Below are 57671 nucleotides of genomic sequence, written 5' to 3' on the forward strand. Positions count from 1 at the left end.
AAATCCGCCGATCCGCGCGACTTCCGTGCGTGCATCGCACTGGTGCCGCAGGAATCGAACGTGTTCGCCGCCAGCGCCCGCGAGAACATCCGCTTCGGCCGGCCCGATGCGACCGATGCCGAGGTCGAGCGCGCCGCCGAGCTCGCGCACGCCGCCGAATTCATCCGCCGCCTGCCCGAAGGTTTCGACACCCCGCTCGGCGAGCGCGGTGTGACGCTGTCCGGCGGCCAGCGCCAGCGCATCGCGATCGCACGCGCCATCCTGCGCGATGCGCCGCTGCTGCTGCTCGATGAAGCCACCTCCGCGCTGGATGCCGAAAGCGAAACGCTGGTGCAGACCGCGCTGGAAGAGCTGATGCGCCACCGCACCACGCTGGTGATCGCGCATCGCCTCGCCACCGTGCTGTCCTGCGACCGCATCCTGGTGATGGACCAGGGCAAGATCGTCGAGCAGGGCACGCATGCCGAACTGGTGGCCGCCAACGGGCTCTATGCGCGGCTGGCGCGGTTGCAGTTCGAGGGGGCGTGAGGCGCTGCGAGCGTCACCACAACGACGGTGTCATCGCCCGCGGAAGCGGCGATCCAGTACTCCGAGACAGTCGTGATCAATCGAGAAGCCCCGGCGTACTGGATTCCCCGCCTTCGCCGGGAATGACAGTTGAGATTGCGGCGGAAGCTTCGCGTACGTAAGTTATTTGCACTTCGGCGAGAGCGCAGGCACGTTTGGCCACGGCCAGTTCTTCCAGCTGCCGTCCTCTCCGACGCAGGCTGAGGCTGATGCCGTCTCTGTTGATTTGGAGACCTCGGGCGCAGCAAAACGCTGGTCGACATAGGTCGTCGATAAATATCCGGCGACGATGACGCCCAGAAACACCGAGGAACCCTTGGCAAGATCGCGCAGCTGCATCGATCGCCTCCATTCGCTTGTCATCGCTGACACAACGAATAACCGACCTCGCAGGATCCCTGCGTGACAGGCCTCACGCCCGCCAGAATTACGCCCGCCAGGCCATCTTCAGCACCGGCCGGCCCGAGGTCGGGTTCACATCGTCGCCGGCATGGGCAAAGCCGTTGCGCTCGTAGAAGCGGATGGCGCGGGAATTGTCCTTGTTGACGAGCAGCGTGATGCCTGATGGCGACAGGCGTTTCGCTTCGTCGACCAGCAGCCGGGCGGCGTCCGAGCCCCAGTGATCAGGGTCGACCACGAGCTGGTCGAGATAGCCGTCGCCGTCGATGGTGACGAAGCCGGTGAGGGCACCATTCTGCTCGGCGACGACAATGGACGCCTTCGGTACCAGATCCCTCAGCCAGCGCTCGCGCCACCATTCCAGCCGTGCCGCGAAGTCGATCTGCGGATAGGCCTGCTGCCAGGTGCGATGCCAGAGGTCGATCGCGGCGGCTTCGTCCTCGGGTCGGTAGGGACGGAGGTGGATCGCGCTCACTACCGCTCCGTCAGCTTCAGCTCGATGCGGCGATTGCGCTTGTAGGCCTCCTCCGTGTTGCCGGGATCGAGCGGCTGGAATTCGCCGAAGCCGGCGGCGACGAGGCGCTGGGCGGGCACGCCGAGCGAGACCAGATATTGCACCACCGAGATCGAGCGGGCCGCGGACAGATCCCAATTCGACTTGAAGTTCGGACCGTTGACCGGACGCACATCGGTGTGGCCATCGACGCGCAGCACCCAGGGGATGTCGCTCGGGATCTTCTTGTCGAGCTCGATCAGCGCGGCTGCCAAGGTGTCGAGCTCGGCGCGGCCCTCGGGCAGAAGCACCGCCTGGCCAGTGTCGAAGAACACCTCGGACTGGAACACGAAGCGGTCGCCGACGATGCGGATGTCCGGGCGGTTGCCGAGGATGGCGCGCAGCCGGCCGAAGAATTCCGAGCGGTAGCGCGACAATTCCTGCACGCGCTGCGCCAGCGCCACGTTGAGGCGCGAGCCGAGATCGGCAATTCGATTTTGCGATTCCTTGTCGCGCTTCTCGCTCGCATCGAGCGCCTCTTCCAGCGCCGCCAGTTGCCGCCGGAGCGCGCTGATCTGCTGGTTCAGCACCTCGATCTGGGCCAGCGCCCGCGCCGAGACCGCCTTCTCCGAATCCAGCGCCTTGCCGAGCTCGGAGGACTTGCCTTGCGCGTCGCTGCCGGCGGCAGCGAGGCCATCGTAGAGGCCCTTGATGCGGTCGCGCTCGGTCTCGGCCGAGGCGAGGCCGGCCTTCAATTGCGAGACCTGGTCGTCGAGCGTGAGCTTGCCGAGCTTCTCCAGCGACAGAAGCTCGTTGAGCTGGGCGATCTTGGCATTGAGCTGCTCCAGCGCCTTGTCCTTGCCAGTGACCTCCTGCGACAGGAAGAACTGCACCACCAGGAACACCGACAGCAGGAACACGATCGACAGCACCAGCGTCGACAGCGCGTCGACGAAGCCGGGCCAGTAGTTGAAGGCGCCTTCGCTGCGGCGGCCGCGCGCTAGAGCCATGTTGTCCGTCTCCACCTTCGTCCCGGACGCGATGCAGCGTGTAACGCTGCTTCGCAGAGCCGGGACCATATTGTCCCTGACGCTGGGCCCCGGCTCAGCGACGCATCATTTCATGCTGCGTCGCGTCCGGGGCACGAGATCGTCTCAGCTCTTTTCCGGCTGGCGGGCGATGCGCTCCAGCAGACGCCGGATCTCGCGGTTCTGCTCGCCCTGGCCGTCGGCCCATTCGCGGATCATCTGCTGCTCGGTGCGCATGTGCGAGACCAGGGCCTGGATGGCTTCGGCAAGGCTCGCCATCGCCGCCGTGGTGCCGCGGCTGGCGCTGCCTTCCTCGAGCACGGAGCGTAAGCGTTCGACCGCGGCCTGGAGCTCGCCGCTGGCGACCCCGCCGCCGCCGGAAGCGACCGCGACCTCGCCGCTGCCATATTCGCGCACGGTGGTGGCGAGCCAGTCTTCGAGGTCGGTATAGAAGCGGTTCTGGGCCTGGCTCGATTGCAAATCGAGGAAGCCGAGGATCAGCGATCCCGCGAGGCCGAACAGCGAGCTGGAAAACGAGATGCCCATGCCGCCGAGCGGGGCGGCGAGGCCCTCCTTCAGCGTGTCAAACAGTGCGCCGGAATCGCCGCCGACCTTGAGCCCGTCGATCACCTTGCCGACCGAGCCGACCGTCTCGATCAGGCCCCAGAAGGTGCCGAGCAGGCCGAGGAAGACCAGGAGGCCGGTCATGTAGCGCGAGATGTCGCGGGCTTCATCCAGGCGCGTCGCGATCGAATCGAGCAAATGCCGCATGGTGGTCTGGGTGATCGACATCCGCCCGGAGCGCTCGCCGCCGAGGATCGCCGCCATCGGCGCCAGCAGTTTCGGGTGCCGGGCCGGCGCCAGGCCAGGATCGGCGATGCGGAAATTGTTGACCCAGGAGACCTCAGGGTAGAGCCGGATGACCTGGCGGAAGGCCAGGATGATGCCGATGAACAGCACGCCGCCGATCAGAGCATTGAGGCCGGGATTGGCGAAGAAGGCCTGGATGATCTGCTTGTAGAGCACCACGCTGACCAGCGCGCACAGCACCAGGAAGACCAGCATCCGCACCAGAAAAACGCTGGGTGAGGATAGCTTTGTGTACTCGATATCCATGGGGGAGCGGGGCGAGGTGCCTGACGGCATGGCCGGTATCATCCATTCCAAAAGCTTGCGTGCGGTGCGCACTATGGCACAGCGCCGGCTCAAAAAAAGCGCCGGATGCGCCGATTTCGGGGACAGCTCGGGAACCCGGACCGGAAGCGGGGCTTTGATAAGAAGGTATCTGCAGAGATTCGCCATTCGGGGGGCGCATGAGCGTCGTTTCCGCGATCATCGGGACTGCCGAACGCGTGCCGCTGCCGGACGTCTTGATTCGCGCCGCGATCCAGCGCCTGTGCTCCCGCAGCGCAACCCGCCTCGCCGCGCATGATGCGGCCGCCGATGCCGCTTTCGCCGGGCGGATGATGCTGCGGCCGGTCGCCGAGAACGCGGAGGCCGGGCGTGAGGAGGTGCCCGCGGCGTTCTTCGCCGAAATGCTGGGCCCGAGCCGCAAAAATTCCTGCTGCTTCTACAAGACCGATGCGACCACCTTGCAGGAGGCGGAGGAGGAGGCGCTGCGCCAGACGGTCGAGCATGCCGGCCTCGCCGACGGCCAGACCATCCTCGAGCTCGGCTGCGGCTGGGGCTCGCTGTCGCTGTGGATGGCGCGGCAGTTTCCGCACGCCAAGGTGACGGCGGTGTCGACCTCGCAGGCGCAGCGCGCTTATGTCGAGGAGGAGGCGCGGCGGCGCGGTTTGCTGAACCTGCGCGTGGTCACGGCGGACATGAACGTGTTCGCGCCCGACGGCGAGTTCGACCGCATCGTCTCGGTCGAGATGTTCGAGCAGATGATGAACTGGCGCAAGCTGATGTCGCGGCTGCGGTCATGGCTCGCGCCGGATGGGCGCTTCTTCATGCAGATCGTCACCCATCGCTCCGGCTCGCAGCTGTTCGACCGGCTCGATCGCGAGGACTGGATCGCGCAGCACGTCTTCACGGGCGGGCTGATGCCGAGCCATCACCTCGTCAGGCAATTCCACGACATCTTCACGGTCGAGAAGGAATGGTGCTGGAGCGGCACGCATTATCAGCGCACCGCCAACGACTGGCTTGCCAATTTCGACGGGCATCGGGATGCGATCGAGCCGTCCCTGCGCCAGGTCTATGGCGAACAGACCTGCCTGTGGATGCGGCGCTGGCGCTGGTACTTGCTCGCGACATCGGGCCTGTTCGGCTATGCCGATGGAACCGAATGGGGCGTCAGCCACTACCGGATGAAAGCTGCGGGGTAATTGCGATGTTCCGCCGCAGCACGCGGCGATGGAACCTGACTCACAATCAGGTGAGTCCATAAAAGGTACATAAGTTCAACAGGATACATTGTGTGACAATGAGCCGCCTGCAGCACGCGTTGCATCGCAGCAGGTGCATTCTATTTTGACGGCATCAGCCGCACGGAATCGCCCAGAACGGGCCGCGCGCGGAGCGTAATCAGTTTCAACAATATCGGGGCACTAAACTTCATGTCAGGACTTCGCGCGCGATCGGCATGCGTTGCAATACTGCTCGCGGCCCTGGCGCCGCTGCTTGGTGCTTGCGATGAATCCAGCTCCGCCGTGTCTGCCGCCCCGCCCACCTATCCGGACGTCAGCATCGTCATCGTCAAGCCGCAGCCGCGCGCCGTGGTCCGGGAATTGCCCGGCCGCATCGCGCCGACGCGCGTCTCTGACGTGCGGCCGCGCGTCTCCGGCATCGTGGTGGAACGCCTGTTCCGCCAGGGCAGCGAGGTGAAGGCAGGCGATCCGCTCTACCGCATCGATCCACGTCCGTTCGAGGTCGAGGTGCTGGCCAACGAGGCGGCGCTCGCCAAGGCCGAGGCCGCCCTGATGCAGGCCAGGCAGCAGGCGCACCGCATCGCCACCCTGACCAAGGATCGCGCCGCCCCGGAAGCCGAGAACGAAAAGGCGATCGCGGCCGAGCGCCAGGCCTATGCCGAGGTCGAGGGCCGTAAGGCCGAGCTCGCGCGCGCCAAGCTCAATCTCGACTACGCCACCGTGCGCGCGCCGATCGACGGCGTCGTCGGTGCGGCCCTCGTCAGCGAGGGCGCGCTCGCCGTGCAGAACGAGACCAATCTCGCCACCATCCAGCAGCTCGATCCGATCTACGCCGACTTCACCCAGTCGGTGACCGAGCTCAACCAGCTCCGCCGCGCCTTCGAGACCGGCGACCTTGAGCGCATCGCCTCCGATGCCGCCAAGGTGCATCTGGTGCTCGACGACAACACGCTCTATTCGCTCGACGGCAAGCTGCTGTTCTCCGACGCCAAGGTCGATGCCCACACCGGGCAGGTGACGTTGCGCGGCGAGTTCCCCAATCCGAAGCGCGAACTGCTGCCGGGCATGTATGTCCGTGTCCGCATCGACCAGGGTCTCGATAGCGACGCGATCGCGGTGCCGCAGCAGGCGATCCAGCGCAATGGCGGCGGCGGCAGCGAAGTGTTCGTCGTCAAGGACGACAACCACATCGCGGTGCAGCCGGTGCGCACGGGGTCGGTGCAGGACGGAATCTGGTTCATCACCGAAGGCCTGAAGGCCGGCGACAAGGTCGTGGTCGAGGGCTTCCAGAAGTTCGCCGCCGGCGACAAGGTCAAGCCGCAATCCTGGTCGGAGGCGGACGCGACCGCGGACAACCGGCACGCCCAGAAGCTCACGCGGTAACGCGCCATGGCGAGTTTCTTCATCGACAGGCCAATCTTTGCCTGGGTGGTCGCGCTGTTCATCTGCTTGATCGGCGCGATTGCCGTGCCGCTGCTGCCGATCGCGCAATATCCGATCATCGCGCCGCCCTCGATCTCGATCTCGACCAGCTATCCCGGCGCCTCGCCCGAGAACCTCTACAACAGCGTCACGCGCCTGATCGAGGAGGAGCTCAACGGCGCCTCCGGCATCCTCAATTTCGAATCGACCAGCGACTCGCTCGGCCAAGTCGAGATCATCGCCAATTTCCAGCCCGGCACAAATACCAACGACGCCTCGGTCGAGGTGCAGAACCGCATCAAGCGGGTCGAGGCGCGCCTGCCGCGCGCGGTGATTCAGCAGGGTATCCTGATCGAGGAAGCCTCGAGCGCGGTGCTCCAGATCATCACGCTGAATTCGACCGACGGCAGCCTCGACGAGGTCGGGCTCGGCGACTTCATGATCCGCAACGTGCTCGGCGAAGTCCGCCGCATCCCCGGCGTCGGCCGCGCCACGCTCTATTCGACCGAGCGCTCGCTTCGCGTCTGGGTCGATCCGGCCAAGCTCGTCGGCTACGGGCTCACCGCCGACGACGTCAACAAGGCCATTGCCGCGCAGAACGCGCAGGTCGCGTCGGGCAGCATCGGCGCCGAGCCCTCTACGTCGAGCCAGCGCACCTCCTCGCTGGTGCTGGTCAAGGGCCAGCTCTCTTCCCCGGATGAATTCGGCGCCATCATCCTGCGCGCCAATGCCGACGGCTCGACCGTGCGCCTGCGCGACGTTGCACGCATCGAGGTCGGCGGCCTCAGCTACCAGTTCAACACGCGCCTGAACGGCAAGCCAACCGCGGGTCTGTCGGTGCTGATGTCGCCGACCGGCAATGCGCTGGCGACCGCGAGCGCGGTCGAAGAGAAGATGAAGGAGCTGTCGCGGTTCTTCCCGGCCAACATCACTTACGAGATTCCCTACAACATCACGCCGGTGGTCGAGGCTTCGATCAAGAAGGTGCTGATGACGCTGGTCGAAGCCGTGGTGCTGGTGTTCGTGGTGATGTTCCTGTTCCTCCAGAACATCCGCTACACCATCATCCCGACCATCGTTGTGCCGGTGGCGCTTCTGGGCGCCTGCACCACGCTGCTGCTCGCCGGCTATTCCATCAACATGCTCTCGATGTTCGGCATGGTGCTCGCGGTCGGCATCCTCGTCGACGACGCCATCGTCGTGGTCGAGAACGTCGAGCGCATCATGAGCGAGGAGGGGCTGCCGCCGAAGGAGGCGACGCGCAAGGCGATGTCGCAGATATCGGGCGCCATCATCGGCATCACGCTGGTGCTGATGGCGGTGTTCGTGCCGATGGCATTCTTCCCGGGATCGGTCGGCATCATCTACCGCCAGTTCTCCGTGACGATGGTCGCTGCGATCGGCTTCTCCGCGTTCCTGGCGCTGTCGCTGACGCCGGCTCTGTGCGCGACCTTGCTCAAGCCCGTCGCGGCCGGCCACGGTCATGCGAAGCGGGGCGTGTTCGGCTGGTTCAACCGCGTGCTCGAAGGCAGCAAGGAAGGCTATTCCCGCACCGTCGGCTTCTCGCTGAAGCGCACCGGCCGGCTGATGCTGGTCTATGTCGCGCTGCTCGTCGGCCTGTCCTGGGCCTTCGTCAGCCTGCCGGGCGGCTTCCTGCCGATCGACGACCAGGGCTTCGTCACCACCGACGTGCAGACGCCGTCGGATTCGTCCTATCCCCGCACCGAGGCCGTGATCGAGAAGGTCGAGAAATATCTCGCCGAACGGCCGGGCGTGAAGGATGTCACCTTCCTCACCGGCTTCAGCTTCTCCGGCCAGGGCATGAACACCGCGCAGGCCTTCATCACGCTGAAGGACTGGTCGGAGCGTGGACCGAAGGATTCGGCCGCGGCGATCGTCAACGACATCAACCGCGATCTGGGGGCGTCGATCCGCGATGCCAAAATCTCCGCGCTGCAGCCGCCGCCGATCGACAATCTCGGAAACTCGTCGGGCTTCTCGTTCCGCCTCCAGGATCGCGGACAGAAGGGCTATCCGGCCTTGATGCGCGCCGCCGATCAGTTGATCGCGGAAGCCAACGCCAGTGCCGTGCTTCAGAAGGTCTATGTCGAGGGCCTGCCGGAGGCCGGGGTGGTCAATCTCATGATCGACCGCGAGAAGGCCGGCGCCTTCGGCGTCACCTTCGAGGACATCAACAACACGATCTCGACCAATCTCGGCTCGAACTACATCAACGACTTCCCGAACCGCGGCCGCATGCAGCGCGTCGTGGTGCAGGCCGACGCCCGCGACCGCATGCGGACCGAGGACATCCTCAACTACAACGTCAAGAACAGCCGCGGTCAGCTGGTGCCGTTCTCGTCCTTCGCCACGGTGGAATGGGCGCGAGGCCCGACCCAGATCGCAGGCTTCAACTATTATCCGGCGGTGCGCATCTCGGGCGAGGCCAAGCCCGGCTTCACCTCGGGTGATGCGATCGCCGAGATGGAGCGCCTTGCCGGCCGGCTGCCGCGCGGCTTCGGTTACGAATGGACCGGACAGTCGCTCCAGGAGAAGCTGTCGGGCTCGCAGGCGCCATTCCTGCTCGGCCTGTCGGTGTTCGTGGTGTTCCTGTGCCTCGCCGCGCTTTACGAGAGCTGGACCATTCCGCTCGCGGTGCTGCTCACGGTGCCGCTCGGCATCGTCGGCGCGGTGATCGCGGCCATGCTGCGCGGCCTGCCCAACGACGTCTATTTCACCGTCGGCCTGATCACCATCATCGGCCTTGCGGCAAAGGACGCGATCCTGATCATCGAATTCGCCAAGGATCTGCGGAAAGAAGGCAAGCCGCTGGTGGAAGCCACCATCGAGGCCTGCCGCCTGCGCTTCCGCCCGATCCTGATGACGGGCCTCGCCTTCATCTGCGGCGTGCTGCCGATGGCCATCGCCCACGGCGCCGGCGGCGCCAGCCAGCAGGCGCTCGGCAGCATCGTGATGGGCGGCATGATCGCGGTGGTGATCCTGGCGCTCTTGATGGTGCCGGTGTTCTTCGTCTCGGTGCAGCGCGTGCTGGCTGGGGATCGGGAGCCGAAGGCTGCGAGGGAAGGCGAGGCGTACGGCCCGCCGGCACAGGTCAAGTCATAAGGCAAACTGTCATGACCCGCCTGGTGCGCAATTGCGCACGGGGGCGGGGCATCCAGTACGCTGCGGCTTCTCCGTATCCCACGAGCGTCTCTGGAATACTGGATCATCCGCCTTTGCGGATGATGACAGCGGGTGCGATGCGCGAGGCTTCGCCTTACGCTGGCTTCCGCAAAATCTTCACCAATTCCCCGTGCACGTACTCATTCCCGCACACCACGTGCCCGGTAACCAGCGCATCGCCCGGCGTCGCGATGTCGCTCACGGTGCCGCCGGCTTCGCGCACCATCAGCATGCCGGCGGCGATGTCCCAGGATTGCAGATTGCGCTCCCAATAGCCGTCGAGGCGGCCGGCGGCGACGAAGGCGAGATCGAGCGAGGCGGCGCCGAAACGGCGCAGGCCTGCGACGCGGTCCTGGATCGCGGTCATCTCGCGGCGGAATTCCTCGTGGTCGCCCCGGCCGATATGGGGCAGGCCGCAGGCCACCACGCATTCGTTGAGCTGGCGGCGGCCGGCGACGCGCAGGCGCTGGTCGTTGAGGAAGGCGCCTTTGCCGCGCTCGGCGATGTAGAGCTCGTCATTGGCGGGGTTGTAGATCACGCCCGCAATGATCGTGCCCTCGCGCACGAGGCCGATCGAGATCGCGAATTGCGGGATGCCGTGCAGGAAGTTGGTGGTGCCGTCGAGCGGGTCGACGATCCAGGTGTGGCTCTTGTCGGAGCCCTCGCGCGTGCCGCCCTCCTCGCCGATGAAGCCGTAGCCGGGCCGCGCCTTGGCGAGGTCCTGGTAGAGGATCTCCTCGGCGCGCTTGTCGGCGAGCGAGACGAAATTGGCCGGCCCCTTCAGCGAGACCTGGAGATGCTCGATCTCGCCGAGATCGCGCTTGAGGCTGCGGCCGGCGCGGCGCGCGGCTTTGACCATGACGTTGATAGTGGCGGAATACAGCATGAGCTCTGGTCTTGATCGGGGGAAATGGCGGGAAATCGCGCCTGTTCGGGATTGGGTGCCCTGCAAGGGCCCTCAGGTCAAGTCATTTGGTCCCGAGCCATTTTTTGGCGGCAGCCTCCGCCTTGGCCCGGTCTTCGGCCGGCAGGTCGGACAATTGCTTGTCGAGCTCCGGGTCGCCCTTGCCGGCGGTTTTGGCCACCAGGTGCCATTTGAAGCCCTCGACCTTGTCCACGGACGTGCCCACGCCGTTGATCAGCACCCACGCCAGCCGGTTCTGCGCGATCGCGCTGCCCTGGCGGGATGCCTTGCGGAGCATGGCGACGGCAGCCGGCTGGTTCTTCGGGGTGCCGGTGCCGTTGAACATGGCGATGGCATATTCGACCTCGGCGTCGACATTGTCGGCGAGCGAAGCGGCCTGGAGCAGCCGCACCGAGCGTTCCGGGTCCTTCGGCACGCCGGTGCCCTCCTTGTAGAAGGTCGCCAGCGCGTATTGCGCCTCGGGCAGGCCCGCATCGGCGGCCTGGCGTAGCAGCTCGGCTGAGCGCTTCACGTCCTGCGGCAGGGTCTGGCCGTCGAGATAGAGCAGAGCGAGGTTATAGGCCGCCCTGGGCTCGCCGAGCTTGGCGGCCGACGCCATCAGCTTGACCGCATCGCTCTTGTCGACCGGGCCGCCGCGGCCCGAAATGCGCAGCATGGAGAGCGCGAACATCGCCTCGCGGTCGCCGGCATCGGCCGCGCGCTTGTACCATTCGGCCGCCTTGGCGTAGTCGCGCCGCATGCCCATGGCATTGGAATAGAGCTCGCCGAGCATGGTCATCGCCTTGGGGTCGCCGGCTTGCGCGCGGGCGGTGGCGAGGTCGAACGCGGTCTTGTATTGACCGCGCTGATAGGCGCCGAACACCAGATCGACATTGGAATTGTCGGTGGAAGGGGTGGGGATCACGGTCGCCGGCTTGGGCGAGGAGGTCGGCTTGGGCGAGGCTGACGGCTTCGGCGCCGGCGCGGCCTCTTTCTTCTTGGTGAGCGCGTGCGGCTTGGACTTTTGCTTCTCAGGCGCCGCGCTCGGCGTTGCGGCCGGCGGGGTGATCTGGAGCTGCGCGGCCGCGGGCACTGTGAGCAGCAGCGTAGCCAGCATGGTAATGCAGGGGAGCTTCATGTCGGGCGCTAGCCGTGCTCCTGGCCCGCAGGATCCTGGCCCGCAAGCGCCGTCGCATGGGCTTTCTTGATCACAGCGTCGACCTCGATCAGCGCGGCCTTGGGCCCGCGCGGATCGGCCCAGATGAACTCGCCGACCAGGACGAAATCGGCGCCGCTGGCAGCAAAATCGTGAGCTTCTTGCAGCGACATCGCAAAGCCGACGCAGGGCGGCTCGAACAGCTCGGCCCACCAGTCGAGCCGTTCCGCGATCGCTTGCGCCTGGGGACGCTGGCCTTTCGCATCGGGCTCGCCGAACAGCACGTAATCCGCGCCCATCTCGCCCGCATCCATGGAATGGTGCCGCGTCGTCAGCCCGCCAACCCCGGCGATGCGATCGGGCTTGAGCGATGGCAGCGCCTCTTTCAGCGCAGCGATGCCGGGGAGGTGCGCGCCGTCGGCGCCGCCGCGCGCGACCAGCTCGGCATGGTCCTCGACGAGCAGCGCTGCGCCCGCTTTCTGCGCCGGCGGCGCGAGCGCCTTGATGCGCGAGATCATGGTGCGCTGGTCGGTCTCCTTCAGCCGCAGCAGCACGGCCGCGACGTCGGCGGCGGCGAGCAGGCCCGGCAGCTCGGCGACGAGCGCAGCGGGATCATCGACGACGGGCGTCGCGAGATAGAGGCGCGGCGCCGGGCGCGGCGGAGGCGGTTTGTTCGACAAGATCTAGGCTGCCTTCTTTTCCAGGCTACTTTGCCATTCGCCCTTTGAGGCGAGGCCGTTCATTCGCGCGCGATGGCTGAAGGCGGTTTGGCCAGCCGCGACGTTCTCGGCCTTGCCGGACCAGGCTTTCTGCGGCGCGGCCTGCAGGGCGCGGCCGTAGGAGAAGGTCAGGCCCCAGGGCAGCGGGCCGAGCTTGTGCATGGCGTTGAGATGCGCGGTCGCCTCCTCATCCGACTGGCCGCCGGAGAGGAAGGCGATGCCGGGCACGGCCGCGGGCACGCAGGCCCTGAGCAGCCGTATCGTCTTCTCGGCGACCTCCTCGACGGAGGCCTGCTTTGCGCATTTCTTGCCGGATATCGCCATGTTGGGCTTGAGCACCATGCCTTCGAGCGCGACGCGCTGCACGCGCAATTCCTGAAACGTCTTGTTGAGCACGCGGGTCGTCACCTCATAGCAGCGGTCGATGTCGTGATCACCGTCCATCAGCACCTCGGGCTCGACGATCGGCACGATCTGTGCGGCCTGGCACAGCGCGGCATAGCGGGCCAGCGCATGGGCGTTGACGCTGATCGCGGTCATCGAGGGGATGCCGCTGCCGATATCGATCACCGCGCGCCATTTGGCGAAGCGCGCGCCGCGCTCATAGTACTTCTTCAACCGCTCCGCGAGCCTGTCGAGCCCGACCGTCACGAGCTCGCCGGGGCACATCGGCAAGGCTTGCGTGCCCTCGTCGACCTTGATGCCGGGAATGGCGCCGCTCTGTTCGATCAGCCTGACCAGCGGCGTGCCGTCCTTGGCATCCTGCCAGATCGTCTCGTCATAGAGGATCACGCCGGAAATATACTGGCTCATGGCCTCCGTGGAGCGGAACAGCATCTCGCGATAGTCGCGGCGGTTGTCTTCGGTCGAGTCCACGCCGATCGCGTCAAAACGCTTCTTGATGGTGCCGGAGGATTCGTCGGCGGCGAGGATACCCTTGCCTGATACGACCATGGCGGTCGCGATCCTGTTGAGCTCAGTCAGATTCATCGAGAGGTCCTCCCAAAACGATTCTGCCCTTGCCCGTGAAAATAGACCGTTCTCGGGCAATTGCCGAGTTAACGTTCGTCGCAGGGTAAAGAGGGATTTCTGTCATTCGGGATGCGCCGAAAGGCGCAGGCCCGGAATCCATAACCCCAGGCTGTGGTTATGGATTCCGGGCCCACACGGAGCCTGTCATCGGGCCACGCATTCGCGCGGACCCGTTGGCGTGTCCCGGAATGACCCGGGAATGGGCTTGAGCGGCTTACGCCACCGCGCGATCGCTACGCGACGCGGGGGTCGAGCTCGCCCTTGGCGTAGCGCTTGGCCATCTCGGCGGTGGTCAGGACCTTCTTGATCTTGGAGGCCTGGCCGGCGGTGTTGAACTCCTGGAGCCGCTGCTTGCACAGCTTGGTCATGGCTTCCATGGCGGGCTTCAGGTACTTGCGCGGATCGAACTCTTCCGGATTGTCCTTGAGCACTTTCCGGATCTGGCCGGTCATGGCCATACGGTTGTCGGTGTCGATGTTGATCTTGCGCACGCCGTTCTTGATGCCGCGCTGGATCTCGGACACAGGCACGCCCCAGGTCGGCTTCATCTTGCCGCCATTGGCATTGATGATCTCCTGCAGGTCCTGCGGCACCGACGAAGAGCCGTGCATCACCAGATGCGTGTTCGGCAGCTTGCGGTGGATCTCCTCGATCACGTTCATGGCGAGAATGTCGCCGTCCGGCTTGCGGGTGAACTTGTAGGCGCCGTGCGAGGTCCCCATCGCGATCGCGAGCGCGTCGACCCTGGTCTCCTGGACGAACTTCACGGCCTCGTCCGGATTGGTCAGGAGCTGGTCGTGGCTGAGCTTGCCTTCGGCGCCGTGGCCGTCTTCCTTGTCGCCCATGCCGGTTTCGAGCGAGCCGAGCACGCCGAGCTCGCCTTCCACCGAGATGCCGCCGAGATGGGCCATGTCGGTCACGGTCTTGGTGACGCCGACATTGTAGCCCCAATCGCCGGGGGTCTTGCCGTCGGCCTTGAGCGAGCCGTCCATCATCACCGAGGTGAAGCCGGCCTGGATCGCGGTCATGCAGGTCGCCGGCTCGTTGCCGTGGTCGAGATGCACGCAGACCGGAATGTGCGGATAGATCTCGGTCACCGCGTCCATCATGTGCTTGAGCATGACGTCGTTGGCGTAGGAGCGCGCACCGCGCGAGGCCTGGATGATGACGGGCGCGTCGACCTGGTTGGCCGCGTCCATGATCGCCAGCGCCTGCTCCATATTGTTGATGTTGAAGGCCGGTACGCCGTAATCGTTCTCCGCCGCGTGGTCGAGCAATTGACGTAACGTGATCCGAGCCATCTGTCTTTTTCTCCCGTTGGGGCCTTGCGGGGCCGCTGATTACTCGCCGATCTGGCTTACTTGACGCGCAAAACCTCGACGCCGGGCAGGGGCTTGCCTTCCATCCATTCGAGGAACGCGCCACCGGCGGTCGAGACATAGGTGAAGTCACCGGCCACATGGGCCTGGTTGAGCGCCGCGACGGTGTCGCCGCCGCCTGCGATCGAGATCAGCTTCTTGGCCTTGGTGCGCTCGGCGGCGTGCCGGGCGGCCGCGACGGTACCGCGATCGAACGGCTGCATCTCGAAGGCGCCGAGCGGTCCGTTCCAGACCAGGGTCGCCGCATCGTCGATCGCGGCGTGGACGCGGGCGATCGATTGCGGGCCGACATCGAGGATCATGCCGTCGGCCGGGATCGCATCGAGCCCGTAGGCGTGCGACGGCGCGTTGGCAGCGAAATGATAGGCAACGGTGGCGTCCACGGGCAGGATGATGGCGCAATTGGCGGCTTCCGCCTTCTCCATGATGCGCAGCGCGGTCGGCGCGAGATCCTTCTCGGCCAGCGACTTGCCGACGCCGACGCCCTGGGCGTGCAGGAAGGTGTTGGCCATGCCGCCGCCGATCACGAGCGCATCGACCTTGCTGACGAGGTTTTCGAGCAGGTCGATCTTGGTCGAGACTTTTGCGCCGCCGATGATCGCGATGACAGGCTTGGTCGGCGAGCCCAGGGCCTTCTCCAGCGCATCTAGCTCGGCCTGCATGGTGCGGCCGGCATAGGCCGGCAGCTTGTGGCCGAGGCCTTCGGTCGTGGCGTGGGCGCGGTGCGCCGCCGAGAACGCGTCATTGACCCAGATGTCGCCGAGCTTTGCCAATTCCGCGACGAAGGCCGGATCGTTCTTTTCCTCTTCCTTGTGGAAGCGGGTGTTTTCCAGACACAGGATGTCGCCGTCGTTCAGGCTGGCAACGGCCTTGGCCGCGGGCTCCCCGATGCAGTCGTCGGCGAAGGCGACCGGCTTCTTCACCACCTTCGACAATGCTTCAGCGACGGGCTTGAGCGAGTCCTTGGCATCGCGCCCCTTCGGCCGGCCGAAATGGGCGAGCAGGATGACCTTGCCGCCCTTGTCCGAGATTTCGGTGATGGTCGGCGCGACGCGCTCGAGCCGGGTCGTGTCGCTGACGCGGCCATTGTCCATGGGCACGTTGAGATCGACGCGCAGCAACACGCGCTTGCCCTTCACGTCGACGTCGTCGAGGGTGCGGAATTTGTTGGTCATCGGAGGCCCTTGTCCCGGGCGCACTGCGGCGCGCAGTGCCGCTGTGCAGAACCGGGACCCACGTTGCGGCGAGTCCCGCGGTTAAGATGGGTCCCGGCTCTGCGGAGCAGCGCAAGCGCGCTGCACCGCGTCCGGGACACGAGACCTTGTTAGATCACCTTCGCGATCGCGACGGCGGTGTCCGCCATGCGGTTCGAGAAGCCCCACTCGTTGTCGTACCAGGACATCACGCGCACCAGCGTGCCGTTCTGCACCTTGGTCTGGTCCTCGTGGAAGGTCGAGGAGTGCGGGTCGTGGTTGAAGTCGATCGAGACGTTCGGCGCGGTGGTGTAGCCGAGGATGCCCTTGAGCTGCTGCTCGCTGGCGCGCTTCATCGCCGCGTTGATCTCCTTGGCGTCGGTGGCGCGCTTGGCGATGATCTTGAGGTCGACGACCGAGACGTTCGGGGTCGGCACGCGGATCGCGACGCCGTCGAGCTTGCCCTTGAGCTCCGGCAGCACGAGGCCGATCGCCTTCGCAGCACCGGTCGAGGTCGGGATCATCGACATCGCAGCCGCACGGCCGCGATAGAGATCCTTGTGCATCGTATCGAGCGTCGGCTGGTCGCCGGTATAGGCGTGGATGGTCGTCATGAAGCCGGTCTCGATGCCGACGAGATCGTTCAGCACCTTGGCAACCGGCGCCAGGCAGTTGGTGGTGCAGGAGCCGTTGGAGATGACCAGGTGCTCCTTGGTCAGCGTCTCATGGTTGACGCCGTAGACGATGGTGGCGTCGGCGCCGTCGGCGGGCGCGGAGACCAGCACGCGCTTGGCGCCGGCGGTCAGATGCGCGGACGCCTTGTCCTTCGAGGTGAAGATGCCGGTGCATTCCATCGCGATGTCGACGCCGAGATCCTTCCACGGCAGCTTCGAGGGATCGCGCTCGGCGGTCACCTTGATCTTGCCGCCACCGAGATTGATCGTATCGCCGTCGACGGTCACGGTGCCGGGGAAACGGCCATGGACGCTGTCGAAACGGAGCAGATGGGCGTTGGTCTCGACCGGACCGAGGTCATTGATGCCGACGACCTCGATGTCCTTGCGGCCGGACTCGGCGATAGCCCGCAGGATGTTGCGGCCGATGCGGCCAAAACCGTTAATTCCGACGCGGACTGCCATGTTTCGTCTCCTTCAATGACCGTTGTCATCCCGCACAACGCGCTATGCGCGCCTGCGAGGGTTTTTTAGGGGCGGGCGCCCGGTTCGGCCGGGCGGTGCTTGATCATATGAGAGATTACGTAGTCCTTTTTTGCGGCAAGCTCAACTCTCAGGTAACGCGCTTCAGCACAGCGTTAACTGCAGCCTCGGCGGTAATGCCGAAATGCTTGTAAAGCTCCTTTGCAGGGCCGCTTTCGCCGAACGAATGCATGCCGATAAATTCGCCATCCTGGCCGATCACGGCATCCCAACCCCAGCGCACGGCGGCCTCGATCGCGACCTTGACCGGTGCGTTGCCGATGATCGCGGCGCGCTTGGCCTCTGGTTGCGCTAACAACAGCTCGAGCGAGGGAACGGAGACAACGCGCGACGCGATGCCGCGTTCCGCGAGCTGCTTCTGGGCGGCGACCGCAATCTCGACCTCGGAGCCGGAGGCGAACAGCGTCGCCTTGGCTTCGCCTTGGGCTGCGACCAGCTCGTAGGCGCCCTGTGCGCAAGGGTTGTCGTTCGGTGCGGTGGTGCGCAGCTGCGGCAGGTTCTGGCGCGTCAGCGCCAGCACGGTCGGGCCGTCGATACGGTTGAGCGCGAGCTCCCAGCACTCGGCGACCTCCATGGAATCGCACGGGCGGAACACGCGCATGTTCGGAATGGCGCGAAGCGCGGCGAGATGCTCGACCGGCTGATGGGTCGGGCCGTCTTCGCCGAGGCCGATGGAATCGTGCGTCATCACGTAGACGACGCCGGAGCCCATCAGCGCGGCAAGGCGCATCGCGGGACGTGCATAGTCGGTGAACACCAGGAAGGTCGCGCCGTTCGGCGCGAAGCCGCCATGCAGGAAAATGCCGTTCATCGCCGCGGCCATGCCGTGCTCGCGGATGCCGTAATGGATGAAGCGGCCCTTCGGCGTCTTGGCCGAGAACGCGGTCGCCGATTTCGCCTTGTTGTTGTTGGAGCCGGTGAGGTCGGCCGAGCCTGCGAGGAATTCCATCGGCATCGCGCCGGCGATGACTTCGATCACGGCTTCCGAGGATTTGCGGGTGGCCGCGATCATCGGCTTTTCCAGCAATTCCTTCTTGTACGCGCGCACGGCCTTTGCGAGCGAGGCCGGACGCTCGTGGCGCAGGCGGCGCTCGAATTCCGCGCGCTTGCGGCTGCCGAGCTCACCGAGCCGGCCCTCCCATTCCTGGCGCGCAGCAGCGCCGCGGCTGCCGGCTGCACGCCACGCCTTCAGCGCGTCGTCTGCGACCGCGAACGGCTCGAGCGAGATGCCGAGATTTTCCTTGGCGGCCTTCAGCTCCTCGGCCCCTAGCGCCTCGCCATGCACCTTCGAGGTGCCCTGCTTGTGTGGCGCGCCGAAACCGATGGTGGTGCGGCAGGCGATCAGCGTCGGCTTGCCGGATTTCTTCGCGCGCGTGATGGCGTCGGCAATCGCCGCCTGATCGTGGCCGTCGATCCTCTCGGCGGCCCAGCCCGCCGACTTGAAGCGCTTCACCTGGTCGACGGAATCGGAGATCGAGGTCGGGCCGTCGATCGAGATGCCGTTGTCGTCGTAGAGCACGATCATCTTGTTGAGCTTCCAGTGCCCGGCCATCGCGATCGCTTCCTGCGACACGCCTTCCATCAGGTCGCCGTCGGAGGCGAGCACATAGGTATGGTGATCGACGATCTTCTTGCCGAATTCAGCCGCGAGCATCTTCTCGGCGAGCGCCATGCCGACCGCGGTCGAGATGCCCTGGCCGAGCGGGCCGGTCGTGGTCTCGATGCCGTTGGTACGGAAATTCTCGGGGTGCCCCGGGGTGAGCGAGTCGACCTGGCGGAACTGCTTGATCTGGTCCAGCGTCATCTCGGAATTGCCGGTCAAATACAGCAGCGAGTAGAGCAGCATCGAGCCGTGGCCGGCCGAGAGCACGAAGCGGTCGCGGTCGGGCCAGGCGGGTGCGGCGGCGTCGAATTTCAGGAATTGCGTGAACAGCACCGTGGCGATGTCGGCGGCACCCATCGGCAGGCCGGGATGACCCGATTTCGCCTTCTCGACGGCGTCCATCGAAAGGCCGCGGATCGCGTTGGCCATACGGGTGTGATCGACCTGCGTCATGTCTGAAATCCGTCTGAAATGAGGCGCTTGGAGGCGGTGTACGCCCGCGCGGGAGGAGCCTGGCGGCCACTGAAGGTCGGGGCTGGGATAGCACCTCGGTTCCGGGAGTCCAAGGCAATCAAACGCCGATTCGGCCGTAAAAGTTGCCTGCGGCACGCTTCGAAAGTGGAGGCTCCGTTCGGAGGTGATCGCGCAGGCAGGAACCCATCGGGACGATCCACTCCTGATCTAGCAGTGCATAGTTTCGCGGCGGCGTTGCGCTTGGCTAGCTTGCCACGTAAATTTCTGCTTCTAACCGCTTGCCGAACCGAGTCTTTTGCCGGACGGCACGCCCCAGGAAAAGGCCACTGGGCAAAGGCCACAGGTTCCGCCGCTGACTACATGAACGATCGCGTGTCCAACAGTGCCGCCATGACGGAGTCCTCCGCGGTCGAGATCGAGATCGCGACCCGCAGGCTGATGTCGGCGCTCGACGCGCTCGAAAGCGCGGTTGAGCGGCGGCGCGACGCCGATCGCGACGAGAACGAGCTTGCGGCACGAATCCAGGCACTGGGCGCGGATCGCTCGCGGCTCGCCGACGAGCTCGACGGCGCGCTGGTGAAGGCGCGCAAGCTCGAGCGCACCAATCGCGAGATTTCCGACCGGCTGGATTCCGCGATCGTCACGATACGCTCGGTGCTCGATACCGGAGAGGACGGATGAGCCACATCAACGTCACCATCAATGGCCGGCAATACCGCATGGCCTGCGAGGAGGGCCAGGAGGTGCGGCTACTCAAGCTCGCGGAAAGCCTGGAGACGCGGATCCAGTCGCTACGCGGAAAATTCGGCGAGATCGGCGATGCGCGCCTCACCGTGATGGCGGCGCTGACCGTTTGCGATGAGCTGGTCGATGCCGGCAATCGTGTCCGCACCATGGAGCAGGAGCTGACCGAGCTCAGGGACTTCCGCAACGCCGCCGTCGAGCGCGCCCGGATGACGCAGACCGCGGTGGTGAATGCCCTGAACGCGGCAGCCGAACGCATCGAGAAGTCGACCCAGGTCCTGAACCGGACCGTCGGCAACGGGATTGCGATCGGGTAGGCGTCTACCCCTCCAGGGGAGGGTGGCACCGAGAAAGCCACGAAAGCGAAGCCCCGCGCCGGGCTGGCGATTCGTCAATATCGTTGTTACATTGCCCGAGCGAGGCTGCGACGCGCGTCAGGAGCCATATATCCCCGGGGCCTTATCGATCCTTTAGGGAACTGTCCCTGGCCGGGCCCGTGGGCCCGGACATATGGTGCCCACCTACTTTCGTAGGGAACTCCGGGATCGAGTGCTTCAACGGCGTACGCGGCTTCGCACTTTTGTTTGCAATGCGTTCTTGTCGAATGGCCGTCTACGACAAACCGGCAGTGTCATGCCCCGCCTAGTGCGCAATTGCGCACGGGGAGCGGGTCATCCAGTACGCCGCGGCGTCGATGTCTGATCACTGGCGTCTCTGGGATACTGGATCACCCGCCTTCGCGGGTGATGACAGCGGAGCAAGGCTCCGCATTCGGAGCAAGCGCGTATGCCCAATTCGAAAGCCGAACTCCGTGCCAAGGCCCTGGCGGCACGCGACGCTCTCAGCGAGAAGAAGCGAAGCACCGCCGCCGCAAAGCTCGCCAAGCGCGGACTGCCGTTCCAGCTTCTGCCCGGCAGCATCGTCTCCGGCTATTCGCCGATCCGCAGCGAGATCGATCCGATGCCGCTGCTGAACAAGCTCGCCGAACAGGGCGCAAAGCTGGCGCTGCCTTGCGTCACCGCGCGCGGTCAGTCGCTGATCTTCCGCATCTTCCACCCGAACGATCGCCTGATGCTCGGCCCGCTCGGCATTCCCGAGCCGTCGCCGGCCGCAAGCGAAGTCATCCCGGATATCATGCTGACGCCGCTGGCGGCGTTCGATCGTCTCGGCCATCGCATCGGCTATGGCGCCGGGCATTACGACTTCACCTTCGCGCATTTGCGCAAGGCCAAGAACATCGTCGGTATCGGGCTCGCTTTTGCAGCGCAGGAGATCAAGGCGGTTCCGGCACTATCTCACGACGTCGCGCTGGATTATGTGCTAACGGAATCGGACGTGTTCGATTTCCGGAGTTCTGAAGTTGCGCATTCTCTTCGTGGGTGACGTCGTCGGCCGTGCAGGACGCACGGCAATCGCCGACTATCTGCCCGGCATGGTCAAGGACTGGTCGCTCGATTTCGTCGTCGTCAACGGCGAGAATTCCGCCGGCGGCTTCGGCATCACGGAAGCGATCTACCAGGAGTTTCTCGACGCCGGCGCCGACGCGGTGACGCTCGGCAACCATTCCTGGGACCAGCGTGAAGCCCTTGTGTTCATCGAGCGCGCCGAGCGACTGGTGCGTCCGGCGAACTATCCGCGCGGCACGCCCGGCCGCGGCGCCGCCCTGGTCGAGACCAAGAATGGCAAGCACGCGCTGGTCGTCAACGCTTTGGGCCGGGTCTTCATGACCCCGTTCGACGATCCCTTTGCCGCGCTGGAGCGCGAGTTAGGGGCCTGTCCGCTCGGCGTTGCCGCCGATGCCGTCGTCGTCGACTTCCATTGCGAGGCGAGCAGCGAGAAGCAGGGCATCGGCTTCTTCTGCGACGGCCGCGCCAGCCTCGTCGTCGGCACGCACACCCATGTGCCGACCGCCGACCACCAGATCCTCACGGGCGGCACCGCCTACATGACCGATGCCGGCATGACCGGCGACTACGATTCCATCATCGGCATGCAGAAGGAAGAGCCGCTGCGACGGTTCACGTCGGGGATTCCGTCGGGGAGATTCGAGCCGGCCGCGGGCGCTGCGACGCTCAGCGGCGTCGCCGTGGAGACGGATGATGCAACGGGCCTCGCGCTCAAGATCGCGCCGGTGCGCGTTGGTGGAAGGCTGGAGCCGGCGACGCCGAAGTTCTGGTTGAGTTAGCAGAGCCGCGTCAACCTCGGTGTCGTCCCCGCGAACGCGGGGACCCATAACCCCAGGGAGTAGTATGGGCAAAGCTCCCACTCCGAGTCCTCGTCAAACTACTCCCTGTGGGTATGGATCCCGGATCTGCGCTTCGCTTGTCCGGGACGACAGCGGAGATTGACGCGCGCGATGGCGCATCAATCTCGCCGGTACCATTACTCCGCCGTCTGCTCCCGCATCTCCGCCACATCCTTCGCCGTCAGCTTCGAGCCTTTCGTCCCGAACCGCGCCGTGACGTAGTTTGCCACCGCCGCGATCTCGTCGTCGGTGTAGGCGCTGCCGAACGCCGGCATCGACAGCGCGCCATCGGGCGTATGCCGCTTGGTCCCCGAGATCACGATCTGCGCGACGTTGGTGGCGGCGGGGTCGTTGACGGCCCAGGTGCCGGTCAGCGTCGCCATCGGCGACACCGGGCTCTCGCCGCTCCAGCCGTGACAGCTGGCGCAGGCGCTGGCGAACACCTTCTTGCCGCGTGCGTCCGCCGTGACGCCGTCCTTGTGCGAGGCGGGGGCGACGGGTGCCGTGGTGGCGGGCAGGTCGGGCGAGGGCACCGGCGGCACGCTGCGCAAGTACGCAACGATGCTGCTGATGTCTTCGGGGGCGAACTGGCTAAAGCTGTGGTCGACCGCTTCACCCATCGGCCCCGAGGCCGAGCCGTGGCCCGGCGCATGGCCCAGCGACAGATAGGAGATCAGATCCTGGTCGCGCCAATTGCCGAGACCCGTCGCCTTGTCGGAGGAGATGTTGAAGGCGCGCCAGCCGGCCGTGATCGCGCCGGCGAACTTCTTGCGGTTATCCAGCGCAAAGCCGAGATTGCGCGGGGTGTGGCATTCGCCGCAATGCGCCAGCGCTTCGACAAGATACGCGCCGCGATTCCATTCGGGGCTCTTCGAAGTATCAGGCGCAAAGCGCGTGTCCGGATTGAACACGGCCGACCAGACAATCATCGCCCAGCGCTGGTTGAACGGGAACGACAGCGTATTGTCCGGCGCCTTCGCGCGCACCGGCGGCAGGCTGAACAGATAGGCCTTCACCGCCAGCACGTCCTCGTCGGTCATGTAGGTGTAGGACGTGTACGGCATCGCCGGATAGAGCCGGGCGCCGTCGCGACGCTGGCCGTGCTGGACCGCGTTCAGAAAATCCTGGTCGCTGTAATTGCCGATGCCGGTGTCCTTGTCCGGCGTGATGTTGGTCGAATACAGGGTGCCGAACGGCAGCTTGAAGCCGAGCCCGCCGGAATAGTCCTTCTCGCCGGGCTTGGTGTGGCAGACCATGCAGTCGGCCGCCTTGGCGAGATATTCGCCGCGATCGACCAGGCTCGCATTCTCCAGCCTGGCCGGCACGCCGGTCGGCTTGCCGGCGCGGTAATCCGCCAGCGCCACCTTCGTGCCGCCGGCGAAGTCGAGCGGGCCGGGCCCGCGGATGATCCAGACGCCGAGCCCTGCTGCGACGATCGCGATCGCAGCGACGCTTGTGAGAATACGCATCTTGCCGCTCATGCCTTCTTCCCCGCAGCCAGCAGTTTTCGGTCAATAGGCAGGCGCCGCAGCGCCACGCCGGTTGCGGCAAGAATCGCGTTGCGCAGCGCCGGCGGTCCGGCGTTGACGCCGGCCTCGCCGATGCCGCCGGGCGCTTCGCCGCTCTTGACGACGATCACTTCGATCTTCGGCGTCTCGTTGATGCGCATCATGCGGTAGTCGTGGAAGTTCGATTGCTGCACGCGGCCCTTCTCGATGGTGATCTCGCCATAGAGCGCGGCGGTGAGGCCGAAAATCAGCCCGCCCTCGATCTGCGCCCTCACCGTGTCGGGGTTGACCGCGATGCCGGTGTCGACCACCGAGGTGATGCGGCGGAGCGTGATCTCGCCGATATCGTCGATCTCGGCCTCCACCACGGTCGCGATGAAGCTCGCGAATGACGGCTGCACGCAGACGCCGCGGCCGACGCGCGGAGGCAGCGGTTGACCCCAGCCGGATTTCTCCGCGACCTGGTTGAGCACCGCGAGCATTCGCGGGTTCTTGGTCAGCATGGACTTTCGGAACTCGATCGGGTCCTTGCCGGCCTTGCGCGCGAGCTCGTCCATCGCGCATTCGACCGCGAACACGTTGTTGTTGGGGCCGACGCCGCGCCAGAACCCGGTCGGCACCGACAGCGGCTCGGCGCGGACATATTCGACGTGGAAATTGGCGAAGTCGTAGGGTGCATCGACCGCGGCATCGATCGCGTCGATGTCGATGCCCTTCTGGAACGCCGGCGGCAACCAGCGCGCCAGCACCGCGGAGCCGGCGACCTTGTACTTCCACCCCGCGACCTTGCCGTCGACCAGCGACGCCGTGATCTGGTCGCGATAGACCGGGCGGTAGACATCGTGCTGGATGTCCTCCTCGCGGGTCCACACCACCTTCACGGGGTAGTCGACCTGTTTTGCGATCTTCACCGCCGCGATCACCATGTCGGGCTCGAGCTTGCGGCCGAAACCGCCGCCGAGCAGATGATTGTTGACGATGACCTTGTCGACCGGAAGCCCAGCGGCCTTCGCCGCCTCCGACTGCACGCGCGTCATGATCTGCGTGCCGGTCCAGATCTCGCAGGAGTCGGGCTTCACGTGCACGGTGGCGTTGATGGGCTCCATCGATGCATGCGCCAGGAACGGCAGCTCGTAAGCCGCCTCGAACTTGTCGCCGCTCGCCAGCGCCTTGGCGATGTCGCCGTCGGATTTGGCGACCGCGCCGTCCTTCTGGCTGGCCTTGCGCAAATCGTCCCAGACATCCTTCGTGGTGATCGCAGCGTTGGGTCCCTCGTTCCACTCGATCTTGAGCGCTTCGAGGCCCTTCTTGGCCGCCCACATGTGATCGCCGATCACGGCGACCATGTCGTCGAGCACCACGACCTTGCGCACGCCGGGGAGCTTCACCGCGGCGCTGTCGTCGATCTTGCCGACCTTGCCGCCGAACACGGGGCAGGCGGCGACCGTCGCGAACTTCATGCCGGGGAGGATCGCGTCGATGCCGTAGACGGCCTTGCCGTTGACCTTGTCGGGCGTGTCGAGCCGCTTCAGCGGCTGGCCGATGATGACGAAGTCCTTGGGGTCCTTCAGCGCGACATCCTTCGGCGGGGTCTGTCCCTGGGCAGCGAGCGCCAGCGCGCCGTAAGCGAGCTTGCGGCCGCTCGCTTCGTGCGCGACTTCGCCCTTCGACGCCGTGCAGCTCGCGGGCTCGACGCCCCATTGGGCGGCCGCGGCCTGTACCAGCATCGCGCGCGCGGTGGCGCCGGCCTTGCGCAGCGGCGTCCACCAGGCGCGGATCGAGTTGGAGTTGCCGGTGACCTGCAGGCCGAAGGTCGGATTGCCGTAGAGCTTGTCGTTCGGCGGAGCGTGCTGCACCTCGACCCTGCTCCAGTCGGCATCCAGCTCTTCGGCGAGCACGGCGGAGATCGAGGTGTAGGTGCCCTGGCCCATCTCGACCTGCGGCATCATCAGCACGGTGCGGCCGGTCTCGTCGATGCGGATGAAGGCGTTGGGCGCGAACTTGCCCTCGGTTGCATCGCGCGGCTGCACCGGTTCGTTGACGGCCGCGCGCAGCGGCAGATGGAAGGCGAGCAGGAAACCGGTGGCGAGACCGCCGGTCAGCAGCGCGCGGCGGGAGACGCTGTGATGTGCATTCATGGTGGACCTCAGGACTGACGGCCGTTGGCGGCCTGCTTGACGGCCTCGCGGATGCGGACATAGGTGCCGCAGCGGCAGATGTTGCCGGCCATCGCGGCGTCGATGTCGGAATCGTCAGGCCTGGGTGTAGCGGCCAGCAATGCGGCGGCCGACATGAGCCGCACTGGATCACTTCGAGGTCGAGCCAGGCCTTCTGCACTTTCGCGCCCGCAGGCGTGCTGCCGACATGTTCGATCGTGGTGATGGCGCGGTTCTCAACCGCGCTGACCGGCAGGACGCAAGAGCGAACCGCCTTGCCGTCGACATGCACCGTGCAGGCGCCGCATTGGGCGATGCCGCAGCCGAACTTGGTGCCGGTCATGCCGAGGATGTCGCGCAGCACCCACAGCAGCGGCATCTCCGGTGGCGCGTCGAACGATTTCGTTTCGCCGTTGATGGTGAGTACAGTTGCCATATGCATCCCCTTGCTCGCTCGATCGCTTGCGGCGATCTAGTCAGCGAATTCGCGCGCGACAATAACGATACGAAACGATGAAGCGTCGCAATCTCCGGCAATGCATATTTGCGCTGCCGACGCGTCAGCCCATGACGTTCACGAATTTGTGCGGCGCTCGCGGCCAGCGTTTTGGGCTCATTGATATGATAATCGTCATGTTTTGACGCTTTTTCGGCGCGCGCGTCGTCGATCACCGCAGATTGTCGTGCGGATGCGTAAAATCATGCGATGACGAAATACGTGCGATTGGGAAAGTCGTGGCTGAGAGTACGGCCGAAATCGTTGTGCCCTCTCCCCTTGTCAAGAAGAGAAGGGAAGAGAGGGATGACAATTTCGAAGTAGTGGCATTCGAGTCAAAGCCCGCCGCGGCCTGCCGGCATAAGCCATTGATTTCGCACGCCCCGGCTACTGTGCAGGGGGTTGTTTTCGAGTTTTTTGTTTTGGGAGCCCCGGAACGCCGTCGCGCCGGCCCTCAGCTCTGCCGAAAACCCATCCGGAAGGCGCCCCAGTGCTTGCCGCGGATCACGATCGGCGAGGACAGGTCCTTCATCAGCACGAACTGCCCGCCGCCCATGTCGCGGCGATAGGTCTGGAGCAGGAACGGCTTGCTGTTCGCCGCGACCTTCTGCACCGCGCGATCGTTGAACAGGCGGCGGTTGCGGCAATTGGCGTTGTTCCAGACCGGATCCTTGCCCTGCGGCAGGCGGTAATTGGGGTTGTGGGTCGGCAGATAGCCGCCCTTGGCCCAGGCGACGCAGAACACGATGCGGGGATCGGATTTCTGGATCGGATCCTGGATTGCGGGCAGCACGCGGTCGGTGAAGTCGACGTAGTTGGTGAGGTACTGCTTTGGATCGGTGCCGGGAATTTCGCGATACGTCTCGTCCATGAGCTGGTCGAGCGTGATGTCGCCGCGATCGATCGCGGCCTCGAACTCGGTCGAGATCCGCTTCGCGGTCTCGACGACGATTCGGATCAGCGGAGCGTCCGATGTCTCCACGCCGCTGTCGGCGATCATCGCTATCAGGCCTTCGGAGGTGTCGAGCAGCTTTGTCACGCGCTGATCGGCGTTCTTGAGGTCGCGCGAGGAGAGGTCGACGCCCTTGGCGAGTTCGTTCAGCTCGCTGATGACGGTGTCGCAATGCCCGAGATTGGAGGTCGCCGCGCGCGTGACGCTGCCGATCTCCGCCTCCACGGAGGCGAAGCCCTGCTGAACCCGCGAGATGATGCCGGAGATCTGCTGGGCGCCTTCGCCTGCGGTCTTGGCGCGCTGCGAGGCGTCGCTGCTCTCGCCGATCAGGCCTTCGATCTGGCCGTCGAGATCGCGCACGGTGTCGGAGATCTGGTGCGTAGCCTGGCGGGTGGCTTCCGCGAGGTTCTTCACTTCGCTTGCGACCACTGCGAAGCCGCGGCCGGCGTTGCCGGCGCGGGCGGCTTCGATGGTTGCGTTCAGCGCCAGCAGATTGGTCTGCTTCGCGATCGCCTCGATCGAGCCGGAGACTTTCGCGACCTGCGCCAGCGCCGAGCCGACGGCGGACAGGCGCGCTTCGATGCGCTCCACCGCCGCGACGAGCTCGGAGATGTGGTTGACCGCGGTGTCGACGGCGCTGCGCGACTGTGCGATCTCGCCGACCGCCGCGGACGTGGTGGTTTGCACGGCCTGCGAGGCATTGGCGATATCGTGGTTGGCCGAGACCATCGTCTCGGCGGTCTCCTGGAGATGGTGGAACCGTTCCGACTGGTTTGCGACGCGGTTTGCGACTTCCTGGACGTTGCCGGCGATATCGGCGAGTTCCACGCCGAGGCCGCCGATGCGATCGGCAAGCTGATCGATCAGCCGCTCGGCCAGCGTGCGATTGGAGCCGGTGTCCATGACTGCAAGTTGTACGACGGACATATTCGATGAGTCCTCCAGTCAGAGCCGCAACCCGGCTCACGGCGGCATTCCCATTCCAGTTCAGCTTAAAGGGATGATTCGCAGTCGGCGTCTTGCCTGAGCGTGCACTCAGGCGCAATTCGCGCCTTATTTCTCTATTCCGCTCGAAAAACTGCGGGACATTTTTTCGGGCTAGGCTCTAGAGCTTGTAAGCCGTGCGGAATCCACCCCAGTGCCGGCCCTGCACGCGGATTGGAACGTCGATCTCGCGCATCATCACCGTATTCCCATTGCCCATGTCGCGCGCATAACTCTGCACCAAGTACGAGCGCAGGTTGCGTGCGGCCGCCAACCCCGCCGGATCGTTGAATATCCTGCGGTTGCGACTATTGGCTGTATTCCAGGCGACGTCGCCCGGCCGCTGCGGGTGCGAATAGATCTTGTTGTGCACCGGCAGGAAGCCGTTGCGGTCGACCATGGCGCAGAACGCCAAGCGCTGGTCCTTGGCCAGAAAGACCTCCTGGAACGGCGGCAGCGCGCGGTCGGCCCAGTCGAGATATTTCGTGCGGTATTGCTGCGGATTGGTCCCGGCGATTTCGGCGTAGTCGGTGTCGAACAGGTCGTCGATTCTGACTTCGCCGCGGGCAACGGCCTGCTCGAAGATCGCGGTCAGCGCGTTGCCCGCTTCCATGGCGCGGGTGACGAACTCCGTGTTCTCTTCGTGGATCGACCAGAGCCTGTCCTCGATCCTTTCGCTGAGCTCGGCATTGGGACCGACGAATTGCGCGCGGGCCCCGGCCTTGGATTGCTCGACCACGCGCAGGCGGCAGGCGCCGACGGCTTCGAGGGTGCCTTCGATGATCGCTTGCGGTGCCAGCCGGCCTGCATCCGCGCCGCCGATCAGCACACCGTCCATCGAGATTTCATAGATCGGCATCACGCCGCGCAGGCTCTCGAACTTGAGATGGCAGGGCAGCCGTTCGGTCTTGCGGCGGTCGTCGTGCTCGCTCTGGCGGAGCAGCACGGCGCAGCGCGATTTCAGCTTCTGTGCGAAGGTGGCGACGGCTTTGCCGGCACTGGCGACGTTCTCGCCATGGCTCTCGGCCGCCTTGGTCGCGGCATCGATCTCGGCTGCGCTCTCGCCGACCGAGACGATGAACTCCGAGGCGCTGGCGGCGTTGCCGGAGACTTCGCTGGTGGTGGCGTTCTGTTCGGCCACCGCGCCGTTGACAGTCTCGAAGACCGGGCGGATCGCCTCGATCGCTTGCGAAATGCGGTGCACGGCATCCGCAGAGCCGGCGGCGTCGCGCTGCAGTGCGTCGATCTTCTTCGTGATCTCTTCCGTCGCCCCTTGCGTCTGCACCGCGAGGGCTTTGACCTCGGTTGCGACGACCGCAAAGCCTTTGCCCGCAGCGCCTGCGCGTGCGGCCTCGATCGTCGAGTTGAGCGCGAGCAAAGTTGTCTGCCGCGCGATCTGGGCGATCAGATTGACGACATTGCCGATGGCGGCGGAGGATTCGCGCAGGCGATCGACATTGGCGCGGGCTTCCTGCGCCGCGGCGCTGGCCTCGTCGGCAAGCTTGCCGGCCTCGCGAACCTGCGCCCCGATCCCCAGCGCGGATTGGGTGAACTTGTCGGCGGCGTGGGCGAAGGTGGAGGCGGTCGATTGCGCGGCATTGGTCCGGCCGGTCAGGGCGTCGGTGCGGTCGCGAATGGCGGCAAGCGTCGATGCGGTCGCTTCGGCGCCGCCCGCCACCGAATTGGCGGCGCGCTCGAGCTGGCGGATCATCGCGCCGAGCTCGAGTTCCAGCAATTCCAGGATCTCCCGCGCCGAATCACCTTCGACCGGGGCGGGCTCGGACTGGGCCGCCGGCGGCGCGGCCTCTGCGGCTGCCACCGGCGCGGCCATATCCGGCAGACGCTTCCGAAATAGTCCGAATGCCATCAGGTCTCTCTTGTCGGGGGACGCTCGGAGGTTATTTTCGCAGGCTGGAATGAAGTCAGGGTTAACGATGCCTCACCTCTAGGCAGGGACCTGTACGGTGTTACCTTAAAGCATCCGAGACCCTTTCATTCCGGTGGGTTGGCGGCCTATAAGGCCGCGTTTCCCACCCTCATTGGCGTACGATTCCAAGAGACCCCGAGAGACCACGCATGGCCGGACATTCCCAATTCAAGAACATCATGCACCGCAAGGGGCGGCAGGATGCCCAGAAGTCGAAGCTGTTCGGCAAGCTGGCGCGGGAAATCACCGTCGCGGCCAAGCTGGGCACGCCCGACCCCAACATGAATCCCCGCCTGCGCGCCGCCATCATCGCGGCGCGCCAGGAGAACATGCCGAAGGACAATATCGAGCGCGCCGTCAAGAAAGCGCTCGGCAATGAGGGCGAGAACTATGACGAGATCCGCTACGAGGGCTATGGCCCTGGCGGCGTCGCCGTCATCGTCGAGGCGCTGACCGACAACCGCAACCGCGCCGCCTCCGACATCCGCTCCTTCTTCACCAAGTCGGGCGGCAATCTCGGCGAAACCGGCTCGGTGTCCTTCATGTTCGATCGCACCGGAATCATCGAATACGACCGCAGCGTGGCCTCCGACGACGCCGTGCTCGATGCAGCGATCGAGGCCGGCGCCGACGACGTCGTCTCCGGCGAAACCGGTCACGAGATCTACGCCTCGACCGAAGGCTATCGCGACGTCGCCAAGGCGCTGGAAGCCAAGTTCGGCGAGCCGCGCAAGGCCGCGCTGATCTGGAAGCCGCAGAACACGGTCGCCGTCGACGACGAGACCGGCGAGAAGCTGCTCAAGCTGATGGATCTGCTGAACGAGCACGACGACGTCCAGCACGTCTACGCCAATTTCGAGGTCTCGGACGCGCTGGTCGCGAAGATGGGCGGCTGACGTCGATCGTGTCCCGGACGCGCTGCAGCGTGCAACGCTGCTGCGCAGAGCCGGGACCCTGACACCTCGAGTACCGGTGACAACTGGGCCCCGGTTCAGCGCCGCACCGCTTTGCGCTGCGTCGCGCCCGGGGCACGAGACCGACACTTCCCCTGTTACTTCCGTTCTGTTTCTGTTTCCCCCACGGCGGCCAGCCGCTATCACTGGCCCATGACTACGCTCCCGATTCGTGGCCCCGTTCGCATCATCGGCATCGACCCTGGCCTCCGCCGCACCGGCTGGGGCGTGATCGAGGCTGAGGGCAATCGCCTGATCTACGTCGCCTGCGGTTCGGTGGAACCGCCGGACGATTTGCCGCTGGCGCGCCGGCTGCTCGCGATCCACGAGGGGCTCGCGTCCGTCCTGTCCGACCACAAGCCGATGGAAGCTGCGGTCGAGCAGACCTTTGTCAACAAGGACGGCGTTGCGACGCTGAAGCTCGGCCAAGCCCGCGGCGTCGCCATGCTGGCACCCGCGATGTTCGGTATCTCTGTCGCCGAATACGCGCCGAACCAGGTCAAGAAGACCGTGGTCGGTGCCGGCCATGCCGACAAGCAACAGATCGCGATGATGCTGAAAATATTGCTGCCCAAGGCCGAGCCGCCGTCCGCCGACGCCGCCGACGCGCTCGCCATCGCCATCACCCACGCCCATCACCGCCAGAGCACCGCGCTCAGGCTGAAGGTGGCGGGGCTATGATCGGCAAGCTCAAGGGCCTGATCGATTCCTATGGCGAGGATTATGTGCTCCTCGACGTCGGCGGCGTCGGCTATCAGGTGCATTGCTCGGCGCGTACACTGCAGCATCTGCCCTCGCCGGGAGAGGCTGCCGTGCTGTCGATCGAGACCTATGTCCGCGAGGACCAGATCAAACTGTTCGGCTTCCGCACCGACCAGGAGCGCGAATGGTTTCGCCTGCTCCAGACCGTGCAGGGCGTCGGTGCCAAGGTCGCGCTCGCCGTGCTCGGCACGCTGGCGCCGGCCGATCTCGCCAATGCCATTGCGCTGCGCGACAAGGCCGCGGTGGCGCGCACGCCCGGCGTTGGTCCCAAGGTCGCCGAACGCATCGTCACGGAATTGAAGGACAAGGCGCCGGCTTTCGCCAATGTCGATCCGGCTGTGGTGCATCTTGCCGGCGCCGTCGACGACCAGCGCGCGCCGCGGCCCGTCGCCGACGCGATCTCCGCGCTGGTCAATCTAGGCTACGGCCAGCCGCAGGCGGCCGCCGCCATTGCATCCGCATCGCGCAGCGCGGGTGAGAGCGCCGAGACGGCGCAGCTCATTCGCCTCGGCCTGAAGGAACTGGCGAAGTGAGCGATCCCAAGGCCAACCGCATGGTCTCGCCCGAGCGCCGCAGCGACGATGTCGGCGACACCGCGCTGCGCCCGCAATCGCTGTCCGATTTCGTCGGCCAGCAGCAGGCGCGCAAGAACCTCTCCATTTTCATCGAGGCGGCGCGCAAGCGCGGCGAGGCGCTGGATCACGTGCTGTTCGTAGGTCCCCCCGGCCTCGGCAAGACCACGCTGGCGCAGATCGTGGCCAAGGAGCTGGGCGTCGGCTTTCGCGCGACGTCAGGGCCGGTGATCGCCAAGGCCGGCGATCTCGCAGCTCTCCTCACCAATCTCGAAGAGCGCGACGTGCTCTTCATCGACGAGATCCATCGTCTGAGCCCGGCGGTGGAAGAGGTGCTCTATCCCGCGATGGAGGATTTTCAGCTCGACCTCATCATCGGCGAGGGCCCGGCGGCGCGCTCGGTGAAGATCGAGCTGTCGAAATTCACCCTCGTCGGCGCCACCACGCGTGCCGGGCTGCTCACCAATCCCTTGCGCGATCGTTTCGGCATTCCGGTGCGGCTCAATTTCTACACGATCGAGGAGCTCGAAAGCATCGTCAGTCGGGGCGCGCGCGTGCTCAATGTCGGCATGAGCGCCGACGGCGCCAACGAGATCGCGCGCCGCGCTCGCGGCACGCCGCGTATCGCCGGCCGCCTGCTCCGCCGCGTGCGCGATTTCGCCTCGGCGGCCGATGCCGACAAGATCGACCGCAAGATCGCCGACCACGCCCTGAGCGCGCTCGAGGTCGATGCCGCGGGCCTCGACGCGATGGACCGTCGCTACCTCACGACCATCGCGATGAACTATGGCGGCGGCCCGGTTGGCGTCGAGACCATGGCCGCCGCGTTGTCCGAGCCGCGCGATGCGATCGAGGACATCATCGAGCCCTATCTGATCCAGTGCGGCTATCTCCAGCGCACCCCGCGCGGCCGTCTGCTCACCTCGCACGCCTTCCGTCATCTCGGCATCGCCGAACCCTCGCGCGATGCGGCGGCACAATTCGGCCTGTTCGGCACGGACGAGAGCGACGACTGAGCTGCGCCAATGCAGCGCGCTCCTTCTATCATGAATTTCTGGTAACCTCGTGCAGACGGTCTGCACGAACGCACCCCAATTCCGCTCCAATCGGACCGCATCAACAAGGCGCATCTCGATCGGGCTTCCATGATCACGCGCCGTCATTTCATCCGTTCCATCGGCGGTCTGTCCGCCCTCGGCATCTCGACCGCCGCCTACGGCGTCGGCGTCGAGCCGGTGCTGCGGCTTCGCGTCACCCGCTATCATCCGAAGCCGCGGCAATGGCCGGCGGATTTTCCGCTGAAGATCGCGGCCATCGCCGACATCCACGCCTGCGATCCCTGGATGTCGCTGGAGCGGATCGAGGGCATCGTCGACCGTACCAATGCGCTGAATGCCGATATCGTCGTGCTGCTCGGCGACTATGTCGCCGGCCTTCACCACGTCACGCGCCTCATCCCGTCGCGCGAATGGGCGAGGGTGCTGGCCGGACTCAAGGCACCGCTCGGCGTCCATGCCGTCATGGGCAATCACGATTATTGGGACGACAGGACCGTGCAGCAGGCGGGGCACGGACCGACCATCGCGCATCGGGCGCTGGAGGCGGCCGGCATCCCGGTCTACGAGAATGACGTCGTGCGGCTCACCAAGGACGGCCGTCCGTTCTGGCTTGCCGGGCTCGGCGATCAGCTGGCCTTCCTGCCGGCGCGGCGCTTCCGCAGCATCGGCCGCTTCGGCGCCGACGATCTCGCCGGCACGCTGGCGAAGGTCACCGACGATGCGCCGGTCATCCTGCTCGCGCACGAGCCCAACATCGCGCCGCTCGTACCCGGGCGCGTCGCGCTGCAACTGTCCGGTCATACCCATGGCGGCCAGGTTCGCCTGCTCGGCTGGTCGCCCGCGGTTTCGCCCAAGAACGGCCTGCGCCTCGCCTATGGCCACTTCCGGCTGAACTGCGACCTGATTGTCTCCGGTGGCCTCGGTTGCAGCATCATGCCGGTCCGCGTCGGCGTGCCGCCCGAGATCGTCGAGGTGACGCTGGGACGGGCAGGGCTGGTTGTGTCCTGACACGCTTGCGCGTCCGGCCGTTTTTGCGCAAAACGGACCTATAGCGACAAGCGAAGAGGCTCGCGACGTGACTGCTCATCTCGACGGCGAGATACGCGACGGCCGCCACCACATGCAGGTCCGCGTCTATTACGAGGACACGGATTTCCCAGACTTGCCATTGTCGTAGTAGGCAAACGTGCTGATTTCTCCTGCCTTGCGGTTTTCGGGGAAAAGTTTCTCACCGAGAAGGGCGGCGCTGTTCATGTAGGGTGTATATTCGTAGGGCATCCGTTTGCGAACCGGATGCACTACAATGCAGCCGATCAAGTTGCGGAAGGCGATGCGAGTTTCGATCGCCTTCGGGTCGAACTTGAGCGCAGTGACCAGTCTTCGAGTCTCCGAACGGTATCGGTCACTGAATTTTCGGTGGTCGAATGGGATCACATTTTCGCCGCCACTGCCCATCAGCCGCAAGCGCTCTTCAACGGTTTCCCGTTCCAGGTCGCATTCATCGATCCGCTTGAGTAACTCATCCGGTTTGCGACGGCTGTTCGCGATGGCATATGTCAGCCGTTCGATCTCGGTAGTCAACACACGGCGTCGACGGTCCAGTTTAGCGCGTTCGCTGCCGCCCTTGTTCCGACCGTTTTTGCATTCCTCCTTCCAAGCACGCATCGCCTCTTCAGTGGCCTTCGGCGAAAGCAATTTCGCTTCGATTTTTTCGGAGGCATCCTTGAGCAGAATGTCCATATCAAAGCTACGGGTGTGCTCGCAGGTGCCCCGTTGATGCGCGTTGGCGCATGCGGCGCGCGGCGCGCCATTTCGGGAGGATTGAGCGATTCGCATATGGCCGTTGCAGACACCGCACCGCAGAACGCCGGCAAGCGGGTGTTCATTGTTGCGCGGAATCACGAGGCGGCGGCGCGGCTTGCCAGTCGGCCCGAACATATGTACGGCACGCGCGCTACGAACCTTCTGCGCTCGATCCCAGAGCGCTTGCGGAATGATCCGCAGCTCAGGCTTTTCGACTATGATATGGCGTTCTTCTGGATTGCGGCGCTTCTGCTTCTTCTGCGTCTCCGGGTTGAGAATTGTCGAGCGAACGTTCCAATGTATCTCGCCGATATATAGCTGGTTGCCGATAATGCCGCGACCATGCCGACCGCCTGTGATGCACTGATGATTCCAGGTGGTGCGACCAGCCTTGTTCTTGTGGCGAGTTGCCCCGGGTGAGGGCACACCTTCGCGGGTGAGATCAGCGGCGATAGTTCGGGTCGAGCGGCCTACCGCATATTCGGTGAAAATGCGGAGCACGATCTTTGCTTCGTTCTCATCGATCACGCGTTCGCCGGGCGCGCCCGGCCTCGGCCGATAACCATAGGCGTGTGAGCCAGGAATTCTTCCGTTGGCAACAGCGTTGTCATGGCCACGCTGAACCTTTTCGGCGAGCTGCGGCTTGTAAATCGTGTTGTAGAGACTTGCGATGCTGATGTCGGTGGCGGTCGCATAGACGCCCTTCTGATCCATCAGCTCAACGCGGTTGAACTCGAAAATCTGCTTGAGACGCTGGATGGTTGCGGGATCGCGCGACAAGCGGTCGAAGTGCTCAACGACGACCACGTCAAAGTCATGATTTCGCACGCCGTTGAGCAGGCGTTGATAGCCGTCCCGCGCACCTTCGGTAAGACCAGATTTTGCGGCATCCACAAATTCCCCGATGACATCGAGATTGCTGCGCAACGCAACCTTCCTGCAGAGCAATAGCTGACCGTCAATCGAGGTCGCCTTTTGCATGTCGCTGGAATAGCGGGCGTACAGTACGGCCGTTTTCTTGGATGACGCTGTCGTCATGCCGGTCCTCTATCGGCTGCCCCAAACCATCGTTTTCATCCCGTGCGATCTGGCGTCCGATGGCGCGCGCCAGGTCAAACCAGATTTCCTCATTGTCGGGATTATCCCAGCTCTGAGGGTGGGAGGGGTCAAGCGGTCGAATGATAGCCCGTTGTCCTCGGAGAGATCGGATGCGGGTACGCATTTGCAAACTCGCCAGCAGAAGCTAACGTAAATTTCCGCCCTGCGCTACAGCCGGGCGGCTGTGATTACTTGCGGCGCTTGCTTCCACCATTCGCATCTCCGATCGCTCCTGTGGCCGCCAGAACTTCTCTGCAATTTCACCACTTTTGTTGCTGCGATGATCCGATCCAGATCGTCGTTCAGCCACAGCTTCCCTCGGCCGTGGCCGCGACCCGACAGGAATCGCAGGACCACACGTGACCTTTGCCTGTGGAGCATTCATGGAAGTCTCGATCTGCGCAGTTGTGAGTCCATTCATGTTGACCGCGGCGGCGGCGAATGAAAATGAGATTCTTCAAATATCTCAATGCTCCGTATCGGGTGTTAGCGCACTCCTGCGATGGTGGTCGTAGGCGGGAGCAGACTCGCTAAGCAAAGCGGAGTAAAAATACTTGCGCGTGACGGCCGAGACCAAATAGCCCCTTCAGACTACGTTCGCAGGAGCGATGAAACCTCTCAATGACGGTCGGCAGATGTGCCGAATTTTGCCGAGTAAGAATCGGCTAGGACGGATGATCGATCGTTCGCAGCGCTGCTGCCCCTACGGATGGCGGCAGCACGATTGTGCATGGTGTCGGAACGTCGAACGATCCGGCAGATGACCACTTCGTGGATGCCCAGAGCAATCCAGCTTTGGTAAGCGCAGACTCCGGCGGCACGTATTTGAAGGTAACCGAATGCGTCGTCCCCGGATTGAAGGGGAAGACAGCAAAACATCGGAGATTTGCTGATATCCCCTTCATCGATGTCAATTTATAACAATAAGTTGACGCAATCCCACGATGGGGGAAGTCAAGCTGGTGTAAGCCATCCGACTAAACGGCGCCGCAGCCCGCGCGCCGGTGCGGCGCGGAATTCTCGTGCCAGTCGAGTCCTTGAATTTCGTTCCGAAGGGATCGCGGCGGAGCCGAACGGCGCGCCGTCGGTGACCAATCCGGTCGGCGGAGCTTGGTCAAATCCATGGCGTCGAGAGGGCATCCGCCGCATCTCCGGCGCCGAAGCGCGAAATCCCGGCCTTCTCGATGAGGGCTTCCAGTGCTTCCAGTGGATAGACGGCGTCGAGCATCGGGGCTCTACCCTGGCGGACCGACAATATCTGCTCTCTCAGCCCTGACAAAGAAAAGGCGATTCCGAAGAATTGGGCCTCCTCCGGTATCCGCAGGGTCACGTCGACGGCATTTATCCCGTCGAGGGTGACCCAGGCATGATGGAAGTGGAGGTTTCCCACCATCGCGAACGACATACGTCCCTCGTCCCGAATCCGCGACGTAGAAGCTGTTCAGGAAGCATTCCTTTTGTGTCCGCAGCCTGAAGCCTCGGACGCCGTTGGGGCTCGAACGTACGACCATGCTTCAACACGATGGTTTGCAGCCGGACGTTACCCGGCAGTTGCTGAATATCGAGGCGCAGTGCACGCTGTATCGGAGTTTCAACGAATTCGACGACTTCCATCTCTTCGATCCCATCAGGTACGAACGGCCACGAGTATGGCTGACGTTTAATCACACGGTGATCGGAAAGTGTTAAGCCGCGGCTACGCCGCCCAGCCCCCCGAGGGGTGGCCTAGACTGCCGTCGCCTTTATGTAGTCGATGTAAATCTTGCGAAGACGACTCGTCATCGGTCCGGGCTTTCCGTTCCCGATCTTCACGCCATCTATCGCCACGACCGCCTGCACAAAAATGGCCGCCGACGTGATGAATGCCTCCTTGGCAGCAAGGGCCTCGGCGACCGTGAACGCTCGTTCCTCCACCCGAAGCCGGCGTTCCTCGGCGAGCGCCAGCACCGCCTTACGCGTACAGCCGGGCAGAATCGCGTTGGAGTTCTGCCGCGTGACGATGACGTTGTCATGCGTGAGGATGAACGCAGAGGAGGAACCGCCTTCGGTGACGAACCCGTCTTCGACCATCCAGGCCTCCGCAGCGCTGGCTTCGGCCGCGGCCTGCTTCGCCAACACCTGAGCGAGTAGTGCCACGCTCTTGATGTCGCGGCGCCCAGCGGACATCGGGCACTGTAATCACGTCGACACCGCCCTTGGCGGGAGGTGTATCCACGATCTCCTTTTCGGAGACAAATATGACCAGGCTCGACTTGACGTCGGCTTTAGGGAATGGAAAGTCGCGTCCCGTATCGGCGCCACGCGTTACCTGGAGATATACAAGGCCGCTAACGAGCCTGTTGCGCGTGACCAGCTCTTTCTGGAACTCGGCGATTCGCTCTATCGTCTCTGGCAGTTTCAGCGCGATCTCGCAGACCGAACGCGCGAGCCGCGACAGATGCGAGGCGTTGTCGAGCCGCTTGCCGTCGAGTACGGCTGCACCTCGTAAAAGCCGTCCGCGAAAAGGAAGCCCCGATCGAGTATCGAGATCCTGGCTTTCGAAAGAGGGACAAAAAGGCCGTTGACGTAGGCGATCGAGTCCAAAGTAATCTCCCATCGTGTGAGGAGTCTTGTCGCGCTTAGACGAAAATCGCGAGCGACGATAGACCCACAAATCAGCATTACGACACGGAGTATGTGGAGCCATAATCAGCAACGATGGACCCATAAGTAACTTGTATTGTTGACGCCTCGGAACTTGCGGCAAGGTGCGCCGAAGCGGAGACGGGCCGGTCCCGTCTCCCCTTTCTCTCTGGAGTACCGAAACTCGGGCACTCGCAATCGGCGCCTATTGGTGGCGGGCGATGACGCCCTTAACTTCGGCGACAAGCTCGTCGATGCGAACCTCGGCTTGAGCGTCCTTCGATCCGCGCCACTCGCGATTGGAGCCGATCATCGACGACAGTTTTTTGCCCTCGATCAAATCCTTGACGATCACGGTACCCCGCTCGTGCTCGTTGCTCCCCTGAATGACGACGCAGGGAGCATTGCGCTTGTCCGCGTAGCGCATCTGCGCTTTGCCGCGCCCTCGCGTGAGAGCGACCTCACAGAACCCTCCAGATTCCAAAATCAGTTGGTTTCTGATTCACCATGCCGGCTGGGCGGGAGGCCAGCATGGATGGGTAAGCCGTACTCTCTGGATCTTCGCAAGCGCGTCGTGGCGGCAATTGAGAGCGGGATGTCCCGCAATCAGGCCGCCAAGCAGTTTGGGGTGGCGATCAGCACGGCCATCGGCTGGATGAAGCGCGTCGATGAGATCGGCAGCGTTGAGCCTGGCCAGATCGGCGGCTACAAGCCGAAGGCAATTTCGGGCGCGCTCGCGGTCTGGCTGTCGCAGCGTATCAAGGACGGCGATTTCACCATACGGGGGCTCGTTGCCGAGCTTGCTGGACGCGGCCTGAAGGTCGACTACCACTCGGTGTGGGACTTCGTGCATGCCGAGAAGCTCAGCTTCAAAAAAAAGCGTGGCGGCTGGCGAACGCGATCGTCCCGCGGTCGCGCGGCGGCGAGCCCAGTGGGCAAAGTATCAAGGTCGCATCGAAGCTGAACGGCTGGTCTTCATCGACGAGACCTGGACCAGGACGGACATGGCGCCCTTGCGGGGATGGGCGCCGCGGGGGCGCAGACTTCAAGCCAAGGTTCCCCATGGCCATTGGAAGACGATGACCTTCCTGGCGGCCCAGCGCCATGACCGGATCGACGCGCCATGGTTCAGAGCGCGGCCGCTACTACCGTCTGATTCAGGGCAGCGCGAAAATCAACAAGCGGCAACCGACGGCCCCGAATCCCTTCATCTTGCTTGCTCACCTGCGCTGGCACCGGATTGATCGAGGCGAAGCATTTCGTCGAGTACAACGGAAGGGGTGCACTCGCTGCAAGGCGTATCGGCCAAATATACGAACGAGCTGATGATAGCGAACTCGCAGGCACTTCGCGAAGCACAAGAGAAGATTAGCCGTCGGATATTCGGACTGCTTGGATTGACGCTTACAGGCCACCACGAAACGTCGCTCGTTCCGGACGGGCCAATCTCAGTTCCGCTAGCATCAGAGAGAAACTGATCGCAGTGATCCGGATAAACATTCGACGAGCTTTTGCCGGCGTTTTGCAAACGTCGAACTAATAATCTCCCGGGTTCTCTTTTTATAATCAGGCTCGTCTAACCGTAATGTAAAGAATGCAGCCGTGCTGGCGATCATGACTTGGTATCCGCACGGGGTTTCGTGTCTACGCTGTCGGTATACTGTTTCTCACACTCAATGAATGCACGCCGGGTTCTCGGTGCGCAGGATATGTTCCGCAGGTTTCGTACTGCGCGGGTTAAGCGCGTCTTGGGTCGCCCGCGCCATCGCTGGCGACGGTTTGGAAACCTCTGCTCGGGGGCGAGTACTTAAAGAGCAAATCTTCAGTCGAGGGGGATCAGCTTGAGGCCCCGCTCCTCAATTTCAGATGATAGGGGACCGGCGGACCTAGTCAGCTTGAACAGTTCGTACTCACGATCGTCGGCCGGAATATTCTGTAGATAGGCTGCTATCCGGTCCGCCGCGATTCTCACGATGTGTGCTTTAGAGTCGGAATCTCCTATACAGCGCTCGGTGTCGATATATTGCTCGCCACGTTTGATCAGATCGGATGAAATGGTCTCCCAGGGCTCAAAGATGACCCGGCGAATCGCCAAATAAGGGGCTGCCGTGCACAACAACTGTGGAAGCAGGAGTTGTCGTACGTCATGGTCTGAAAAACGTTTGAGGTCTTTAGTGCTCTCTGGTCTGGGGCAGATGGGAATATACAGTCTATAGTGATAATTCCAGATATGAAGATCTGCATCGGTCCAACCAGCCCAGCCATCTGGTTCGCGAGCAAGGAACGAAAGCCCGTGGATCACGCGGTCGGAGTACGCTGTCGCGAACTCGTAGAACTCAGGCCCCCATTGTAGGTGAGACTCCCCAACTAGGGTGCAAGCTCGCAGCGCTCGCGCTATCGCCAAGGCCTTTGCGGCAAGAAAGCTCGACAGGATTTCGTCGCGAATGTCTGCTGCGCGGGAACCGTCATCTCGTATCGCAGCGGCCGCCATCAATCGCACCCCCTGGGCAATCTCCGCTTTCGCGGCAGGTATCATCCGCTCAACAATACCACGAACGTGCTCAGCCGCATCTGTCGCAACGTGACGCGGCCAGCCGCCAGGCGCGAGGTACCCTTCAAGCACTTTGAGCCGTTGTGAAATCTCAGCAGGTAGAGATACTTCGACAAGGAGATGTTCTGCTATGTTCTCTTCGCTCCAGCGACCGAAGGGAATAAGGGTAGCAGCGAGCGTCGCCATGTCGGGCTCATACAGACTGACAAACTTAACCTGAACGGGAGGAGGAAGCTGCTTCGCCATGTTCACGATCCCTCCGCAGCGAGATTGCCGATCGCGATCCCTCGCGGCGAGTCCTTGCTTTCCGGGATAAAGAGCGCAGCGGCTTCGACGGCTTCGACCAGAGTCCGCAAAGGAAGATCTTTCTGTTCCACGATCTCCTCTAGCTTATCCAGTTGAATCGTGATTTCGGCATTCTTGTCGCCAGTGTGTCGACCGCGCGCCACCCAATCGTACGCCGACATTCCCTCTCGTCCGATGATCTTGCTCATGGCGAGCGTATTCGGATCGTGCTGAATTGAGAACAGCAGCCGATTGTCGTCCTCCAGCGGTCGGCTTGGAACGGCCGGCGGTCCGAGGCGGACATTGTCGACAACCATGTCATCCCAGCGAGGACCGGCGAAATAGACGGCGAGATACATCACTTTTGCACGGCGCGCAGAGACGCCCGAAACGAGCATAGCGCGATAGAACATGAGGTGGACCGATTGCCAGTCGGCGCTTCGAACCGCGCAGTAGTAATCATGCACCACCGACGCATCGCGGTATTTTCCTTCCCACGGTCCGTCCAAGATAGTCCATAACGCTTTGGGTATCGAGGCCCCATCCACCGTAGATCCTCGTGGTACGGGCCAATGGAGCCCGTCTGCCTCCAAAAACCCGAAATCGAGCGCAGTCCTCATACGCCGGCCGTCAGGTAGCGGCTCAAGCAATAACTTGCCGGTGTAGCGACCAAGCTCGTGATCCGATGTCGCTTTCTGCAACAGAAACTCCTTAGTGCGAAAGAGTTATTCCCGAGACAATTCGCTGGATGCTTAGGACGATCGCTGGGTTGCTCTCAGCGGCATCCTATAGTTGCGCTGCCTCATCGATCAAGTTGGTGCTTGGTTGAAATTCGCCCTTTGTTCGACGCCCCGCGGGGGAGTCGGAACGCGCCAGCGGCGCATGCTTACTGACGCCCTTCGTCCCGACACTTCCAGCACTGCCACACAAAGCGCCGCGGACATCGAAGGGCGTAGCGTAGCGGAGCACGTCGTGAAGCGACGTTGAACGCAGTAGCCGCGCCGTGTGGCAACCTTCGGTGTCTGAGCCTATAAAGGGAATTCTGTAAAAAAAGGCCGGCTCATCTGCCAACCGTTGACCGGTGACCGTCGGTGTTCACGTGCCGGGATCGACTAAAGGCGGTCTTTCGTTCGATCGCCGATCTCTCGGGACTCAACGCCCCTTGGCTTGACTAGGTGCCATGAAGATTGGCTGGACAACTGACAGTGCGATAGTTTATTCGGATTTAGCTATCACGCCTGTGCTGTTGGATTCGAGTGTGAGGAGGAGCGCCGATCGCTCGTGACTTCGTTTCCTCTATCGCTCCGCGCGCTTTCCCGTTGTGGCGGCCGCGGCGTGCGATCAAGGGACAAACCCGTGAGCCGAAATGCATTGCCTGAAATTCCGCAGAGGCGCGCGTTTCATTCGAATAGTTTACTAAGTCGTTTGCGTTGACAATCTGTGGAATAGAACCCGGGTCGCAACCAATGATTTCTCGTCGGGAGGTAGTAGCATCGATCGATCGTGCAGGCGCGCGGTTCGAATTGTGCTGGAATACGCTCAGGCGCGGAAAAATCGAAGCAAAAAACGCGAATGGGGCTGATCTTCTCGCGGTCCAGAAACGCTTGATCGACGCCCAGTGGATATTACAAGACCAGTACAAAGCAGTTACTCAAGAAAAGCAACGCTTGATAGCGCGAAAGGTAACCTATCAACCCGCGTGGTTTAGTCGTCGAATGGCTCAATTGGACGGCTATTTGAAAGCTATTACTTCGGCGATGGGGATCGGAAAGGTTATCGGCGATGGGTTTGCCTGGATATTTTACCACAATGATGTGCCGCTGATTGAGCAGCATCTCTATCGGCAGCGACAAACGCTTCTTCCGCCAGGTGTGGGTGGGATAGGCGAACGCGCTTTCGTCGAGAAGCTGCAGGGGCTCAACAGGCACCTTGTTCTTTATCATGGTATCACATCATTTCTTCGAATGGGGGATGTAAGCTTCATCAACCCTGAAACGGGTAGAGTTTCGTCAATAGGGGAGTTGAAAACAAAGAGAGTCGGCCAGGATAGGTATGAAATCACCGTGGGTTGCCTCTTTGGCCCGGGCTTCAATCCTCCGACGGGCCTTTCCGCCACCCCCACAAATGCCCCTTCGCAACGTTCGGAGCCGCTGCCCCAAAAGATCAGGGATCGGTTGAAGCGCCAAATGGGTGAGATGGCGCGCGCATTTGAGTCCTCAAAGCAGCGGGAACGGCAAATTCCCATCAATGTCGAGGGCGACATATTTTTTGATGAGCTGAACAGCGCGATTAGTGAGAGCCGCAAAGCAGGATTTGCGTATCAAAAAGCGGGCAGAAGCCATCTCATTGGAGCAGTCCGTCTTGGCGAGCGCCGGATTTCTGGTCGGCTGCTTAACGGAGCCGACGGCGGCCTGTATACGAAGGTCGATCCCGTCATAAAGCATCTGCCGAGGATCACGGACAAGGCGCTTAGTGACAATTGCGTTATTCTTTCGTCGGTAGGGTATGGTACCGACGGTCTTCCGATCGTACTCAGCGGAACGATTCCACTTTTTTGGTGGCCGATCGAGCGGCACAATCTATTTGATGTGGTCTTTGGGAAAGTTGCGGTTGTTTCAATGTACAATCCCGCACACTTCTGGGAAATGCTTCGTCAGAAAGGATTTTCCGTAGAGTTGGATGCTCGGTTCCGCCTGGTTACTGCTACCCGAAAGCGAGGAGAGCGGGTAACGCGGCTCGAAAACATGGATCACTTCAACAGGCTCTCGGGACAGTTTTTGTTGAGCGACGAGAGCATCATAACCGTTGTGGAAAGGACACTGGAATTCGCTGAAGCACAGAGCAGAGGTCGCTCATTCAAAATCGAAATGGCGCCTACCATTAGGGAAGGCTCTTGGTGATTCCCCGTCCACCCGTACGCAATCAGGGACGCGTCGCCACTGCGACACCGGACGCGCAATTTTGCTGCTCGGTTTGTGGTAGTAGCGCTCCATGACGTTCATTAGGTCGGACAGGGCGCGGAGAGCATCGGCGATTTTCTTCTTTGTCGCGGACGGAAGCGGTGTCGCTCTGCCGTCTTGTGTCGCCAACAGCAAGTCGTTGTGGGCGGATCGCCTATTCCGCCAATCTCGGCAGAACTCCGTTTTGCTGATCACGTCATCGAGATGGACGAGCAGCGTGTCTTTCAATTGCTGGTCGCTCACCAGATCGGGTAGGTTCCTGATCGTGAGATTTTGCTTCTTGCCGGTTGCGGCGTTGTCCCTGAGCCGGGCAAGGTGAGACATCTTCGTCTCGAACTGCTGGTCTTGGACCATCGGAAGAACGCCGGAGCGGCCTGATTGAGGCGCTTGATGCGTTCGTCACTGGTCGCGAATAGCGCGATAAATTCCTTCCAATACAGATGCAGCGCGGTTACTTCGCGGAGGAGCAACGAATACTGCTTCCCAAAAGTCGCGCCCATAATGTAAATGTTGCGCTGTTCGAGTTCTGTGCCGGTCATGTGTCACTTACCTCCGTTGTTCCAGAACTTCAGCGCTTCCGCCAAAAAGGTCTCGCAGGACTGAGGAGACCAACTCGTGGGCTCATTGTCGCGCAACAGCCAAAACATGTTGTTTGCGCAGACGAGGTCTTCGCGTTTCGACGCGTATATCCAGTTAAAGCAGTTCACGAAGGTTTGGACGCGGCTCTGGACGAAATTCTCGTTCGGGACGTTGTAAAGGAGACTTTCCACGTAATACGACGGGGCAAGCCCGTCTTTGATGGCGCCTTTTTCAGTCAAGCGGTTGCGGATATTCTTCCACACCCGCACGGTTGGCTTGAATCGACTATTGGTGTTCTGGTGTTTGGCGGTCAGGTTATCGGAGTGCTGCTTCGGAAAGTTTTCCACTCGAGAGCCGCCCGTCGGCCAGAAGCAGATGCCCTCCGCGTAGTCGGACGGGTTTCCGGTGTACCGGTAGTAGCGGCGGAATTGCACCGCGGGGAGAACGTCCGTGTTTCGGCGTCCGGCATTTGGCTGGATCCAGATTACCTTCTTGTCCGGCGAAGCGTCCGCGCCAAATCGCTTCTGCAAAACAGTGGTCACTTCACCGCGAAACTGATCGTAGGTGTAACCGCCTCCTCCCGTCAGGGACCGATTGAAGGCAGCAAGATCGGCGGGTGTCATCCGACTGGTGTCGTAGTAGAAGATGTCTTGCATCTTGATGACTACATCGACATCGCTGTCAGACCAGACGTTCGTGTCGTTTCCATAGGAGCCCTGCAGGAAGCTGGAGTAGCTTCGGGCTTTATAAGCGGCGTCCTTCGATTCAAGCGCTAATTTCACGGTCGCGTACGTCTGGCTCGACTGGGTGACCGAGCCGACCGACGACCACGTTTCGAGTTGTGATTCTGCCATTGCCATATCGGTCCTCAAACCAAGAACTTCTTCAAATCTTGCTCGACCTTCGCGTAGGACTCGCGCCCTCGGGTGAACAGGTCGTTGAGTTTTTTCATGTCGTGCTCGAATAGATCCGTCGCCATGTGCGGCTCCGGAAACGAGTCGTTGACGCGAATGGTGGGAACGTCCTTGAACATGATAGCGCGCAGTTGATCCATCGACTGCGTGTTGATCTCCATCACTTTCTGCATAAGCTCCACGCTCGCCGGCGCATACGTTTTCGCCCACCACATCTTGCTGAAGCGCTTCAGGGGCTTTGGCGGATACTCTTCGTTACCCGTATCGCGCGATGTGGGTACCCACCGGGTTTCATGCAACTCCTAATTCTCATCTCAAGCGAACACCACCTTACTACGGTCCTAGTTGATGTTCTGTCCTTTGTTCTCAATGAAGGATGACGCGTCGCTTTTCACGGCCCTGGTCAGTGGACCGGCTGCATCCCGATTCGTTCGTGGTGAAGGACGCCAATGGGATCATGGTGGCGACGGTGCACTGTCCCGACGACCTCCAAAAATGGTCGTTCGGTCACAGCAAGCTGACGTCGGAGGACCGCGCGCGTTCGACGACGTGACGGTGGAGTACGTGGCCGGCAAGGGCCCGCAGGACCATTATGGGGACGAAATCCTCCGCGATTACCTCCAATGCAAGTGGCACGCGACGCCCGGGCAGTTCGGCCACCTCGACCTCATCGATCCCGCGTTCTCGAACGCGCAATCCGTGTCGCTTCTCCAGCGTGCTCTTGCGGCACAGCTTCAGCACGGGCCGAACGGCATGGGCGCGCGGTTGCGGCTGGTGACGAACTGGCGGCCGCAGGCGGACGACGCGCTGTCCCGCCTGATACGCATGCACACTCATGCGCTTGATCTGGATCGGCTGTTCGACGGCACCATGCCCAGAAGCATGATGGGCAAGGTGCGCGACGCATGGTCGGGGCATCTCGGCATCGATCACGACGCGCTGCGGCTCGTGGCGCGGACCTTGGCCATCTCGCAGCGCCTGGAGTCCGGCGCCGACCTGCGCGAACGGCTGAACGACCGCTTCGCGGCGGCCGGCATGCGTCAAGTGCCGCCGTCCGAGGCCGGCTTCCTGTACGACGATCTGATCAGGAAGCTCCATGCGCAGGGCCGCAACACGTTCGACCCCGCCTCGTTTCGCGATCTCGTCGAGGACGAAAATCTTCTTGCGCCGTCATCGCCGAGGCCCAAGACGCTCGGCGTGCGCTCGTTCATGCATCCCATCGACGACATCGAGGCGCGCAGCGACGAATCGGTGAATCTCGTCCCGCATTTCGATGGGCGCTACATCCGGAACCCGGCCGACTGGAAGGCTACCGTGTTCCCCGAACTGCGGCAGTTTCTGATCCAGTCCGCGCGCGACAAGGACCAGTTCCGTCTGATCCTCGACACGCATGTGTCTCTGGCATTCGGCGTGGGCGCGATCCTCAACGTCAAGTCCGGAAAGGCCATCGAGATCGAGCAGCGAGCCGGCGGTCGTCACATCTGGTCGGCGGCGGACAAGCCGCTCGATCCTGCCTGGCCGACACTCACCACCGTCGAGGAGGCGGTCCACGCCGACGGGACGGACCTCGCGGTCGCCGTCTCGTTGACGCACAACGTGGCGCCCGCGGTCCGCCAGTACGTCCAGAAGCTCGCCGCCGTCGGCACGCTGATGACGGCAAGCCCCGTTGGCGGCCCATCCTACCAAAGCGTGCGATCGGGCAGCCACGCGGCGGCGATGGCGCTGTCCTTGTTGGGCGCGATACGCGCTTCGTCCAAGGGTGGGCCGCGCCGTGTCCATCTCTTCATCGCGGGGCCGAACGCCTTCGCATTCTTTCTGGGCCAGAGCCAAGCTGCCATCGGACCCGTTTCGATCTACGAGTGGGATTTCGATGGCCTGCGCGACGGCGACTACAGCGTGGGCCTCGAACTGCCGTAGCGCGCTTCACGACCGTCGCCTCGTTGTTCTCAGATCGGAAGGCCGAGCTGCGGCTCTTCCTGTTCGTCGCTCTGCAGCGAAGATAGCGAGACGCCCAGGAGGCGTACCGATTTGGGAAGCGGCATCTCGTTCTCCAGCAGCGCGAGCGAGAGGCGTTCGAGCTCGCTCCGGCTCGAGACCGCGACGGGCCCGGACCTGCTGCGCGTGATGATCTCGAAGTCGGCGAACTTCACCTTCAGCGTCACCGTCCGGCCACGCGTCCCCTTGTCCTCGCAATGACGCCACACCTTGTCGATCAGCGGCTGCAGCTCGGCAGCCAAGGCGTCGAAATCGGTGAGGTCGCTCGAAAACGTGGTTTCGGCGCCGATCGACTTCCGGATGCGGTTGGCGCGGAATTCCCGGTCGTCGACGCCTCTCGAAATCCAGTAGTAGAACGCACCGGCCTTGCCGAAGTTGGCCTGCATGAATTCCAGCGTCTGATTGCGCATGTCGAGGCCCGTGTGGAGCCCGAGAGAATTCATCTTCGCGCTGGTCGCCGGCGCGATGCCGTGGAACTTGCCCACGGGCAGCGCCTCGACGAACGAGGGACCCATCTCGGGCGTGATGACGTACTGGCCGTTCGGTTTCCGGTGGTCGGAGGCGAGCTTGGCCAGGAACTTGTTGTAGGAGATGCCGGCTGACGCGTTGAGACCCGTCACCTCTTTGATCCTGGCACGGATCGCCAGCGCGACGTCGCGCGCCAGCGGAATGTTCTGCAGGTTTTCGGTGACGTCGAGATAGGCCTCGTCCAGCGACAGCGGCTCGATGATCGGCGTGTGCTCTTCGAAGATCGAGCGGATCTGCTGACTGACCGCCTGGTAGACCTCGAAGCGCGGCTTCACGAAGATCAGGTCCGGACATTGCCGCTTCGCGGTGACCGACGGCATGGCCGAGCGGACACCGAACTTGCGCGCTTCGTAGCTGGCTGCGGCTACCACGCCGCGATCGCGGGATCCACCGACCGCGACCGCCTTGCCGCGGAGATCCGGATTGTCGCGCTGCTCGACCGACGCGTAGAAGGCATCCATATCCACATGGATGATCTTTCGCGGCGGGTTGATTTGATCCGTACCGCTCATGTCAGGCATCGGCCGACGGGTTTTCCTCGAGCCATCGTAGTGCGACGCGCACTCTCTGCTTGTGAAGGCGATCCAGCGTCTCGTACAGTTCCGCGAGCAGACGAAGCGTTTCGGATCCCGTCATTTTCGTCATCGTGGCGTACCCGGCGCTGTTGATTTCGTAGCGCCGCCCCTCGCCGGCATTTGCATGGGTGGTCCGGCAGTACCAAGCTACATGTTCATGGGCACTCGCCGTCGTCGCGCCGAGATGCCTCATGAGGTCGATTTCGTAGTGCCAGAGATTCTTGGCGACCTCCTTCTGCCAGACGGTCAGATAGCCGGAGGCCTCGAGAACTTTCCGAAAATGGCGGTCGTCCTCGGGATGCCGCATGATGTGGTCGTGCACGTCGTTCAACGCATGGATGTTCTTGTTCTTCTTGCGCGCGGCGGCGAGAAAATTGTTGGTGCACTCGGCGATCAGCTGCGGAATGTCCAGCCGGCCTTCCCAATGGGCTTTTTCCCCTTCCGTGGCCGGCAGCAGAATATCTTGGACTTCGGTCATCTCGGCGCTGTTGCGGAGGTCTTCGGGAGAGCAGTAGTCCGCATCCGCGACCAGCTTGATGCCGCCGGCGGCGTATGCCTGGGCGGCGAGTCGCGAACAGAACTGCCGGCGGGTCTTCGCCGTGAACTTGCCCGTGACGACCGCGGCCGCCTCGACCATCGAATATTCAGTGCCGGTCGCCGCTCTCGCGTAATCTGTGATCCTGGTGAGGATCTCGGTCGTGAACGTCCCTCTGTAGCGCAGTGCGACCACCGTCGATTCGTCGTCGAAGAACAGCCGTTGCGTGTTCGTCGAGTGGACGCCCTCGCCGGTCGAGTCGATGACGGAGCATGTCGCGACGTAGATCATGGCGTGCGAGATGTCGCTGTTGGTCCATTTGCGGACCTTCCTGCTCATCCGGTTCGGCCCGGACGTGAGGATGATGTCTCCGACTTTGAGATTTTCGTCGTTCAGCTTCTTCATCGCTATGCCGCGCCGGCGACCGGATCTTCCTTCACGCCGCGGGCGACGATCCGGAGAGTGCCGTCGGCAAGCGGCCGCTGCAATCTGAGCGCTTCGTCCGCGGGCGCGGTCATCCAGGCCTCGACCTCGTCCGGCGTCGTCAGGATCACGGGCATCGCCTTCGGGTGGACCGCCCCGACCTCGGCGTTCGGCTCGGTGGTCAGGAACGCGTAGAGGTCGTTGGTGGTCTCGCCTTCCTTGACCTTCCGCACCGAGGTCCAGTTGCTCCAGATGCCGGCGAAGCAGGCGAGAGGACGGGTCTCGTCGAGCGCGAACCAGACGTCGCCGCCCTCGGCCTTGTTGAACTCGGCGAACGAATTGAACGGCACCACGCAGCGGTGTTCCGGCCCCAGCCACCTCGCCCAGTGCTTCGACTTCACGTTTCTGATGTTGGTCGTGCCGCCGTCGGCTCCATCCGCAGAAGTTCCTTGAAGTCGACTGTCTTGCCTTTCGCCTGGAGTTTCTCGGCGCGCTTTTTGGTCGCGTCCATCTGCGCCTTCGACGAAGAAGGCATGCCCCATCGCGCCGCGGCCAGTTCGCGGCCCTCGGCGCCGGCGCGCACGATTGGCGCCTTGTAGTCGGGGAAGACGCCGGGCATCGGCGCCAGATTGCCGACGTATCGGTTGACCACCCGGAACAGCGCGCTGATCGCCGCCTGGTTCGTCGTGATCGAATACAGAATGCAGATGTGGACGGCCCCCCACTTGTCAGGATGGTAGCAGACTTTTGACCTGATCGCTTGCTATCATATGTCCGGCCTGTTTGCGCGGACAAAGTCCGCTGGCCGAGATGGTGTTCGCTACGCACGCTCCAAGCACATAGGCGACATCGATGATGCCAGTGTAATCTACGGAAGCTCGCGCGTATCGACCGATCGGTCCTTCCATCTACTGCGTCCTGCAAGTTCGTGGGCTGTCCGCCGAGCAACCTCGCTCGCGGTGCCGATTCAGATCAGATGGGCATGGCGGCTACCGGCCGGTTGTACACTCCGCCCGATATCATCAAGCGCCAAGCGATGCGGGCGAACTTGTTAGCCAAGGCGACCGCGACTAACTTCGGCGGCTTTCGCTCCAGCAGCGAAGCGAGCCACGGTGTGGGTTTATGACGACCCTTTCGGATAGCCGCACGATGAGCGGCATGATCAGCAGCAGCATCGGCAGCGGGGTGATCAGCATGCCGATCAAAAGACCGGACATGCCGAGGATGCCGATGATCGGCAGCAACGCACGCCGAGCGTCGGCGGAGTATCGGTCATGTTTGTCTGTAGCTGCAACGTTATCAGCTAGACTCAGGTCAGGTCGGCGGTTTGAGATTTGGCGCCCCGCGCGGCGCTGAGCTGGGTCTCCACCATGAGGGCCATTGCGACGAAATTCGGCGATTTGGGATGCCCGAAGGCGTGAGTGCCTAGTTGGTCACTCGGCGGCAATGGCCTGCTTCTCCATCTGTTCCATGTAGGACCTCATGCCTCCATCGAGGATTCTGTCGCGCAATCGTTCGGCGGCCGCGCGGTGACCCGGCCCTCGAATCGAATTGGAGATCGACATGATCGGAATGAAATCGGATTTCGGACGGTCGCTATAGACGCCGTCGACGTAGGTCGAATCGGTGACCGTCCCGAACAGTCCTCGCGGCACCGGGTACTTGGCCTTCGGATTGTGGAATAGGTTGGCTTCCGATCCCCACGTCTCGACCGGAGCATCCTTGTCGCCCACGATGAAGGCGAACGGCAGGCCCAGATGAGCGTTCGGGTCGTGATCGATCATGTTGCCGAAGCGGACCATCGACACCTCGTCGTCGGGATAGGGACCCGCAAGCGCCATGCGCGTAAATTTCGGCACCGTGCCTGCGTTCGTCCAGAGGACTGCCGAAACATTCTCGGATCCTTCCAGATCGAAGAAGCCGGACGGAATCTCTTTTTCCGCGTGCTTGTGGTTCTCGACGCGCTCTGTCTCGATGACCAAATTGCCTTCGCCGTCCCATGACGGGCGATGTTTCAGTCCGTACAGGTAGCGAATGACGCCGGCGTTCGAGAACGACAGCGAACCATGTTCGTGGAAGGTCTGGATCGCCAGTATGAACGGCCGTCCCGCGACATGCGGCAATTCCCAGTAGGCCTTGCCACCTGCCTTCTTGTCCAGGCGATGTTGCATCTTGGCGCGGAGCGCGCCAGCGATCCGGATCGGGAGTTGGTTTTCCTGCCGATCGCGGATTCCGGCGAGGTCGACGTCTTGTTCGTTCGTGCTGCGATATGCGCGCAATCCCGCGTCGTTTCCGCTTGGGTTCGCCGTGGTGCACTCGATCGAAATCTGAACGCCGTCCTTCGACGCCGTAAAATCGGGCTGGGGCTCGCTTCCGACCGGTTCGAATTTTTCCGCATGCAAGAGTTCGCTTACGTACAGCTCGAACGTCCGTGTGTTGAAGCCGGTCGTCTGGAACTGCTCGATGAAGTTGCCGTCGCGCTCCACCAGGCGGGCGAATGCGTCGTTCATGATCTTGCGCGTGGATTTGCTCCACGGCGACGAGCTCAGCACCTCGAACGAGGGATGAAGCAGCTTCTTCGGCTTCTTGGTGGCAAACAGACTGCGCGCGCTGGACATTCGGCATCCTTCGGCGGCCGCGGACATGGAGATGTTTGGGGGCCGTGCGTATCTGCGAAGATCTTGGCGAATCCTTGTCAGTATGCGGCCAACCTGCACGGTCCAGAACCTTGCTCTGGTCCTCCCGGACCGATCGACGCCTCTCCCTCGTTCCGGTCCGCTTGCTCGGTGCGAACCGGGGAGCGCCCTACAGGAGGCTCTTCGGACCGGCGTGATGGATCATCTCGTCGGAGAGTACGACCGTCCCAGCGCTCGGGATTCTGCCGGGAGGGTCCGGAGTCACGTTTGACCGGAATCGTCGCCCCAAGGGTCATTTCCGCCGACACGAGCTGGTTCCGTGGCTTAAAAAGACCGGTTCCAGGTCGAATCTGAGCGAAATGAACCTATTGTCTGATTCAGTAATCAGTCATATATGGCGCATACGATATTCTTCTTCGTCAGATATGGTTAGATCATGAGCTCGCCGAAATCAGGTACCGCGCTCGAGCGCCTTGGCCACGACCTCCGGTCGGCTCGCCTGAGCCGTCGTGTGGCCGTGGCCGATCTGGCTGCGCGCGCGGGTACGTCGCCTAGCACCATCGCGCGTCTGGAACGAGGCGACCCGGGAGTCGCGGTCGGCACGCTCGCGGACGTGCTCGTCTCTCTCGGACTCATCGAGAAATTGGCAGACCTCGTCGACATCCGAAAGGACGATCTGGGTTTGGCGCTGACCTCGGAGCGGTTGCCGCAGCGTGGTCGCTCGTACGCGTCCACGCTGCGCAGGCAGGAGAAGCAAGAGAACAAGGCCGGGAAGGACGAACCGGACGACGTTGATCCGAACGGCGTGGCCTTCTGATGACCGAATACTATGCCCGCGTCGCGCTTGGAGAAGGCTTGACCCCCGTCGGTGAGCTGCGTTTCACGCAGACCGGGCCTCGTCAGTTTTCGATCTTCAGCTACGATCCGGCCTGGGCGAAGGATCCTCGCGCCTTCGCCTTGCAGCCGAACATGCCCTTCGACGCCGGGCCGTTTCATGCGTCGGCGCAATCTGGCAATGCCCGCGAGGCGCTCGCCGGCGTCTTCTCCGATGCCGCACCCGATAGCTGGGGACGCAGACTGCTGGAACGTGCCTACGGCAACGGTCTGACCGAATTCGAATACCTCACGCTGTCCGACGATGCATGCCGGCAAGGCGCGCTGCGCTTCATCGACGCCCAGGGAAAGATCATCACCGGCAAGGCCAACGAAGCGGTACCGCGCCTCCTCGATCTAGAGGCGATCACAACGATCGCCCGGGCCTACGAACAGGGCAAGGAGATATCGCCCGAGGACATGCAGGCACTTGCCGGTGCCGGCGGCTCGGGCGGCGCTCGGCCCAAAGCCAACGTTCGTGACGGCGACGTTCTCTGGCTCGCCAAGTTCACTTCCGTCCATGATCAGCACCCGATCGAACAGGTGGAGGTTGCGACGCTGAACCTCGCGCGGATGTGCGGCATTCGCATTCCAGAGGTCAGACTGGAGCTTGCCGAAACGAAGTTTCCCGTTGCGCTGGTTCAGCGCTTCGATCGGCGCGGCCGCGCCCGCATTCCCTACATCTCCGCTAGAACGGCGCTTGGGAAAACGGGCGCGGAGCTCGGTTCGTATACGGAGATCGTCGATTTCATGCGGACGGCGGCTCCGGATCCGAAAGTCGATTTCGAAGAGCTCTATCGACGGATGATCTTCACCATTCTTGTGTCGAACAAGGACGATCACCTGAAGAACCACGGCTTCCTGTATGTCGGTTCGGGACGCTGGCGTCTCTCGCCGATGTTCGACGTGAACCCGGCGCCGGATCGCAATCCACATCTCGAGACGGCGATCATGGAAGGCGGCACTCACGACCGGTCGATCAAGCTCGCCCTGGAGGCCTGCGAGTTCTTCGAAATCACCGAAGCCGACGCGCGGAAAATCATCCGGGCTACGGCTCAGCGCGTATCCGATGGATGGCGCGAGACGTTCCGATGGGCGGGGGTCATCGGCGCCCCGTCGCGCGACTACGAAGCCGCCTTCGTCCACGATCAGAGCGAAATAGCCCTTGGTCTCTAATCAGTTATATATGATGTATTGCATCAATTAATAAGTCACATCTGACTAGTTAAGGATGCCCATTGCAACGACCTTTGCCACCGCCACCCGCATTTCGGGAGCTGACTCGGTTTTCCAAATCTGCAGAAGATCGGCGATGATCCGCGCCCGATCCTGGCTTCTCGCGACGACATCCGCTGCGACTTCGATTTCAAGACTTCTCCGTTGTCCATCGCCGGTACAGCCCTGCAGACGTCGGTAAACGCCTTCCGCGGACGTCGAGCCGGCACCGTACCATCGCACGGCGAGGCCCCGTAGGACTTCCGGTCTGTCTTTCAGGTCGGGGCGGCTTTGCGCAACGTTGGCGAGCTGCTCGACCCGATCGACGGGCAGATCGTAGTGTTGGACATATCGTCCGAGAGCGACCGCGGAAGCATCATTGTTGGCGTCGATGACGGTCTCCCCCCAGTAGTTCACTGATTCAGGCTGGAATCTCGATTTAGGCGACAAACGGGCGAACAAAACGCCGAGTTGTGCTGAATTGAGAGGGCGGTAAGCCGACGCGCAACCTAGCGCTGCCGCGTAGTCGGACATCGTTCGTTGACTTTCGGTGTTCGCATCGAGCCACTTGCCGAGCCTATCCCGGCGAGGCGGATCCGCAGGGCCCGCCGAGCAGGCAAGAAGATGGGCCGCCAAGAGTTCGCTGAAATCGAACTCAGCGCTTTGCTTGCCGAGCTTCGCTTCCAGCAGAGCCTGCACCTCGTCCGGATAGCCGCGGATCTCGCCGATGCCACGCAACAGGTTTTGCGGAGGCTGATCGACATCTAGCCCTTCATTGGACGAGTCGATCCATTTCGCCAGGCGGACGACCGAGTCGCGATCGAGTTCTCGAATGCGTCCCAAGAACTGCAGCGCTTCGCCGGCGAGGATTGGTCGCCGCGGTTGTTTGCTTGGATCGTACATGAAGAGAATGCGCCAGAGTTCCGTTTCGGCGCTCCGACTCTCTTCCGCCGAACCGGTCACGGCACTGAGAAAGAGCCTGTGCACGGCGCACCAACCGTCGTCTTTGGTCACAAGATGAGGTTTTAGGGCGACGACGAACTCCGGTCGCTTGTCGGCTGCGCCTACGATCCGGAGCGCCTCTTTCGCGAACGTATCGAATTCTTTGCGTAGGACGTCGAACTCTTTGGTATTTGCCGCACGGTACGCGGCCAGACGCATGAGATCCGCCAATCGCGCGCTTCGCTTCCCGGGGTCGTGCGACGCAGTTAATGCCGCCCAGGATGCTTCGGCGGCAAAAGCGTCCGAATTAGGAGAAAGGTACGAGAGGTTGACGATGCCGGTATCGTCGCAGGCAATGTCGATTTTTAGCTCGCGGGCATAGACCTGCATCCCGACGGCAGCGACGTCGACCTTCTCAAGCGCGGCGACGAACATGGTCTCGAGCAGCGGAGGGCCGGCGCTGTCGGGATCGAACTTAGGCTTGGCGCCACGGGCGAACGCCGAAACAGATTGTTGCTCAAGATAGTTGAGCATCGGCTCGAGCGGCGACAGCCAAGTGCGCAAGCCGTCATCGTCGAGGTGAGTGCGGAAGCCGAGTATCTTGGCTTCCGCTAGTTTCCGCGCTCCTTCGTCGTTCAGTCGATCGATCTGAGCAAGTCGGATGCCCGTGTCGATGGGGCCGACATGTATCGGCTGTAGATCGAAGGTCTGCTTCAAGCCGGGACGGACGACGATCGACCCAGTGGGCGAAACGGCCAGGTGATATACGAGGGCGTCCAGTCCGGCGAGGATCGCGACCAGCACGACCGCGGCGGCGACAAGAAACCTCTTGACCCCCGATCGAATAGCCTCCGAAACGCTGAGGGGACGTCCCAGCGAGCGACCGAAAACCGTCGGAAGCCTTATCTCCTGGGTGGCCATGCCGGCGGTCACCGGCTCCTGAACCGCGCCATCTTTTCTCGATGACGCGAGGAGCGGTACCTGCTCTCGAAGTGCCGGAAAAAGGGCACGTTCGACGTCGACGTGTCCGCTGGGGTCTGCGACGGCGGAGCCGACGGAAAGCGATCGGATGAGCACGTCGGAAAATACCGATCGCTTAAGGCTGGCGTCTTCCCACGACCTTTGGTCTGCTCGGGCGGAAGCGATCGCAAAGCGTGCGCTCGAATCCTGCAGATACCGGAAGAAGCCGCATCCGCCGATCAAAGCTTCTGCGAAACAGCAGTCGACGACCAGGAGCGTGTTCGGCGCGTCTACGATGCGCAGAAGTTCGTCAATCCGGGGGCCTGTGAGACTAGGCACGCCCGGCTCGGCATCGACAAGACAGAACCAGCCGCCTGTGGCGGTGGCTCCCGCCTCTCCATGGCCAGACAGATACAGCATGAAGAGGTCCGGGCGGCCGGCGGCCGCTATCTGGGTCGCTGCCGCGCGGACGCGGTCCCAATCCGCCTCGCCGTCGACCAAAAGCCGATGGCGGGCGTCATTATCGTCGAGATCGTCGGCACCCTTCGCGTAGAGCGAGAACGCACGTGCATCGTCCTGCGCGAAGTGCAGGCGCATGTCGCTCTTGGCGTACTCCTCGTGGAGGTACTGCCCGATTCCGACAGAGATGGACGTCGTGCGCAACTCCGTTGCTCAC

General features: G+C 63.1%; 48 protein-coding genes, 1 other RNA gene and 6 pseudogenes (2 of these 55 running past the window's edge). 21 read left to right on the top strand and 34 right to left on the bottom strand.

Annotated features, from left to right (window positions below; genetic code table 11):
- Positions 1-528, top strand: partial view of an ABC transporter ATP-binding protein/permease gene (locus RAD04_RS04300; RefSeq protein ID WP_461622781.1) — the 3' end only. 1323 nt of this gene lie to the left of the window's left edge; only the last 528 of its 1851 coding nucleotides appear in the window; its start codon lies beyond the left edge, outside the window; its stop codon occupies positions 526-528.
- Positions 529-690: 162 nt separating this feature from the next.
- Here the strand turns inward: RAD04_RS04300 and RAD04_RS04305 are convergent, their stop codons facing one another.
- The 4 genes from RAD04_RS04305 to RAD04_RS04320 form a co-directional block, all read right to left on the bottom strand.
- On the bottom strand, positions 691-906 hold the full coding sequence (locus RAD04_RS04305; protein ID WP_461622782.1) for a hypothetical protein: 216 nt from the start codon (positions 904-906) through the stop codon (positions 691-693).
- Between the two features lie 88 nt (positions 907-994).
- Positions 995-1441, bottom strand: a complete 447-nt coding sequence (locus RAD04_RS04310) for a GNAT family N-acetyltransferase (RefSeq protein WP_461622783.1) — start codon at positions 1439-1441, stop codon at positions 995-997.
- Positions 1441-2469: a peptidoglycan -binding protein gene (locus RAD04_RS04315; RefSeq protein WP_461622784.1), complete on the bottom strand. Its 1029-nt coding sequence runs from the start codon at positions 2467-2469 to the stop codon at positions 1441-1443. The genes RAD04_RS04310 and RAD04_RS04315 overlap by 1 nt, the downstream gene beginning before the upstream one ends.
- Before the next feature lie 144 nt (positions 2470-2613).
- Complete coding sequence (locus RAD04_RS04320) at positions 2614-3633, bottom strand: flagellar motor protein MotA (RefSeq protein WP_165637246.1); 1020 nt, start codon at positions 3631-3633, stop codon at positions 2614-2616.
- A gap of 167 nt (positions 3634-3800) precedes the next feature.
- On the opposite strand from RAD04_RS04320, the gene RAD04_RS04325 reads away from it, so the two are divergent.
- The 3 genes from RAD04_RS04325 (at position 3801) to RAD04_RS04335 (ending at position 9407) form a co-directional block, all read left to right on the top strand.
- Positions 3801-4820, top strand: a complete 1020-nt coding sequence (locus RAD04_RS04325) for an SAM-dependent methyltransferase (RefSeq protein WP_461622785.1) — start codon at positions 3801-3803, stop codon at positions 4818-4820.
- 231 nt (positions 4821-5051) lie between these two features.
- Positions 5052-6245, top strand: coding sequence for an efflux RND transporter periplasmic adaptor subunit (locus RAD04_RS04330; RefSeq protein WP_461622786.1), 1194 nt, complete (start codon positions 5052-5054; stop codon positions 6243-6245).
- A gap of 6 nt (positions 6246-6251) precedes the next feature.
- On the top strand, positions 6252-9407 hold the full coding sequence (locus RAD04_RS04335; RefSeq protein ID WP_461622787.1) for a multidrug efflux RND transporter permease subunit: 3156 nt from the start codon (positions 6252-6254) through the stop codon (positions 9405-9407).
- Between the two features lie 154 nt (positions 9408-9561).
- Here RAD04_RS04335 and RAD04_RS04340 read toward each other — a convergent pair whose 3' ends face one another.
- The 8 genes from RAD04_RS04340 to tkt all read right to left on the bottom strand — a co-directional run bounded on the left by RAD04_RS04340 (position 9562) and on the right by tkt (position 19123).
- Positions 9562-10353 carry an inositol monophosphatase family protein gene (locus tag RAD04_RS04340; protein ID WP_038971383.1) on the bottom strand — a complete coding sequence of 264 codons (792 nt, stop codon included), beginning with the start codon at positions 10351-10353 and terminating at the stop codon, positions 9562-9564.
- An 82-nt stretch (positions 10354-10435) separates the two neighbouring features.
- On the bottom strand, positions 10436-11509 hold the full coding sequence (locus tag RAD04_RS04345; RefSeq protein WP_461622788.1) for a tetratricopeptide repeat protein: 1074 nt from the start codon (positions 11507-11509) through the stop codon (positions 10436-10438).
- 8 nt (positions 11510-11517) lie between these two features.
- Positions 11518-12207, bottom strand: coding sequence for a thiamine phosphate synthase (locus tag RAD04_RS04350; RefSeq protein ID WP_461622789.1), 690 nt, complete (start codon positions 12205-12207; stop codon positions 11518-11520).
- 3 nt (positions 12208-12210) lie between these two features.
- Positions 12211-13236, bottom strand: a complete 1026-nt coding sequence (locus RAD04_RS04355; protein ID WP_461622790.1) for a class I fructose-bisphosphate aldolase — start codon at positions 13234-13236, stop codon at positions 12211-12213.
- Between the two features lie 275 nt (positions 13237-13511).
- Positions 13512-14579, bottom strand: a complete 1068-nt coding sequence (gene fba / locus RAD04_RS04360; protein WP_091955995.1) for a class II fructose-bisphosphate aldolase — start codon at positions 14577-14579, stop codon at positions 13512-13514.
- Positions 14580-14635: 56 nt separating this feature from the next.
- Positions 14636-15832, bottom strand: coding sequence for a phosphoglycerate kinase (locus RAD04_RS04365; protein WP_461622791.1), 1197 nt, complete (start codon positions 15830-15832; stop codon positions 14636-14638).
- 149 nt (positions 15833-15981) lie between these two features.
- Positions 15982-16989 (bottom strand): type I glyceraldehyde-3-phosphate dehydrogenase, encoded by a 1008-nt coding sequence (gene gap / locus RAD04_RS04370; RefSeq protein WP_091955997.1) that lies wholly within the window; start codon positions 16987-16989, stop codon positions 15982-15984.
- Between the two features lie 148 nt (positions 16990-17137).
- Positions 17138-19123: a transketolase gene (gene tkt / locus RAD04_RS04375; RefSeq protein ID WP_461619273.1), complete on the bottom strand. Its 1986-nt coding sequence runs from the start codon at positions 19121-19123 to the stop codon at positions 17138-17140.
- Positions 19124-19504: 381 nt separating this feature from the next.
- On the opposite strand from tkt, the gene RAD04_RS04380 reads away from it, so the two are divergent.
- The 5 genes from RAD04_RS04380 (at position 19505) to RAD04_RS04400 (ending at position 22073) form a co-directional block, all read left to right on the top strand.
- Positions 19505-19825, top strand: coding sequence for a DUF4164 domain-containing protein (locus RAD04_RS04380; RefSeq protein ID WP_461619274.1), 321 nt, complete (start codon positions 19505-19507; stop codon positions 19823-19825).
- Positions 19822-20205 carry a cell division protein ZapA gene (locus tag RAD04_RS04385; RefSeq protein ID WP_018318702.1) on the top strand — a complete coding sequence of 128 codons (384 nt, stop codon included), beginning with the start codon at positions 19822-19824 and terminating at the stop codon, positions 20203-20205. The genes RAD04_RS04380 and RAD04_RS04385 overlap by 4 nt, the downstream gene beginning before the upstream one ends.
- 99 nt (positions 20206-20304) lie before the next feature.
- A non-coding RNA gene (ssrS, locus tag RAD04_RS04390) (6S RNA) lies at positions 20305-20465 on the top strand.
- Positions 20466-20674: 209 nt separating this feature from the next.
- A complete protein-coding gene (locus tag RAD04_RS04395; RefSeq protein WP_461622792.1) occupies positions 20675-21271 on the top strand; it encodes a 5-formyltetrahydrofolate cyclo-ligase in 597 nt (198 codons plus the stop codon).
- Positions 21249-22073 carry a TIGR00282 family metallophosphoesterase gene (locus tag RAD04_RS04400; RefSeq protein WP_461622793.1) on the top strand — a complete coding sequence of 275 codons (825 nt, stop codon included), beginning with the start codon at positions 21249-21251 and terminating at the stop codon, positions 22071-22073. Before RAD04_RS04395 ends, RAD04_RS04400 begins: the two co-directional genes overlap by 23 nt.
- Before the next feature lie 197 nt (positions 22074-22270).
- Here RAD04_RS04400 and RAD04_RS04405 read toward each other — a convergent pair whose 3' ends face one another.
- From RAD04_RS04405 to RAD04_RS04425, 5 genes and pseudogenes are all read right to left on the bottom strand, one after another.
- Positions 22271-23614 (bottom strand): c-type cytochrome, encoded by a 1344-nt coding sequence (locus RAD04_RS04405; RefSeq protein ID WP_461622794.1) that lies wholly within the window; start codon positions 23612-23614, stop codon positions 22271-22273.
- On the bottom strand, positions 23611-25779 hold the full coding sequence (locus tag RAD04_RS04410) for a xanthine dehydrogenase family protein molybdopterin-binding subunit (protein ID WP_461622795.1): 2169 nt from the start codon (positions 25777-25779) through the stop codon (positions 23611-23613). The genes RAD04_RS04405 and RAD04_RS04410 overlap by 4 nt, the downstream gene beginning before the upstream one ends.
- A gap of 8 nt (positions 25780-25787) precedes the next feature.
- Positions 25788-26233: pseudogene (locus RAD04_RS04415) on the bottom strand ((2Fe-2S)-binding protein).
- A 514-nt stretch (positions 26234-26747) separates the two neighbouring features.
- On the bottom strand, positions 26748-28172 hold the full coding sequence (locus RAD04_RS04420; protein WP_461622796.1) for a methyl-accepting chemotaxis protein: 1425 nt from the start codon (positions 28170-28172) through the stop codon (positions 26748-26750).
- A gap of 178 nt (positions 28173-28350) precedes the next feature.
- Positions 28351-30096 carry a methyl-accepting chemotaxis protein gene (locus RAD04_RS04425; protein WP_461622797.1) on the bottom strand — a complete coding sequence of 582 codons (1746 nt, stop codon included), beginning with the start codon at positions 30094-30096 and terminating at the stop codon, positions 28351-28353.
- 209 nt (positions 30097-30305) lie between these two features.
- On the opposite strand from RAD04_RS04425, the gene RAD04_RS04430 reads away from it, so the two are divergent.
- The 6 genes and pseudogenes from RAD04_RS04430 to RAD04_RS04455 form a co-directional block, all read left to right on the top strand.
- On the top strand, positions 30306-31052 hold the full coding sequence (locus RAD04_RS04430) for a YebC/PmpR family DNA-binding transcriptional regulator (RefSeq protein WP_461622798.1): 747 nt from the start codon (positions 30306-30308) through the stop codon (positions 31050-31052).
- A gap of 210 nt (positions 31053-31262) precedes the next feature.
- Positions 31263-31790 (top strand): crossover junction endodeoxyribonuclease RuvC, encoded by a 528-nt coding sequence (ruvC, locus tag RAD04_RS04435; RefSeq protein WP_461622799.1) that lies wholly within the window; start codon positions 31263-31265, stop codon positions 31788-31790.
- Positions 31787-32404, top strand: coding sequence for a Holliday junction branch migration protein RuvA (gene ruvA, locus RAD04_RS04440; protein WP_461622800.1), 618 nt, complete (start codon positions 31787-31789; stop codon positions 32402-32404). Before ruvC ends, ruvA begins: the two co-directional genes overlap by 4 nt.
- Positions 32405-32424: 20 nt before the next feature.
- Positions 32425-33459: a Holliday junction branch migration DNA helicase RuvB gene (ruvB, locus tag RAD04_RS04445; RefSeq protein WP_177237050.1), complete on the top strand. Its 1035-nt coding sequence runs from the start codon at positions 32425-32427 to the stop codon at positions 33457-33459.
- 129 nt (positions 33460-33588) lie between these two features.
- A complete protein-coding gene (locus RAD04_RS04450) occupies positions 33589-34509 on the top strand; it encodes a metallophosphoesterase (RefSeq protein ID WP_461622801.1) in 921 nt (306 codons plus the stop codon).
- Between the two features lie 40 nt (positions 34510-34549).
- Positions 34550-34657: pseudogene (locus RAD04_RS04455) on the top strand (acyl-CoA thioester hydrolase); the annotation flags it as partial.
- Here the strand turns inward: RAD04_RS04455 and RAD04_RS04460 are convergent.
- The 4 genes and pseudogenes from RAD04_RS04460 to RAD04_RS04475 all read right to left on the bottom strand — a co-directional run bounded on the left by RAD04_RS04460 (position 34639) and on the right by RAD04_RS04475 (position 39508).
- Entirely contained in the window at positions 34639-36342 is a 1704-nt protein-coding gene (locus tag RAD04_RS04460) for a recombinase family protein (RefSeq protein ID WP_461622802.1), read from the bottom strand. The pseudogene RAD04_RS04455 and the gene RAD04_RS04460 overlap by 19 nt on opposite strands.
- Before the next feature lie 1174 nt (positions 36343-37516).
- Positions 37517-37807, bottom strand: coding sequence for a hypothetical protein (locus RAD04_RS04465; RefSeq protein ID WP_461622803.1), 291 nt, complete (start codon positions 37805-37807; stop codon positions 37517-37519).
- A 320-nt stretch (positions 37808-38127) separates the two neighbouring features.
- Positions 38128-39109: pseudogene (locus RAD04_RS04470) on the bottom strand (D-amino-acid transaminase).
- Between the two features lie 120 nt (positions 39110-39229).
- The gene (locus tag RAD04_RS04475; RefSeq protein WP_461622804.1) at positions 39230-39508 is read right to left on the bottom strand and encodes a His/Gly/Thr/Pro-type tRNA ligase C-terminal domain-containing protein; all 279 of its coding nucleotides are present in this window, start codon (positions 39506-39508) and stop codon (positions 39230-39232) included.
- A 51-nt stretch (positions 39509-39559) separates the two neighbouring features.
- Here RAD04_RS04475 and RAD04_RS04480 point away from each other — a divergent pair.
- Positions 39560-40169 (top strand): annotated as a pseudogene (locus RAD04_RS04480) (IS630 transposase-related protein); the annotation flags it as partial.
- Positions 40170-40846: 677 nt separating this feature from the next.
- On the opposite strand, the gene RAD04_RS04485 reads toward RAD04_RS04480, so the two are convergent.
- Both RAD04_RS04485 and RAD04_RS04490 read right to left on the bottom strand, forming a co-directional pair.
- Positions 40847-41821 carry a hypothetical protein gene (locus RAD04_RS04485; RefSeq protein ID WP_461622805.1) on the bottom strand — a complete coding sequence of 325 codons (975 nt, stop codon included), beginning with the start codon at positions 41819-41821 and terminating at the stop codon, positions 40847-40849.
- 2 nt (positions 41822-41823) lie between these two features.
- A complete protein-coding gene (locus tag RAD04_RS04490; protein WP_461622806.1) occupies positions 41824-42561 on the bottom strand; it encodes a DUF1353 domain-containing protein in 738 nt (245 codons plus the stop codon).
- A 765-nt stretch (positions 42562-43326) separates the two neighbouring features.
- Between RAD04_RS04490 and RAD04_RS04495 the strand changes: the two genes are divergently transcribed.
- Positions 43327-44760 (top strand): hypothetical protein, encoded by a 1434-nt coding sequence (locus RAD04_RS04495; RefSeq protein ID WP_461622807.1) that lies wholly within the window; start codon positions 43327-43329, stop codon positions 44758-44760.
- Here RAD04_RS04495 and RAD04_RS04500 read toward each other — a convergent pair.
- From RAD04_RS04500 to RAD04_RS04510, 3 genes are all read right to left on the bottom strand, one after another.
- Positions 44713-45174 carry a hypothetical protein gene (locus tag RAD04_RS04500; RefSeq protein ID WP_461622808.1) on the bottom strand — a complete coding sequence of 154 codons (462 nt, stop codon included), beginning with the start codon at positions 45172-45174 and terminating at the stop codon, positions 44713-44715. The two genes, RAD04_RS04495 and RAD04_RS04500, sit on opposite strands and share 48 nt — an antisense overlap.
- A gap of 188 nt (positions 45175-45362) precedes the next feature.
- On the bottom strand, positions 45363-46259 hold the full coding sequence (locus RAD04_RS04505; protein ID WP_461622809.1) for a nucleotidyltransferase domain-containing protein: 897 nt from the start codon (positions 46257-46259) through the stop codon (positions 45363-45365).
- Positions 46260-46267: 8 nt separating this feature from the next.
- The gene (locus RAD04_RS04510; RefSeq protein WP_461622810.1) at positions 46268-46612 is read right to left on the bottom strand and encodes a hypothetical protein; all 345 of its coding nucleotides are present in this window, start codon (positions 46610-46612) and stop codon (positions 46268-46270) included.
- 107 nt (positions 46613-46719) lie between these two features.
- Between RAD04_RS04510 and RAD04_RS04515 the strand changes: the two genes are divergently transcribed.
- Together RAD04_RS04515 and RAD04_RS04520 are read left to right on the top strand one after the other, a co-directional pair.
- Positions 46720-46866, top strand: a complete 147-nt coding sequence (locus tag RAD04_RS04515; protein ID WP_461622811.1) for a hypothetical protein — start codon at positions 46720-46722, stop codon at positions 46864-46866.
- Between the two features lie 2 nt (positions 46867-46868).
- Positions 46869-48230 carry an SAVED domain-containing protein gene (locus RAD04_RS04520; protein ID WP_461622812.1) on the top strand — a complete coding sequence of 454 codons (1362 nt, stop codon included), beginning with the start codon at positions 46869-46871 and terminating at the stop codon, positions 48228-48230.
- A gap of 29 nt (positions 48231-48259) precedes the next feature.
- On the opposite strand, the gene dinB is transcribed toward RAD04_RS04520, so the two are convergent.
- From dinB to RAD04_RS04550, 6 genes and pseudogenes are all read right to left on the bottom strand, one after another.
- Entirely contained in the window at positions 48260-49348 is a 1089-nt protein-coding gene (gene dinB, locus RAD04_RS04525) for a DNA polymerase IV (protein WP_461622813.1), read from the bottom strand.
- Between the two features lies 1 nt (position 49349).
- Positions 49350-50351, bottom strand: coding sequence for a YiiX/YebB-like N1pC/P60 family cysteine hydrolase (locus tag RAD04_RS04530; protein WP_461622814.1), 1002 nt, complete (start codon positions 50349-50351; stop codon positions 49350-49352).
- 2 nt (positions 50352-50353) lie between these two features.
- Positions 50354-51078 (bottom strand): annotated as a pseudogene (locus RAD04_RS04535) (SOS response-associated peptidase).
- Between the two features lie 263 nt (positions 51079-51341).
- A pseudogene (locus RAD04_RS04540) lies at positions 51342-51509 on the bottom strand (IS110 family transposase); the annotation flags it as partial.
- The gene (locus RAD04_RS04545; protein WP_461622815.1) at positions 51440-51613 is read right to left on the bottom strand and encodes a hypothetical protein; all 174 of its coding nucleotides are present in this window, start codon (positions 51611-51613) and stop codon (positions 51440-51442) included. The pseudogene RAD04_RS04540 and the gene RAD04_RS04545, both read right to left, overlap by 70 nt.
- Before the next feature lie 189 nt (positions 51614-51802).
- Complete coding sequence (locus RAD04_RS04550) at positions 51803-53086, bottom strand: hypothetical protein (protein ID WP_461622816.1); 1284 nt, start codon at positions 53084-53086, stop codon at positions 51803-51805.
- 355 nt (positions 53087-53441) lie between these two features.
- Here RAD04_RS04550 and RAD04_RS04555 point away from each other — a divergent pair, with 355 nt between their 5' ends.
- On the top strand, positions 53442-53822 hold the full coding sequence (locus RAD04_RS04555; RefSeq protein ID WP_461622817.1) for a helix-turn-helix domain-containing protein: 381 nt from the start codon (positions 53442-53444) through the stop codon (positions 53820-53822).
- A complete protein-coding gene (locus tag RAD04_RS04560) occupies positions 53822-55054 on the top strand; it encodes a type II toxin-antitoxin system HipA family toxin (protein ID WP_461622818.1) in 1233 nt (410 codons plus the stop codon). Before RAD04_RS04555 ends, RAD04_RS04560 begins: the two co-directional genes overlap by 1 nt.
- Positions 55055-55099: 45 nt before the next feature.
- Here RAD04_RS04560 and RAD04_RS04565 read toward each other — a convergent pair whose 3' ends face one another.
- Together RAD04_RS04565 and RAD04_RS04570 are read right to left on the bottom strand one after the other, a co-directional pair.
- Positions 55100-57658 (bottom strand): hypothetical protein, encoded by a 2559-nt coding sequence (locus RAD04_RS04565; protein ID WP_461622819.1) that lies wholly within the window; start codon positions 57656-57658, stop codon positions 55100-55102.
- A gap of 9 nt (positions 57659-57667) precedes the next feature.
- A protein-coding gene (locus RAD04_RS04570; protein WP_461622820.1) for a hypothetical protein crosses the window boundary here: on the bottom strand, positions 57668-57671 show its 3' portion. 323 nt of this gene lie beyond the right edge of the window; the window shows 4 of its 327 coding nt (coding positions 324-327); the start codon falls outside the window, past its right edge; it ends in the stop codon at positions 57668-57670.

The sequence above is a fragment of the Bradyrhizobium sp. 25ACV genome, assembly GCF_054863005.1.

Excerpts from the sequence above, each read along its gene's own strand:
- RAD04_RS04460 (WP_461622802.1), bottom strand. The coding sequence starts at position 36,342 with ATGACGACAGCGTCATCCAAGAAAACGGCCGTACTGTACGCCCGCTAT.
- RAD04_RS04560 (WP_461622818.1), top strand. The coding sequence starts at position 53,822 with ATGACCGAATACTATGCCCGCGTCGCGCTTGGAGAAGGCTTGACCCCC.
- RAD04_RS04555 (WP_461622817.1), top strand. The coding sequence starts at position 53,442 with ATGAGCTCGCCGAAATCAGGTACCGCGCTCGAGCGCCTTGGCCACGAC.
- RAD04_RS04430 (WP_461622798.1), top strand. The coding sequence starts at position 30,306 with ATGGCCGGACATTCCCAATTCAAGAACATCATGCACCGCAAGGGGCGG.
- RAD04_RS04420 (WP_461622796.1), bottom strand. The coding sequence starts at position 28,172 with ATGTCCGTCGTACAACTTGCAGTCATGGACACCGGCTCCAATCGCACG.
- RAD04_RS04325 (WP_461622785.1), top strand. The coding sequence starts at position 3,801 with ATGAGCGTCGTTTCCGCGATCATCGGGACTGCCGAACGCGTGCCGCTG.
- RAD04_RS04330 (WP_461622786.1), top strand. The coding sequence starts at position 5,052 with ATGTCAGGACTTCGCGCGCGATCGGCATGCGTTGCAATACTGCTCGCG.
- tkt (WP_461619273.1), bottom strand. The coding sequence starts at position 19,123 with ATGACGCAGGTCGATCACACCCGTATGGCCAACGCGATCCGCGGCCTT.
- RAD04_RS04530 (WP_461622814.1), bottom strand. The coding sequence starts at position 50,351 with ATGAAGAAGCTGAACGACGAAAATCTCAAAGTCGGAGACATCATCCTC.
- RAD04_RS04500 (WP_461622808.1), bottom strand. The coding sequence starts at position 45,174 with ATGGTCCAAGACCAGCAGTTCGAGACGAAGATGTCTCACCTTGCCCGG.
- RAD04_RS04380 (WP_461619274.1), top strand. The coding sequence starts at position 19,505 with ATGAACGATCGCGTGTCCAACAGTGCCGCCATGACGGAGTCCTCCGCG.
- RAD04_RS04345 (WP_461622788.1), bottom strand. The coding sequence starts at position 11,509 with ATGAAGCTCCCCTGCATTACCATGCTGGCTACGCTGCTGCTCACAGTG.
- fba (WP_091955995.1), bottom strand. The coding sequence starts at position 14,579 with ATGGCTCGGATCACGTTACGTCAATTGCTCGACCACGCGGCGGAGAAC.
- RAD04_RS04340 (WP_038971383.1), bottom strand. The coding sequence starts at position 10,353 with ATGCTGTATTCCGCCACTATCAACGTCATGGTCAAAGCCGCGCGCCGC.
- RAD04_RS04395 (WP_461622792.1), top strand. The coding sequence starts at position 20,675 with ATGCCCAATTCGAAAGCCGAACTCCGTGCCAAGGCCCTGGCGGCACGC.
- RAD04_RS04320 (WP_165637246.1), bottom strand. The coding sequence starts at position 3,633 with ATGCCGTCAGGCACCTCGCCCCGCTCCCCCATGGATATCGAGTACACA.
- RAD04_RS04505 (WP_461622809.1), bottom strand. The coding sequence starts at position 46,259 with ATGGCAATGGCAGAATCACAACTCGAAACGTGGTCGTCGGTCGGCTCG.
- gap (WP_091955997.1), bottom strand. The coding sequence starts at position 16,989 with ATGGCAGTCCGCGTCGGAATTAACGGTTTTGGCCGCATCGGCCGCAAC.
- RAD04_RS04305 (WP_461622782.1), bottom strand. The coding sequence starts at position 906 with ATGCAGCTGCGCGATCTTGCCAAGGGTTCCTCGGTGTTTCTGGGCGTC.
- RAD04_RS04495 (WP_461622807.1), top strand. The coding sequence starts at position 43,327 with ATGATTTCTCGTCGGGAGGTAGTAGCATCGATCGATCGTGCAGGCGCG.
- ruvA (WP_461622800.1), top strand. The coding sequence starts at position 31,787 with ATGATCGGCAAGCTCAAGGGCCTGATCGATTCCTATGGCGAGGATTAT.
- ruvB (WP_177237050.1), top strand. The coding sequence starts at position 32,425 with ATGGTCTCGCCCGAGCGCCGCAGCGACGATGTCGGCGACACCGCGCTG.
- RAD04_RS04355 (WP_461622790.1), bottom strand. The coding sequence starts at position 13,236 with ATGAATCTGACTGAGCTCAACAGGATCGCGACCGCCATGGTCGTATCA.
- RAD04_RS04315 (WP_461622784.1), bottom strand. The coding sequence starts at position 2,469 with ATGGCTCTAGCGCGCGGCCGCCGCAGCGAAGGCGCCTTCAACTACTGG.
- RAD04_RS04450 (WP_461622801.1), top strand. The coding sequence starts at position 33,589 with ATGATCACGCGCCGTCATTTCATCCGTTCCATCGGCGGTCTGTCCGCC.
- RAD04_RS04365 (WP_461622791.1), bottom strand. The coding sequence starts at position 15,832 with ATGACCAACAAATTCCGCACCCTCGACGACGTCGACGTGAAGGGCAAG.
- RAD04_RS04485 (WP_461622805.1), bottom strand. The coding sequence starts at position 41,821 with ATGGCGAAGCAGCTTCCTCCTCCCGTTCAGGTTAAGTTTGTCAGTCTG.
- RAD04_RS04425 (WP_461622797.1), bottom strand. The coding sequence starts at position 30,096 with ATGGCATTCGGACTATTTCGGAAGCGTCTGCCGGATATGGCCGCGCCG.
- RAD04_RS04385 (WP_018318702.1), top strand. The coding sequence starts at position 19,822 with ATGAGCCACATCAACGTCACCATCAATGGCCGGCAATACCGCATGGCC.
- RAD04_RS04465 (WP_461622803.1), bottom strand. The coding sequence starts at position 37,807 with ATGTCGTTCGCGATGGTGGGAAACCTCCACTTCCATCATGCCTGGGTC.
- dinB (WP_461622813.1), bottom strand. The coding sequence starts at position 49,348 with ATGAGCGGTACGGATCAAATCAACCCGCCGCGAAAGATCATCCATGTG.
- RAD04_RS04405 (WP_461622794.1), bottom strand. The coding sequence starts at position 23,614 with ATGAGCGGCAAGATGCGTATTCTCACAAGCGTCGCTGCGATCGCGATC.
- ruvC (WP_461622799.1), top strand. The coding sequence starts at position 31,263 with ATGACTACGCTCCCGATTCGTGGCCCCGTTCGCATCATCGGCATCGAC.
- RAD04_RS04335 (WP_461622787.1), top strand. The coding sequence starts at position 6,252 with ATGGCGAGTTTCTTCATCGACAGGCCAATCTTTGCCTGGGTGGTCGCG.
- RAD04_RS04410 (WP_461622795.1), bottom strand. The coding sequence starts at position 25,779 with ATGAATGCACATCACAGCGTCTCCCGCCGCGCGCTGCTGACCGGCGGT.